The sequence below is a fragment of the Caulobacter sp. P1_D6 genome (assembly GCF_056406095.1).
The window spans coordinates 168,784-222,569 of sequence record NZ_JBFUAW010000011.1; the positions used below are offsets into that span (position 1 = coordinate 168,784).

Annotated in this window: 59 protein-coding genes, 1 tRNA gene and 1 pseudogene (2 of these 61 only partly in view); 22 read left to right on the forward strand and 39 right to left on the reverse strand. The window is 68.0% G+C overall.

Features of this window, described 5'->3' with window-relative positions; translation table 11 throughout:
* From nusB to glyA, 4 genes are all read right to left on the reverse strand, one after another.
* Positions 1 to 173, reverse strand: the 5' end (the start) of a protein-coding gene (gene nusB, locus AC1DYP_RS08370) for a transcription antitermination factor NusB (RefSeq protein WP_477035851.1). It extends 289 nt beyond the left edge of the window; 173 of the gene's 462 nt are visible here — the first part of the coding sequence; it begins with the start codon at positions 171 to 173; the stop codon falls past the left edge of the window.
* On the reverse strand, positions 170 to 634 hold the full coding sequence (locus AC1DYP_RS08375) for a 6,7-dimethyl-8-ribityllumazine synthase (RefSeq protein ID WP_477035852.1): 465 nt from the start codon (positions 632 to 634) through the stop codon (positions 170 to 172). The genes nusB and AC1DYP_RS08375 overlap by 4 nt, the downstream gene beginning before the upstream one ends.
* Positions 635 to 748: 114 nt before the next feature.
* Positions 749 to 1,222, reverse strand: coding sequence for a transcriptional regulator NrdR (gene nrdR / locus AC1DYP_RS08380; protein WP_056444757.1), 474 nt, complete (start codon positions 1,220 to 1,222; stop codon positions 749 to 751).
* Positions 1,223 to 1,253: 31 nt separating this feature from the next.
* The gene (gene glyA, locus AC1DYP_RS08385; protein ID WP_477035853.1) at positions 1,254 to 2,558 is read right to left on the reverse strand and encodes a serine hydroxymethyltransferase; all 1,305 of its coding nucleotides are present in this window, start codon (positions 2,556 to 2,558) and stop codon (positions 1,254 to 1,256) included.
* 212 nt (positions 2,559 to 2,770) lie between these two features.
* Here glyA and AC1DYP_RS08390 point away from each other — a divergent pair, with 212 nt between their 5' ends.
* On the forward strand, positions 2,771 to 3,208 hold the full coding sequence (locus AC1DYP_RS08390; protein ID WP_477045938.1) for a Ros/MucR family transcriptional regulator: 438 nt from the start codon (positions 2,771 to 2,773) through the stop codon (positions 3,206 to 3,208).
* A gap of 40 nt (positions 3,209 to 3,248) precedes the next feature.
* On the opposite strand, the gene hemA is transcribed toward AC1DYP_RS08390, so the two are convergent.
* The 7 genes and pseudogenes from hemA to AC1DYP_RS08425 form a co-directional block, all read right to left on the reverse strand.
* Positions 3,249 to 4,475: a 5-aminolevulinate synthase gene (hemA, locus tag AC1DYP_RS08395; protein ID WP_477045939.1), complete on the reverse strand. Its 1,227-nt coding sequence runs from the start codon at positions 4,473 to 4,475 to the stop codon at positions 3,249 to 3,251.
* Positions 4,476 to 4,653: 178 nt separating this feature from the next.
* Positions 4,654 to 5,550, reverse strand: a complete 897-nt coding sequence (mmsB, locus tag AC1DYP_RS08400) for a 3-hydroxyisobutyrate dehydrogenase (RefSeq protein WP_477045940.1) — start codon at positions 5,548 to 5,550, stop codon at positions 4,654 to 4,656.
* Between the two features lie 179 nt (positions 5,551 to 5,729).
* A complete protein-coding gene (locus AC1DYP_RS08405; RefSeq protein ID WP_477045941.1) occupies positions 5,730 to 6,464 on the reverse strand; it encodes a class I SAM-dependent methyltransferase in 735 nt (244 codons plus the stop codon).
* Positions 6,449 to 7,419: pseudogene (locus AC1DYP_RS08410) on the reverse strand (enoyl-CoA hydratase/isomerase family protein); the annotation flags it as partial. The gene AC1DYP_RS08405 and the pseudogene AC1DYP_RS08410, both read right to left, overlap by 16 nt.
* A complete protein-coding gene (locus AC1DYP_RS08415; protein WP_477045942.1) occupies positions 7,416 to 8,033 on the reverse strand; it encodes a histidine phosphatase family protein in 618 nt (205 codons plus the stop codon). The pseudogene AC1DYP_RS08410 and the gene AC1DYP_RS08415, both read right to left, overlap by 4 nt.
* The gene (locus tag AC1DYP_RS08420; protein WP_477045943.1) at positions 8,030 to 8,392 is read right to left on the reverse strand and encodes a DUF6968 family protein; all 363 of its coding nucleotides are present in this window, start codon (positions 8,390 to 8,392) and stop codon (positions 8,030 to 8,032) included. Before AC1DYP_RS08420 ends, AC1DYP_RS08415 begins: the two co-directional genes overlap by 4 nt.
* Entirely contained in the window at positions 8,389 to 9,528 is a 1,140-nt protein-coding gene (locus AC1DYP_RS08425; RefSeq protein WP_477045944.1) for an isobutyryl-CoA dehydrogenase, read from the reverse strand. The genes AC1DYP_RS08420 and AC1DYP_RS08425 overlap by 4 nt, the downstream gene beginning before the upstream one ends.
* Before the next feature lie 207 nt (positions 9,529 to 9,735).
* Here AC1DYP_RS08425 and AC1DYP_RS08430 point away from each other — a divergent pair, with 207 nt between their 5' ends.
* Positions 9,736 to 10,176, forward strand: a complete 441-nt coding sequence (locus AC1DYP_RS08430) for a DUF2147 domain-containing protein (protein ID WP_477035862.1) — start codon at positions 9,736 to 9,738, stop codon at positions 10,174 to 10,176.
* A 6-nt stretch (positions 10,177 to 10,182) separates the two neighbouring features.
* Here the strand turns inward: AC1DYP_RS08430 and AC1DYP_RS08435 are convergent, their stop codons facing one another.
* Entirely contained in the window at positions 10,183 to 11,175 is a 993-nt protein-coding gene (locus AC1DYP_RS08435; protein ID WP_477045945.1) for a proline iminopeptidase-family hydrolase, read from the reverse strand.
* Positions 11,176 to 11,324: 149 nt separating this feature from the next.
* On the opposite strand from AC1DYP_RS08435, the gene hemB reads away from it, so the two are divergent.
* Positions 11,325 to 12,329, forward strand: a complete 1,005-nt coding sequence (gene hemB, locus AC1DYP_RS08440) for a porphobilinogen synthase (protein WP_477045946.1) — start codon at positions 11,325 to 11,327, stop codon at positions 12,327 to 12,329.
* On the forward strand, positions 12,326 to 12,715 hold the full coding sequence (locus AC1DYP_RS08445; protein ID WP_477045947.1) for an NUDIX hydrolase: 390 nt from the start codon (positions 12,326 to 12,328) through the stop codon (positions 12,713 to 12,715). Before hemB ends, AC1DYP_RS08445 begins: the two co-directional genes overlap by 4 nt.
* Here AC1DYP_RS08445 and AC1DYP_RS08450 read toward each other — a convergent pair.
* A complete protein-coding gene (locus AC1DYP_RS08450; protein WP_477045948.1) occupies positions 12,712 to 13,110 on the reverse strand; it encodes a hypothetical protein in 399 nt (132 codons plus the stop codon). The two genes, AC1DYP_RS08445 and AC1DYP_RS08450, sit on opposite strands and share 4 nt — an antisense overlap.
* Positions 13,111 to 13,272: 162 nt before the next feature.
* Here AC1DYP_RS08450 and AC1DYP_RS08455 point away from each other — a divergent pair, with 162 nt between their 5' ends.
* Positions 13,273 to 13,545 (forward strand): hypothetical protein, encoded by a 273-nt coding sequence (locus AC1DYP_RS08455; RefSeq protein ID WP_477045949.1) that lies wholly within the window; start codon positions 13,273 to 13,275, stop codon positions 13,543 to 13,545.
* 14 nt (positions 13,546 to 13,559) lie between these two features.
* Here the strand turns inward: AC1DYP_RS08455 and AC1DYP_RS08460 are convergent, their stop codons facing one another.
* Positions 13,560 to 14,192, reverse strand: coding sequence for a TetR/AcrR family transcriptional regulator (locus AC1DYP_RS08460; RefSeq protein WP_477045950.1), 633 nt, complete (start codon positions 14,190 to 14,192; stop codon positions 13,560 to 13,562).
* A 119-nt stretch (positions 14,193 to 14,311) separates the two neighbouring features.
* Between AC1DYP_RS08460 and AC1DYP_RS08465 the strand changes: the two genes are divergently transcribed.
* Positions 14,312 to 14,965, forward strand: coding sequence for an SRPBCC family protein (locus tag AC1DYP_RS08465; RefSeq protein ID WP_477045951.1), 654 nt, complete (start codon positions 14,312 to 14,314; stop codon positions 14,963 to 14,965).
* Between the two features lie 635 nt (positions 14,966 to 15,600).
* On the opposite strand, the gene AC1DYP_RS08470 is transcribed toward AC1DYP_RS08465, so the two are convergent.
* Positions 15,601 to 16,455 carry an NAD(P)-dependent oxidoreductase gene (locus AC1DYP_RS08470; protein ID WP_477045952.1) on the reverse strand — a complete coding sequence of 285 codons (855 nt, stop codon included), beginning with the start codon at positions 16,453 to 16,455 and terminating at the stop codon, positions 15,601 to 15,603.
* A 116-nt stretch (positions 16,456 to 16,571) separates the two neighbouring features.
* On the opposite strand from AC1DYP_RS08470, the gene AC1DYP_RS08475 reads away from it, so the two are divergent.
* Together AC1DYP_RS08475 and AC1DYP_RS08480 are read left to right on the forward strand one after the other, a co-directional pair.
* Entirely contained in the window at positions 16,572 to 17,471 is a 900-nt protein-coding gene (locus AC1DYP_RS08475) for a flagellar motor protein MotB (protein ID WP_477033580.1), read from the forward strand.
* A 135-nt stretch (positions 17,472 to 17,606) separates the two neighbouring features.
* Entirely contained in the window at positions 17,607 to 18,458 is an 852-nt protein-coding gene (locus AC1DYP_RS08480) for an arginyltransferase (RefSeq protein ID WP_477045953.1), read from the forward strand.
* A gap of 44 nt (positions 18,459 to 18,502) precedes the next feature.
* Here the strand turns inward: AC1DYP_RS08480 and AC1DYP_RS08485 are convergent, their stop codons facing one another.
* The 4 genes from AC1DYP_RS08485 to AC1DYP_RS08500 are packed head-to-tail and all read right to left on the reverse strand — an operon-like array spanning position 18,503 to position 22,542.
* Positions 18,503 to 19,270: an SDR family oxidoreductase gene (locus AC1DYP_RS08485; protein WP_477033587.1), complete on the reverse strand. Its 768-nt coding sequence runs from the start codon at positions 19,268 to 19,270 to the stop codon at positions 18,503 to 18,505.
* Positions 19,271 to 19,285: 15 nt separating this feature from the next.
* Positions 19,286 to 20,221: an NAD(P)H-dependent flavin oxidoreductase gene (locus tag AC1DYP_RS08490; RefSeq protein ID WP_477045954.1), complete on the reverse strand. Its 936-nt coding sequence runs from the start codon at positions 20,219 to 20,221 to the stop codon at positions 19,286 to 19,288.
* Positions 20,218 to 21,180 carry a quinone oxidoreductase family protein gene (locus AC1DYP_RS08495; protein WP_477045955.1) on the reverse strand — a complete coding sequence of 321 codons (963 nt, stop codon included), beginning with the start codon at positions 21,178 to 21,180 and terminating at the stop codon, positions 20,218 to 20,220. The genes AC1DYP_RS08490 and AC1DYP_RS08495 overlap by 4 nt, the downstream gene beginning before the upstream one ends.
* A 45-nt stretch (positions 21,181 to 21,225) precedes the next feature.
* Positions 21,226 to 22,542, reverse strand: coding sequence for a serine hydrolase domain-containing protein (locus AC1DYP_RS08500; protein ID WP_477045956.1), 1,317 nt, complete (start codon positions 22,540 to 22,542; stop codon positions 21,226 to 21,228).
* Between the two features lie 138 nt (positions 22,543 to 22,680).
* Here AC1DYP_RS08500 and AC1DYP_RS08505 point away from each other — a divergent pair.
* Positions 22,681 to 22,756: transfer RNA gene (locus AC1DYP_RS08505), tRNA-Thr, on the forward strand.
* A gap of 31 nt (positions 22,757 to 22,787) precedes the next feature.
* Here the strand turns inward: AC1DYP_RS08505 and AC1DYP_RS08510 are convergent.
* From AC1DYP_RS08510 to AC1DYP_RS08520, 3 genes are all read right to left on the reverse strand, one after another.
* Positions 22,788 to 23,459 (reverse strand): sulfotransferase domain-containing protein, encoded by a 672-nt coding sequence (locus AC1DYP_RS08510; RefSeq protein WP_477045957.1) that lies wholly within the window; start codon positions 23,457 to 23,459, stop codon positions 22,788 to 22,790.
* A 157-nt stretch (positions 23,460 to 23,616) separates the two neighbouring features.
* On the reverse strand, positions 23,617 to 26,139 hold the full coding sequence (locus AC1DYP_RS08515) for a TonB-dependent receptor (protein ID WP_477045958.1): 2,523 nt from the start codon (positions 26,137 to 26,139) through the stop codon (positions 23,617 to 23,619).
* Between the two features lie 33 nt (positions 26,140 to 26,172).
* Positions 26,173 to 26,328 (reverse strand): hypothetical protein, encoded by a 156-nt coding sequence (locus AC1DYP_RS08520; protein WP_477045959.1) that lies wholly within the window; start codon positions 26,326 to 26,328, stop codon positions 26,173 to 26,175.
* Positions 26,329 to 26,530: 202 nt separating this feature from the next.
* Between AC1DYP_RS08520 and AC1DYP_RS08525 the strand changes: the two genes are divergently transcribed.
* Positions 26,531 to 27,175 carry a TetR/AcrR family transcriptional regulator gene (locus tag AC1DYP_RS08525; RefSeq protein ID WP_477045960.1) on the forward strand — a complete coding sequence of 215 codons (645 nt, stop codon included), beginning with the start codon at positions 26,531 to 26,533 and terminating at the stop codon, positions 27,173 to 27,175.
* A gap of 18 nt (positions 27,176 to 27,193) precedes the next feature.
* Here the strand turns inward: AC1DYP_RS08525 and AC1DYP_RS08530 are convergent, their stop codons facing one another.
* The gene (locus AC1DYP_RS08530; protein WP_477033571.1) at positions 27,194 to 27,418 is read right to left on the reverse strand and encodes a hypothetical protein; all 225 of its coding nucleotides are present in this window, start codon (positions 27,416 to 27,418) and stop codon (positions 27,194 to 27,196) included.
* Positions 27,419 to 27,902: 484 nt separating this feature from the next.
* On the opposite strand from AC1DYP_RS08530, the gene AC1DYP_RS08535 reads away from it, so the two are divergent.
* The 4 genes from AC1DYP_RS08535 to AC1DYP_RS08550 all read left to right on the forward strand — a co-directional run bounded on the left by AC1DYP_RS08535 (position 27,903) and on the right by AC1DYP_RS08550 (position 30,355).
* A complete protein-coding gene (locus AC1DYP_RS08535; RefSeq protein ID WP_477045961.1) occupies positions 27,903 to 28,811 on the forward strand; it encodes an alpha/beta hydrolase in 909 nt (302 codons plus the stop codon).
* Positions 28,808 to 29,281 (forward strand): YaiI/YqxD family protein, encoded by a 474-nt coding sequence (locus tag AC1DYP_RS08540; protein ID WP_477045962.1) that lies wholly within the window; start codon positions 28,808 to 28,810, stop codon positions 29,279 to 29,281. The genes AC1DYP_RS08535 and AC1DYP_RS08540 overlap by 4 nt, the downstream gene beginning before the upstream one ends.
* Positions 29,278 to 29,700, forward strand: coding sequence for an alternative ribosome rescue aminoacyl-tRNA hydrolase ArfB (gene arfB / locus AC1DYP_RS08545; RefSeq protein ID WP_477033568.1), 423 nt, complete (start codon positions 29,278 to 29,280; stop codon positions 29,698 to 29,700). The genes AC1DYP_RS08540 and arfB overlap by 4 nt, the downstream gene beginning before the upstream one ends.
* 124 nt (positions 29,701 to 29,824) lie before the next feature.
* The gene (locus AC1DYP_RS08550; RefSeq protein WP_477045963.1) at positions 29,825 to 30,355 is read left to right on the forward strand and encodes a GNAT family N-acetyltransferase; all 531 of its coding nucleotides are present in this window, start codon (positions 29,825 to 29,827) and stop codon (positions 30,353 to 30,355) included.
* On the opposite strand, the gene AC1DYP_RS08555 is transcribed toward AC1DYP_RS08550, so the two are convergent.
* The 3 genes from AC1DYP_RS08555 to AC1DYP_RS08565 all read right to left on the reverse strand — a co-directional run bounded on the left by AC1DYP_RS08555 (position 30,352) and on the right by AC1DYP_RS08565 (position 31,900).
* Positions 30,352 to 30,876: a MarR family winged helix-turn-helix transcriptional regulator gene (locus tag AC1DYP_RS08555; protein WP_477033566.1), complete on the reverse strand. Its 525-nt coding sequence runs from the start codon at positions 30,874 to 30,876 to the stop codon at positions 30,352 to 30,354. The two genes, AC1DYP_RS08550 and AC1DYP_RS08555, sit on opposite strands and share 4 nt — an antisense overlap.
* A gap of 258 nt (positions 30,877 to 31,134) precedes the next feature.
* Positions 31,135 to 31,368: a hypothetical protein gene (locus AC1DYP_RS08560; protein ID WP_477033565.1), complete on the reverse strand. Its 234-nt coding sequence runs from the start codon at positions 31,366 to 31,368 to the stop codon at positions 31,135 to 31,137.
* 40 nt (positions 31,369 to 31,408) lie between these two features.
* On the reverse strand, positions 31,409 to 31,900 hold the full coding sequence (locus AC1DYP_RS08565; protein WP_477045964.1) for a GcrA family cell cycle regulator: 492 nt from the start codon (positions 31,898 to 31,900) through the stop codon (positions 31,409 to 31,411).
* A gap of 292 nt (positions 31,901 to 32,192) precedes the next feature.
* Here AC1DYP_RS08565 and AC1DYP_RS08570 point away from each other — a divergent pair, with 292 nt between their 5' ends.
* The 3 genes from AC1DYP_RS08570 to AC1DYP_RS08580 are packed head-to-tail and all read left to right on the forward strand — an operon-like array spanning position 32,193 to position 33,423.
* On the forward strand, positions 32,193 to 32,690 hold the full coding sequence (locus tag AC1DYP_RS08570) for a c-type cytochrome (protein WP_477045965.1): 498 nt from the start codon (positions 32,193 to 32,195) through the stop codon (positions 32,688 to 32,690).
* Positions 32,691 to 32,704: 14 nt separating this feature from the next.
* Positions 32,705 to 33,073 (forward strand): nuclear transport factor 2 family protein, encoded by a 369-nt coding sequence (locus AC1DYP_RS08575; protein ID WP_477045966.1) that lies wholly within the window; start codon positions 32,705 to 32,707, stop codon positions 33,071 to 33,073.
* Complete coding sequence (locus AC1DYP_RS08580) at positions 33,070 to 33,423, forward strand: nuclear transport factor 2 family protein (protein ID WP_477045967.1); 354 nt, start codon at positions 33,070 to 33,072, stop codon at positions 33,421 to 33,423. Before AC1DYP_RS08575 ends, AC1DYP_RS08580 begins: the two co-directional genes overlap by 4 nt.
* A gap of 13 nt (positions 33,424 to 33,436) precedes the next feature.
* Here the strand turns inward: AC1DYP_RS08580 and AC1DYP_RS08585 are convergent, their stop codons facing one another.
* From AC1DYP_RS08585 to AC1DYP_RS08605, 5 genes are all read right to left on the reverse strand, one after another.
* Positions 33,437 to 35,791: a transketolase gene (locus AC1DYP_RS08585; RefSeq protein WP_477045968.1), complete on the reverse strand. Its 2,355-nt coding sequence runs from the start codon at positions 35,789 to 35,791 to the stop codon at positions 33,437 to 33,439.
* 15 nt (positions 35,792 to 35,806) lie between these two features.
* A complete protein-coding gene (locus AC1DYP_RS08590) occupies positions 35,807 to 38,944 on the reverse strand; it encodes an efflux RND transporter permease subunit (protein WP_477045969.1) in 3,138 nt (1,045 codons plus the stop codon).
* Entirely contained in the window at positions 38,944 to 40,065 is a 1,122-nt protein-coding gene (locus tag AC1DYP_RS08595) for an efflux RND transporter periplasmic adaptor subunit (RefSeq protein WP_477045970.1), read from the reverse strand. The genes AC1DYP_RS08590 and AC1DYP_RS08595 overlap by 1 nt, the downstream gene beginning before the upstream one ends.
* Before the next feature lie 117 nt (positions 40,066 to 40,182).
* Positions 40,183 to 40,977 carry a hypothetical protein gene (locus tag AC1DYP_RS08600; RefSeq protein WP_477045971.1) on the reverse strand — a complete coding sequence of 265 codons (795 nt, stop codon included), beginning with the start codon at positions 40,975 to 40,977 and terminating at the stop codon, positions 40,183 to 40,185.
* Complete coding sequence (locus AC1DYP_RS08605) at positions 40,974 to 41,750, reverse strand: class II aldolase/adducin family protein (RefSeq protein ID WP_477045972.1); 777 nt, start codon at positions 41,748 to 41,750, stop codon at positions 40,974 to 40,976. Before AC1DYP_RS08605 ends, AC1DYP_RS08600 begins: the two co-directional genes overlap by 4 nt.
* Before the next feature lie 129 nt (positions 41,751 to 41,879).
* On the opposite strand from AC1DYP_RS08605, the gene AC1DYP_RS08610 reads away from it, so the two are divergent.
* Positions 41,880 to 42,554 carry a spermidine synthase gene (locus AC1DYP_RS08610; protein ID WP_477045973.1) on the forward strand — a complete coding sequence of 225 codons (675 nt, stop codon included), beginning with the start codon at positions 41,880 to 41,882 and terminating at the stop codon, positions 42,552 to 42,554.
* 10 nt (positions 42,555 to 42,564) lie between these two features.
* Here AC1DYP_RS08610 and AC1DYP_RS08615 read toward each other — a convergent pair whose 3' ends face one another.
* From AC1DYP_RS08615 to dapA, 4 genes are all read right to left on the reverse strand, one after another.
* Positions 42,565 to 43,398, reverse strand: a complete 834-nt coding sequence (locus tag AC1DYP_RS08615) for a DUF2145 domain-containing protein (protein ID WP_477045974.1) — start codon at positions 43,396 to 43,398, stop codon at positions 42,565 to 42,567.
* Positions 43,399 to 43,403: 5 nt separating this feature from the next.
* Positions 43,404 to 43,766 carry a hypothetical protein gene (locus AC1DYP_RS08620; RefSeq protein WP_477045975.1) on the reverse strand — a complete coding sequence of 121 codons (363 nt, stop codon included), beginning with the start codon at positions 43,764 to 43,766 and terminating at the stop codon, positions 43,404 to 43,406.
* A 134-nt stretch (positions 43,767 to 43,900) separates the two neighbouring features.
* Entirely contained in the window at positions 43,901 to 44,359 is a 459-nt protein-coding gene (gene smpB, locus AC1DYP_RS08625) for an SsrA-binding protein SmpB (protein WP_477033552.1), read from the reverse strand.
* Positions 44,359 to 45,243 carry a 4-hydroxy-tetrahydrodipicolinate synthase gene (gene dapA / locus AC1DYP_RS08630; RefSeq protein ID WP_477045976.1) on the reverse strand — a complete coding sequence of 295 codons (885 nt, stop codon included), beginning with the start codon at positions 45,241 to 45,243 and terminating at the stop codon, positions 44,359 to 44,361. Before dapA ends, smpB begins: the two co-directional genes overlap by 1 nt.
* Before the next feature lie 270 nt (positions 45,244 to 45,513).
* Here dapA and AC1DYP_RS08635 point away from each other — a divergent pair, with 270 nt between their 5' ends.
* Positions 45,514 to 47,706: a transglycosylase SLT domain-containing protein gene (locus tag AC1DYP_RS08635; RefSeq protein ID WP_477045977.1), complete on the forward strand. Its 2,193-nt coding sequence runs from the start codon at positions 45,514 to 45,516 to the stop codon at positions 47,704 to 47,706.
* A 5-nt stretch (positions 47,707 to 47,711) separates the two neighbouring features.
* On the opposite strand, the gene AC1DYP_RS08640 is transcribed toward AC1DYP_RS08635, so the two are convergent.
* Genes AC1DYP_RS08640 through AC1DYP_RS08655 form a run of 4 tightly spaced genes read right to left on the reverse strand, consistent with a single transcriptional unit; the run spans position 47,712 to position 50,924 of the window.
* Positions 47,712 to 48,479 carry an ABC transporter ATP-binding protein gene (locus AC1DYP_RS08640; RefSeq protein ID WP_477045978.1) on the reverse strand — a complete coding sequence of 256 codons (768 nt, stop codon included), beginning with the start codon at positions 48,477 to 48,479 and terminating at the stop codon, positions 47,712 to 47,714.
* Positions 48,476 to 49,516 (reverse strand): FecCD family ABC transporter permease, encoded by a 1,041-nt coding sequence (locus AC1DYP_RS08645; protein ID WP_477045993.1) that lies wholly within the window; start codon positions 49,514 to 49,516, stop codon positions 48,476 to 48,478. The genes AC1DYP_RS08640 and AC1DYP_RS08645 overlap by 4 nt, the downstream gene beginning before the upstream one ends.
* The gene (locus AC1DYP_RS08650; RefSeq protein ID WP_477045979.1) at positions 49,459 to 50,283 is read right to left on the reverse strand and encodes an ABC transporter substrate-binding protein; all 825 of its coding nucleotides are present in this window, start codon (positions 50,281 to 50,283) and stop codon (positions 49,459 to 49,461) included. The genes AC1DYP_RS08645 and AC1DYP_RS08650 overlap by 58 nt, the downstream gene beginning before the upstream one ends.
* 5 nt (positions 50,284 to 50,288) lie before the next feature.
* On the reverse strand, positions 50,289 to 50,924 hold the full coding sequence (locus AC1DYP_RS08655) for a TetR/AcrR family transcriptional regulator (protein ID WP_477045980.1): 636 nt from the start codon (positions 50,922 to 50,924) through the stop codon (positions 50,289 to 50,291).
* A gap of 165 nt (positions 50,925 to 51,089) precedes the next feature.
* Between AC1DYP_RS08655 and AC1DYP_RS08660 the strand changes: the two genes are divergently transcribed.
* The 3 genes in view from AC1DYP_RS08660 to AC1DYP_RS08670 are tightly spaced (at most 18 nt apart) and all read left to right on the forward strand, a layout consistent with a single transcriptional unit that may run on beyond the window.
* Positions 51,090 to 52,553, forward strand: a complete 1,464-nt coding sequence (locus AC1DYP_RS08660; protein WP_477045981.1) for a glycosyltransferase — start codon at positions 51,090 to 51,092, stop codon at positions 52,551 to 52,553.
* 18 nt (positions 52,554 to 52,571) lie between these two features.
* Positions 52,572 to 53,474, forward strand: coding sequence for an RsmD family RNA methyltransferase (locus AC1DYP_RS08665; protein WP_477045982.1), 903 nt, complete (start codon positions 52,572 to 52,574; stop codon positions 53,472 to 53,474).
* 5 nt (positions 53,475 to 53,479) lie between these two features.
* Positions 53,480 to 53,786: the start of a TrmH family RNA methyltransferase gene (locus AC1DYP_RS08670; protein ID WP_477045983.1), read on the forward strand. It continues 485 nt past the right edge of the window; the window shows 307 of its 792 coding nt (coding positions 1–307); its start codon is at positions 53,480 to 53,482; its stop codon lies off the right edge, out of view.

Sequence of the window (53,786 nt, forward strand, 5' to 3'; positions counted from 1 at the left end):
GCCTGGGCCAGGCGGTCGGTGTCGGGCCCGTCGACGTCACGGTCGAAGCGATGCTCGGAGAATTCGCGGACCACCGCGTCGACGCCAACGCCGGACTGCTCCATCTGATACAGGGCCTGGACGACGGCCAGGCGGGCCACCGAGCGCGGCTGGATGCGATCGCCCCGGCTCATCGGGCTTGTCCCATCAGTTGACGCTTCAAACCCACGATCTCCAAACACTGCTGGGCGGCCTTGCCGCCGCGATCGCCTTCGGAAACGCGGGCCCGGCTCCAGGCCTGGTCCTCCTCGTCGACGTTGACGACGCCGTAGCCGATGGCCAGGCGCTTGCCGAACGACAGGTCGTTGAGCCCGCGCGCGGTTTCGTTGGCCATGACTTCGGAATGATAGGTCTCGCCCCGCATGATGACGCCCAGCGCCACGAACCCGTCATAGCGCACGCCGACGGGCCGGTGACCAGCCTCCTCGGCCAGGGCGATGGCGGTGGGGATCTGCATCGCCTCGGACACGGTGATCACGTCGTACTCGGCGCCCTGGGCGTCGATCGCCTGCGCCGCACCTTGCAGCAACGCGTCGGAAAGCCCCGAATAGCGCCGGGCCTCCACGATCAGCAGGCGAATCTTGTCTTCCACCATAGTCCTTAGAATTCTCCTCGACGGGACCGGTCACTTCGCACCAAACGGCGCCGTCGCCAAATCGAATCGTCGTCCCGGCGGCCTGCGCCGCCGAAACCGAATCATAGAATGCGCCTATAGCTCGTCTTCGGCGACGTCGCTCAGACCTTCCTGCCCAAGAAACTTTGCAAAATCGCTAGTTTCCCGGAAATCGCGATAGACCGAGGCGTAGCGGACATAGGCGACGTCATCGAGCGACTTCAGCGCCTTCATCACCATCTCGCCCACCGCCGAGGACGGCAGCTCGGTCTCGCCCTGGCTTTCCAGCTGGCGGACGATGCCGTTGACCATCCGCTCGACCCGCTCGGGATCGACCGGGCGCTTGCGCGTGGCGATCGAGATCGAGCGCACCAGCTTCTCGCGGTCGAACGGCGAGCGCCGCCCCGAACGCTTGAGGATCGTCAGTTCGCGCAGTTGCACCCGCTCGAAGGTGGTGAAGCGGCCGCCGCACTCCGGGCACAGCCGACGACGACGGATGGCCGCGCCGTCTTCCGACGGGCGGCTGTCCTTAACCTGGCTTTCCATGTGGCCGCAGAACGGGCAGCGCATGATCTAGGCCCTCCCGACCGCGATTGGCCTATTAGTTGTAGATCGGGAACCGGGCCGTCAAGGCCAGGACTTCCTCGCGCACCTTGGCCTCGACCTCGGCGTTGCCGTCGGGACCGTTGGTCGCGAGACCGTTGACGACCTCGCCGATCAGCTGGCCGACGCGGGTGAACTCGGCCGTGCCGAAGCCGCGGGTGGTGCCGGCCGGGGTGCCCAGGCGGATGCCCGAGGTCACGGTGAACGGCGCGGTGTCGAACGGCACGCCGTTCTTGTTGCAGGTCATGTGGGCGCGCTCGAGGCTGTGCTCGGCGTCGCGGCCGGTCACGCCCTTGGGCCGCAGGTCGACCAGCATCAGGTGGCTGTCGGTGCCGCCCGAGACGATGTTGACGCCCTGGGTCTGGAGGGCTTCCGACAGCGCGCGGGCGTTGTCGATCACCTGCTGGGCGTAGGCCTTGAAGGCCGGCTGCAATGCTTCTCCGAACGCCACGGCCTTGGCGGCGATCACGTGCTCCAGCGGGCCGCCCTGCAGGCCGGGGAACACCGCCGAATTGACCTTCTTGATGATCGCCTCGTCATTGGTCAGCACCATGCCGCCGCGCGGACCGCGCAGGGTCTTGTGGGTGGTGGTGGTGACCACGTGCGCGTGCGGGATCGGGCTGGGGAACACGCCGCCGGCCACCAGGCCCGCGAAGTGGGCCATGTCGACCATCAGATAGGCCCCGACCTCGTCGGCGATCTGGCGGAAGCGGGCGAAGTCGATCTGGCGGCTGTAGGCGCTGCCCCCGGCGATGATCAGCTTGGGCTTGTTGGCCTTGGCCACCTCTTCGACGGCGTCGTAGTCGATCAGTTGGTCCTGCTGGCGCACGGTGTAGGACACCGGCTTGAACCACTTGCCCGACTGGTTGGCCGGGCTGCCGTGGGTCAGGTGGCCGCCGGCGGCCAGGTCCATGCCCAGGAAGGTGTCGCCCGGCTGCAGCAGCGCCATGAACACCGACTGGTTGGCCTGCGAGCCCGAGTGCGGCTGGACGTTGGCGAAGCCGGCCCCGAACAGCGCCTTGGCGCGCTCGATGGCGATCGTCTCGATCTCGTCGACATATTCGCAACCGCCGTAGTAGCGCTTGCCCGGATAGCCCTCGGCGTACTTGTTGGTCAGGATCGAGCCCTGGGCCTCGAGCACGGCGCGCGAGACGATGTTCTCGGACGCGATCAGCTCGATCTGGTTCTGCTGGCGGTTCAGCTCCAGGCCGATGCGATCGAAGATGTCGCGGTCGGCCGCCGCCAGGTCGGCCCCGAAGAAAGCGCTCTGGTCGGCGGTGATGTTGTTGGCCGGTGCGGTCATGGACGCTCTCCTGGGGCTGGGAGACTGGAAGGATGTGGTCGGTTCGGACTCGGGCGGAGTTCGGTCGCGCTCTCTTTACCCCCCTTCGCGCCGCGATCAATCCGGGAACCTCGTCCCAAGCCGAAGCGTTGCGAAGGGACCCGCGCCAGTACAGCTGGCGCAGCGGGCGTTTTGACGATTCCGAGCAGATCGAAAGACAGGGCGGGACGAGTATGGCGACGGCGTACGGTGAGGCGGAAACCAACGACAACGACGTCGATATCCTGGGCCTCAGTGCTGGAATCGTCGCGGCCTACGTGGCCCAGAACACGGTGGCGCGCACGGCGATCCCCGAGCTCATCAAATCCGTCCACGGCGCGCTCTCGGCGCTGGGAACCACGCAGTCCGAACAGCCCGCCGAACGCGGCAAACCGGCGGTGCCGGTCTCGCGCTCGGTGCAGCGCGACTACATCGTCTGCCTGGAAGACGGCAAGAAGCTGAAGATGCTCAAGCGCTACCTGCGCACGCACTACGACATGAGCCCCGAGGAATACCGCCGCAAATGGTCGCTGCCCGGCGACTATCCGATGGTCGCCCCGGCCTATGCCGAGCGTCGTTCCGACTTCGCCAAGTCGATCGGCCTGGGCAAGGGCAAGATGCGGGGTCGGTAGGTCGATTTCGAAGAAGCGGGCGTCCTCTTAGGTTTAGGTCTTAGGCGGCGTGGCCGCCCATGCGGGCCACGTTGCAGTGGGCCCACAGCTTTTCCATCGCCCCGACCAGCTTGCGCATCATGTCGTCGGTGTGGAACGGCGTGGGCGTGAAGCGCAGGCGCTCGGTGCCGCGCGGCACGGTCGGATAGTTGATCGGCTGCACATAGACGCCGTGGTCGGCCAGCAGCATGTCGCTGATCAGCTTGGTGTGGACGGGGTCGCCGACCAGCACCGGCACGATGTGGCTGTCGTTCTCCATCACCGGCAGGCCGGCGGCCTTGAACATCGCCTTCAGCGTCTTGGCGCGCTCCTGGTGGGCCTCGCGGACCTCCGGGTGCTGCTTGAGATACTTCACGCTGGCCAGCGCCCCGGCGGTCAGGGCCGGCGGCAGCGAGGTGGTGAAGATGAAGCCCGAGGCGACCAGGCGGATGGCGTCGACCACCACGGCGTCGCCGGTGATGTAGCCGCCCATCACCCCGAACGCCTTGCCCAGGGTGCCTTCGATGATGTCGATCTGGTCCATCAGGCCGTCGCGCTCGGCGACGCCGCCGCCGCGCGGGCCGTACATGCCCACGGCATGGACCTCGTCCAGATAGGTCATGGCGCCGTACTTCTTGGCCAGGGCCACGGTGCCGGCCATGTCGGCGATGTCGCCGTCCATCGAATAGACGCTCTCGAAGGCGATCAGCTTGGGCGCGTGCGCCGGCGCGGCGATCAGCAGCTCTTCAAGGTGCGCCAGGTCGTTGTGGCGGAAGATGTGACGCTCGCAGCCGCCGTTGCGGATGCCGGCGATCATCGAGGCGTGGTTCTGGGCGTCCGAGAAGATGATCAGGCCCGGCAGGATCTTCTGCAGCGCCGACAGGCTGGCCTCGTTCGAAACGTAGCCCGAGGTGAACAGCAGGGCCGCTTCCTTGCCGTGCAGGTCGGCCAGCTCGGCCTCCAGCTCGACATGGTGATGATTGGTGCCCGAGATGTTGCGCGTGCCGCCCGAGCCCGAGCCGTGCTGGTCGATCGCCGCGTGCATGGCGTCCAGCACCACGGGATTCTGGCCTTGGCCGAGATAATCGTTCGAGCACCAGACCACGATGTCGCTCTCGCCGCCGTCCGGACGGGTCCAGGTGGCGCGCGGGAAGGCGCCGCGATGACGCTTCACGTCAGCGAACACCCGATAACGGCCTTCGTCGCGGATCTGGTCGACGACGCTGCTGAACGCGGCTTTGTAGTCCATGGTCACTTCACCCGACGGACTTTGACGAGTCCCATCGGTCCCTTCTCAAGGCTCGGCTTTTCGCACCAGCGACGCGCCCTGTCCACATAAGGGCGTATACCTAGCGATAGATATGACGCGAATGGACGCGCCGCCTTCGCGAATGAACAGCTAAAAGAGAACTCTCGCTCCGAGTGTGTCAATTAAGCTCGGCTATTTTTCCGCGAAGCATCTGCAGCACCGCCGAGAAGTCCTTGTCGCCGAATCCGTTGCCGTCGAACAGGGCGTAGAGGGCCTCGGCCTGGGCGCCCATCGGGGTGGAGGCGCCGGCCTTGGCGGCGGCCTCCTGGGCCAGCTTCAGGTCCTTGAGCATCATCGCCGTGGCGAAACCGCCCTCGTAGTGGCGGTCGGCGGGCGTGGCGGGGCCCACGCCGGGGACCGGACAGTAGGTCGAGACCGACCAGCACTGGCCGGACGACTTGCTGGCGATCTCGAAGAAACGATCAGCGGCCAGGCCCAGCTTCTCGGCCAGGGCGAAGGCCTCGCAGGTGCCCAGCATCGAGATGCCCAGCAGCATGTTGTTGCAGATCTTGGCCGCCTGCCCCGCTCCTTGGTCGCCCGCGTGGATGGTCGCGCGCGACATCGGGGCCAAGGCGGCCTCGACGGCCGCGAAGTCCGCGGCGTCGCAGCCGACCATGAAGGCCAGCGTACCAGCCTCGGCGGCCATGACGCCGCCGGAGACAGGCGCGTCGGCGAACCGGAAGCCCGCCGCCCTCGCCTGCCCGGCCACGGCCCGGGCGCTCTCGACGTCGATGGTCGAGCAGTCGATCAGCAGGGCCGACTTGGGCGCGCGGGCCAGCACCTGCTCGCCATAGACGCTGCGAACGTGAGGACCGGCCGGCAGCATGGTGATCACCACCTCGGCGTCCGCGACCGCCTCGGCCACCGAACCCGCCGCGTGGCAGCCGGCCGCCACGGCCTTCTCCAGCGCCGCCGCCGACAGGTCGAAGGCTCTCACGTGATGCTGGGCCTTGGCCTGGTTGGCGGCCATGCCGCCGCCCATGTTGCCCAGGCCGATGAAGGCGATGCGGGTCATGCTTGCTACTCCCTGCAAATGCGAACCGCGCCTCATGGGCGCGGCTCTTATCGTTGCGCTTAGTTCATTGCGTCCTTCGAGGCTTCGCTTCGCTGCGCACCTCAGGATGAGGAATTCAGCAACAGCCTACCTCTTCCTGAGGCGCCCGCGCAGCGGGCCTCGAAGGACGCAAAGCGCCTCTACCGCGCCCCGGCCGGCTTGCGGAACTTGTAGATGAACTGGTCGGTCTTGCCGCGGATCGACGGGTCGAAGACGCTGAGCTTGCGGGTGTCGGACGGGTCGCGCAGCACGCGGCTCTCGCCCTCGAAGATGAAGCCGGCGGCGGTCACTTCGCGCTTAACCGCCTCGGCGTCGATGCGGTGCAGGGTTTCGGTGTCGCGCAGGCCCGAGCCGGGCTCGGCCGAATGGTCGACGACCAGATAGACGCCGCCGGGCTTCAGGGCCTTGAACACCTGGCGGTTGACCACGGACAGGTCGGCCGGGCCCATGAACTTGTCGTGCATGTCGTGGTAGTTCTGGGCGGTGAACACCAAGTCCAGCTTCTCGGGCGCGTTGAAGCTGGGCAGCGTGTTGAGGATCACCGACACGTTCCTGTAGGCCGGATCGGCGGCGATGGCCTTCACGGCCGGCTCGCGCTTGGCCAGCTTGGTCAGCTCGTCGGGCACATAGGCGTAGACGTGGCCGCGCGGCCCGACGGCCTTGGACAGGATGCGGGTGAAATAGCCGCCGCCCGGGATCAGGTCGGCGACCTTGGCGCCCGGCTTGACGCCGGCGAACGACAGGGTCTGGCCCGGCAGGCGGTTCTCGTCGCGCACCATGTCGGCGGCGGGACGATTGGGATCGGACAAGGCCGCGGCGATGTTGGCCGGAACCGCGGCGGGCGCGTCGGCCGCCGGCGGCGGCGGGGGCTCCATCGGACCCATGGGAGTCGTCGATGATCACCGCGCGGACGCCTTCGATGAAGTCGTGCCTGCGAACGACGCGCGAGCCGATCCGGTATTCCATGGCCATGTTGTCGGCGAAATCGGTCATCGCTTCCCCCGCCTCAAGCTGCCGGAAGGCGACCTTCAGGGTCTGGGGCGACTTGGTTTTCATGGTGGCCAGCTGGGCCTTGCCCCAGTCGCTGCTGTCAGCTTCCAGGAATTCGAAGATCTGCTCGACGCTGTCGCCGACGAACAGGCGGTTGAGGTCCTGCTCGAAGCTGACCAGCGGCGCCTTGCCGGCGTCGGCGCGGTACTTCTTCAGCGTGTCCTCGATGCGGCGCGGGTCGGCGATGATCGCCTTCTTCAGGCCCTCGATGGCGCCGAACTCGACGAAGTGGGTGGCGATGCCCAGGCGCAGGCAGTCCGCGCCCTTGATCCGCGCCCCGGTCAGGGCCAGCCACAGCCCCGCCTTGCCCGGCAGGCGCGGCAGGTACCAGCCGCCGCCCACGTCGGGGAACAGGCCGATGCCGGTCTCGGGCATGGCGAAGGTCGTGCGCTCGGTGGCGATCCGGAAGTGGGCCGGCATCGAGATCCCGACGCCGCCGCCCATCACCACGCCGTCGAGGATGGCCACCACCGGCGTGTCGTAGGTGAACAGCAGGTGGTTCAGCTGGTACTCGGTGTGGAAGAAGGCCCGCGCCTCCTTGGCGTCGCCCGCCCCGCTGTGGGCCAGCATGCGGATGTCGCCGCCGGCGCAGAAGCCGCGCTCGCCCGCATGGTCGATGATGACCATGTAGATCTCGGGATCCTCCTGCCAGTCCAGCAGGGCGGCGATCATGATCTCGCACATGGTCTGGGTCAGGGCGTGCAGGGCCTGGGGCCGGTTCAGCGTCAGCCGGCCGACGTTTTTCTGAACGCGGACAAGGACTTCGGGTTGATCGGTCATACGGTGTCCTTGGCGAGTTCAGGGTCTTCGACCGGCTCGCAGTCAAAGCGATCCAACTGGCCGGCGTGCAGTCGGTAGAGGGCGTCCTGCGGCACGTCCAGCTCCAGAACCTCGGCGGGCGACAGGCCGGCATAGGCGCCGCGCAGCAGGCGGCCCGCGATGCCGTGGCTGACCACGATCAGCCGCCGCTCGGGCTCCGGAGCCTGCTCGGAGAGCCAGTCGGACACCCGCGCCATCACCTGGTCGTAGGTCTCGCCGCCCGGCGCCGCGAAGAACCAGGTGCGGTCGGCGAACAGTTCGGGACGCTCGCGCTCCAGGTCGGAGCGCAGCAGACCCTCCCACTCGCCGACGGTCAGCTCCATCAGCCGGTCGTCGAACTCGACCGGCAAGCCCAGCTTGGCGCCGATGATCCCAGCGGTGTCCCGCGCCCGCCGCAACGGGCTGGCGACGATCCGCCAGGGCCGGTCGGCGTCGCGCTGGACCAGGTCACGCAGCAGATCGCCCATTGCGCCCGCCTGGGCCCGCCCTAGCGGCGTCAGGTCGGACTCGCACTGACCCTGCAGACGATGCGCGCGGTTCCATTCGGTCTGGCCGTGGCGGCAGAGATAGATCACTTGGCTTTGAACCTGGCTTTTCGAGCCGCAACGTCTTCCGCGACCACGTCCATGTAGGGCAGACCGAGATCGTCGTCCTCGTCGAACCAGTAAGCGGGAATATCACCGACCAGAAGATCAGCGGCGACCCGTTGCATGGCCAGGACCAGCGCTTGCGCGGAGTCGACGCCACAGGCCCTAAAAGCCCTAACACCGCCGTCCGCCCTGGTGATCGTCCCGCGACACTCCCAATCGCCTTCCGGGTGCGGCTCGGGGATGAACCACCGGCAAAGCAACGGCTGGGCCGCGCCGTCGATAACGATCTGAAAGGTCCGCTCGCAGGCGACGCCTTCCGGTAACGGGGCCTCGACCTCCCTCACTGGCGGAACATCTCGCGCGCTATGATCACCCGCATGATCTCGTTGGTGCCTTCCAGGATCTGGTGCACCCGCAGGTCGCGGACGATGCGCTCCAGCGGATAGTCCTGCAGGTAGCCGTAGCCGCCGTGCAGCTGCAAGGCGTCGTTGGCCACCTGGAAGCCGGCGTCGGTGGCGAAGCGCTTGGCCATGGCGCACAGCTTGGTGGCCTGGGGATCCTTGTTGTCCAGGGCGTGGGCCGCGCGGCGAACCATCAGGCGGGCGGCCTCCAGCTCGGTGGCCATGTCGGCCAGCTTGAACTGCAGCGCCTGGAAGTCCTTCAGCGGCTTGCCGAACTGCTTGCGGGTCTCGAGATAGGCCTTGGCGGTGTCGAGGGCGAACTGGGCGCCGCCCAGCGAGCACGAGGCGATGTTCAGCCGCCCGCCGTCCAGCCCCATCATGGCGAACCGGAACCCCTCGCCCTCCCCGCCGATCCGGTTGGCGACCGGCACGCGGCAGTCGTCGAAGTTCACGGCCGCCGTCGGCTGCGAATTCCAGCCCATCTTGCGCTCGTTGGCGCCGAAGCTGAGGCCGGGCGTCCCCTTCTCGACCACGAAGGCCGAGACGCCCTTTGCGCCGTCGACGCCCGTGCGGGCCATGACCACATAGACGTCCGACACCCCGCCGCCCGAGATGAAGGCCTTGCCGCCGTTCAGCACGTAGTGGTCGCCGTCCAGCCGCGCGGTCGTGCGCATGCTTCCAGCATCAGACCCAGAGCCCGGCTCGGTCAGGCAGTAGCTGGCGATCAGCTCCATGGTCGTCAGGCGCGGCAGGTAGCGCTGGCGCAGCTCGTCCGAGCCGAACCGGTCGATCATCCACGACGCCATGTTGTGGATGGTCAGATAGGCCGCGGTCGGCACGTCGCCGTAGCTGAGGGCTTCGAAGATGATCGAGGCGTCCAGACGCGACAGGCCGCTGCCGCCGACGTCGTCCTGGACATAGATGCCCGCGAAACCCAGGGACGCAGCCTCGCGCAGCACATCAACCGGGAAGTGTTTCTTCTCGTCCCACTCGGCCGAATGCGGGGCAAGGCGTTCCGCCGCGAAGCCGGACGCCATGTCCTGGATAGCGCGTTGATCGTCGGTAAGCGCGAAATCCATGCGCGATATCCTCCCAAGCGGGGCAGAGTGAACCCCTCGCCTTCTTGGCCGCTGACGTGCCGCGCGCCGACGACTGTGTCAATCATATCCCACTCGGTGACTTTGAATGCTGCAACGCGCAAAAAGCGGGAACGAAATGTCGCACCGCCCTTGAACCACCGCGTCCTCGGTATAAATCGCGGTTATCGGAGGCGTCGTCTTTCTGTCATGCGTAAGTTCACTGCTGTTTTCGCCGCCCTCGCGGCGCTGTTCACCGTGACCTCGGTTCAAGCCGCCGATCTGGGTGTCTGGACCGGGCCCAAGGACAATGTCCGCGTCGCGATCCGCGACTGCGGCCACAGCACTTGCGGCACCGTGGTCTATGCCAGCCCCAAGGCCGAGGCCGACGCGCGCAAGAGCGGCCTGACCACCCTGGTCGGCCAGCAGTTGCTGCGCGACTTCGAGCCGACCAAGAACGGCGCCATGCGCGGCAAGGTCTTCGTGCCGACCCTGAAGGTCACCCTGGTGGGCACCGCCGAGTTCATCGACGCCCGCACCATGAAGGCCAAGGGCTGCGTCCTGGGCGGTCTGATCTGCAAGGCGCAGGTCTGGCGCCGGATCGACGCCGTCACCGCCAAGAACGACACTCAGGCCAGCTACGCGCCGTAGTCCCGGCTAGTTCAGCCCCTTCAGGAACGCGGTGAGGCCGGCGAAGTAGTTCGCCTGGTCGTCGTACATCGCCAGATGGCTGCCGTTGGCCAGGTAGAGATACCGCCCCTTGGGCAATTCCTTGGACATCTTCTCCATATAGGCCGGGTCCATCGTGTCGTATTTGGCGCCGATCACCAGGGTCGGCACGCCGATGCGCTTGAGGTCGGCGAAGCGGTCCCAGTTGAGCAACAACCCGCGGGCGCCCAGTTCGCTGGGTCCCTGGATCAGGGTGTAGAGCTCGGTGTTCAGCTGCCCGAACGCATAGGTCACGGGTTCGGGCCACTGGWCGGCGGGCCGGCGCAGGATGTGCTTTTCGTAGTGCATCGGGATCAGCGTGCCCATGTAGTCCGGGTCGGACGTCTTGCCCGCCGCCTCCAGCGCCTTGACCTTGGCCAGCTGCGCTTGATCCATTTCCGGCATCAACACGGTGTTGGCGTAGTCGTTGTAGGCCGGGATCGAGGCCATCATGTTCGAGATCACCACGCACTTCAGGTTGGCCTGGTGTTTCAGCGCGTACTCGATCGCCAGAACGCCGCCCCAGCTGTGGCCCAGCACGCAGAAGTTCTCGGGACCCAGGTCCAGCGCCTTGCGCACCTGCTCCACCTCGTCGACGAAGCGCTCGATGGTCCACAGCTTGGTGTCGGTCGGCTTGTCCGAGCGCCCCGAGCCCAGCTGGTCGTAGTAGATGTACTCGATGCCCTGGGCCGGGAAGTAGCTGTCGAAGGGCTCGAAATAGTCGTGGGTCGCGCCCGGGCCGCCGTGCAGCAGCAGCACCTTCAGCTTGGGATTGGAGCCGACCCGCTTGGTCCAGACCCGGAACTTGCCCGACGGCGTGTCGATGTCGACCATCCTGACCCCGCCCGACCAGGAGTCCGGCGCCTTGGTGTCGTAATAGCCGGCCGGCGGCGCCTGCCGCGCCTCGGCGCCGGTCGCGAACAGGGAGGTCAACAAAGCCACGATCGCCATCACAAGCCGTTTCATCGCATCGCCCCGCTCGAGTCCTGATCAGCCGAGGGCGAGCATTGGCCAGACCGGAGCGCCCGGCAAGCGCCCTTAAGCAACCAACCGCCTTGCCTCGCGCCGCCGCCCGCGCGAAACCGTGGGGCATGACCACGCCTCCGCTCGCCCCCTACCCCGCCACGCGCCTGCGCCGCCTGCGCCAGGCCGACTGGACCCGCCGCCTGGTTCGCGAGACCACGCTGGAGCCGTCCGACCTGATCTGGTCGATGGTGGTGCACGAGGGCGAAGGGACGATCCCGGTCGCCTCGATGCCGGGCGTCGAGCGCCTGTCGGTCAAGGAGGCCGCCAAGGCCGCCGTGCGGGCCCGCGATCTGGGCATTCCCGCCATCGCCATCTTCCCGCACATCGACGGGTCGCGGAAGGACGCCAGCGGCTCGATCGCCTCGGACCCCGACGGCGTGATCCCCCGCGCGGTCAAGGCCATGAAGGACGCCGCCCCCGAGGTCGGCATCATGTGCGACGTGGCGTTGGACCCCTTCACCGACCACGGCCACGATGGCGTGGTCGAGGGCGGCAGGATCCTGAATGACCCGACCATCGAGCGCCTGATCGAACAGGGGCTGATGCAAGCCGAGGCCGGCGCCGACATCCTGGCCCCGTCCGACATGATGGACGGCCGGATCGGCAAGCTGCGCGCGGCCCTGGAAGGCGCGAACTTCCAGGACACAATGATCATGTCCTACGCCGCCAAGTACGCCTCGGCCTTCTACGGCCCGTACCGCGACGCCATCGGCTCGGCCAAGCTCTCGGCCGGCCAGGGCGACAAGAAGACCTACCAGATGGACCCGGCCAACACCGAGGAGGCCATCCGCGAGGTCGCGCTCGACATCGCCGAGGGCGCCGACATGATCATGGTCAAGCCGGGCATGCCCTATCTCGACATCCTGCGCCGCCTGGTCGACGAGTTCCGCATGCCCACCTACGCCTTCCAGGTGTCGGGCGAGTACGCGATGATCATGGCCGCGGCCCAGAACGGCTGGATCGACAAGGACCGCGCCATCCTGGAAAGCCTGACCGCCTTCAAGCGGGCCGGCGCGGCCGGGATCATCAGCTACTTCGCGCCCTGGGCGGCGGAAAAGCTGGGGGCGTGAGCGCCGTCATCGACATCGTCACCGCCGTGATCCGCGACGAGGCCGGCCGCATGCTGGTGGTCCGCAAGCGCGGCACGGCGATCTTCATGAAGCCCGGCGGCAAGCGCGAGCCCGGCGAGGATGACATCACCGCCCTGGCCCGCGAGCTGGACGAGGAGATCGGCTGCCGGCTGACCGGCGCGACCCTGCTGGGCGCCTTCGAGGCTCCCGCCGCCAACGAACCCGGCTTCACCGTGCGCGCGGCAACCTATCTGGCCCAGGTCGAGGGCCAGATCGCCGCCCGCGCCGAGATCGAGGAACTGGCCTGGATCGACCCGGCCGCGCCGGGCGACATCGTGCTGGCCCCGCTGATGCGGGTGGTGCTGGCGGCGCTCCAGGCCGCCTAGATCCGCTCGAAGGCCTCGCGCAGGATCGTCGCCCGCCGACCTTCCGGCCGGATCATCAGGAACTTGCCCGACCAGACCCTGGGGATGGACCATTGGCCCGCGATCTCGGTGGCGTCGTCGCTCAGCACGCCTTCGTAGGCGACCGCGTGCGTCCAGCCGTTCGTGCCGTCGTAGGTCTTGGTGAAACTCACCGCCTGCCCGCCCCGCTTGCCGAGCAGGGTGGCGAAGACCTCGCGCCAATCGCCCCATTCGTCCTGGGCGGTCTCGTGGATCGAGCCGCTGAGCCAGGCTCCGCTCTCGATCAGGGTGGCGGTGAAGCTGACCGGCGCGTCCGCGCTCGGGTAGTGATAGAGCCCCTGCCAGATGCCGGTCAGGTTGTTCGTCGTCGTGGTCATGGCCGTCCCCGTCCTCGCGCCGACATAGGCCCGGGCCGCCCCCGACCGTCAAGGTAGAGGCTCTCGCGCGAAACCAGGAACAGGCTTAGGGTGTTCCTAGTGTTCGGCCCGAGGCCGCGTACAAACGGCCCAGCCCGACCTCAACGATAGCGGAGGTGACGCATGCCAGCCGATATTAGGGACGCCGATTTCAACGACACCGGTAAACCCGAACTGCTCGCCCACGAGCAGACCTATCACGGATTCAGCATCCTCCTGCGATGGTGCATGCTGGGCCTGGCCACCACCATCACGACCCTGACCCTGTGGTTCGCCAGCCCCGCCGGCTTCTGGGGCGGCCTGATCATCGGGATCGTGGTCTTCGCGATCGGCTACGCCATCCTGGTGCGCCACGAGGAAAAGCAGCCGCTGAACCTCTGGATCGAGGGCCGGTAGGCGAGCCCAACCGGCTACCCATCGATGGCAAACTCGGTTGTCATCCCGGACAAGCGCGCAGCGCGCCGATCCGGGACCGGCGGATGGTGGTCGATGCTGCGGTCGAAGAAGCCGATGTCGCGATGGGTGCGGGCCTGCATGACCGCGCCCTCCATCGTCGTCAGGATGAATTCCGAAAGGCCGCGCAGGTCCAGGCCGGGCGGCAGCCGCTGGCCCGCGTCCTTCAGGCAGCCCTCGATCGCGCCGGTCCACTTGCGGAAGTTGGCCGCCAGCAGCTCGCGCACCGGCGGATCGGGCTCGTGCAGCTCCAGGGCCAGCGAGCCGATCGGGCAGCCGTACAGGCAGTCGCTCTCCAGCAGCATGCCGCGATAGGCCGCCAGCAGGGCGAAGATGCGCTCGATCGGATCCTCGACGCCGCGCCAGGCCGGATCCAGCAGCATCTGCTCGATGCCGTCGCGGTACATCTCCAGCACCCCGATCAGCACGTCCTGCTTGCCGGGAAAGAAGTGATAGAGGCTGCCGCTGTTGGCCTGCGATCGCGAAAGGATGTCCGACACCGAGGTCGAGCCGTAGCCCTTGGCGGCGAACAGCTCCATCGCCGTCAGCAGGATGCGTCGCCGGGTGTCGAGGGGATGGGAAGGCGCCATGGCCTCTTGCGTACCCCGCGCTTGAACGATCGGTCAACTCAAGGCTTGAATGATCGATCAAGTCATGTCTAGCTTGAACGATCATTCAAGCCTTTGGGCAAGCCCTGGGAGGGAAGCGCATGTTGAAGTCGATGCTGATCGCGGCCGGCGCGCTGCTGGTCTTTGCGCAGGGCGCTCAAGCCCAACAGACGCCCCAGCAAACGCGCAGTTGGCGCGACTTCCCGGGCGTGAGCAACACCAGCTATGTCGACGCCGCCGGCCAGAAGGCCCTGCAGCTGTCCATGGACGTCCCCGCCCCGCCGCGCGCGGTGTTCGAGGCCTTCGCCACCTCGGAAGGCTTCAAGAGCTGGGCGGTCGCCGTGGCGCGGATCGACCTGCGCACCGGGGGCGAGATCGAGTCCAGCTACGATCCGAAGGCCGCGATCGGCGACCCGAACAACATCAAGAACCAGATCGTCACCTACATCCCCGACCACCTGCTGGTGATCCGCAACATCCAGGCCCCGAAGGGCTTCGCGGGCCAGGGCGAGTTCCAGAAGACGGTCACGGTGGTGGAGTTCGATCCGATCGTCGGCGGCACGCGCGTGCGGATCACCAACACCGGCTATGGCGCGAGCCCCGAGGCCCAGACGGTCTACGGCCACTTCGAATGGGGCAACGCCTATACGCTGGCCGAGCTGAAGAAGCGGTTCCAGAACGGCCCGATCGACCGGACCAAAGGCGACGGGGCCGAGCGGAACGCCGACGCGGACAAGGCCGTGACGGGGAAGTAGGCGCTCCATCCCCTCTCCAACTTCGATCAAGTCGCTGAAATCAAAGTTCTAAATCTTTAATCCCCTCACCCTTTCGCGGCGCCCGTATCCTTGACCCACCTCGCCGCATGGAAAGGGCGCATGGCCAGCGACCGATGCGGCGGCGGGGGGCGATCGAGCGGGACTGGGCTGGAGGGGGTTACTTCAGCGTGTCCGGGGAGCCTGGCGTTGCAGGCCCCGCCCGCCGTCGGCGTCGAACGGGGATAAAGCGCGTGTATTGCCCATTGGCCCGCGCCCCCGGCGGCTGGGACCGTCGGAAACGACAGGTCCCGGGTCCGGCTAAGCCTCAACAGGGCTGCCCACCGGATGCTGGCGGATAACGATGGCGCGGAGCGATCGGCTTCGTCGAAACGGTATTTATTCAAACAACTCCGGACGATGTCCGGCGCTCCGCGACCTTTCCATCAACTCAGCGGCTTCCGCGTGAGAGAGCGAAGCCGTGCCTCCAAGGCCCTCCCCCTGTGGGGGAGGTGTCGGCAAAGCCGACGGAGGGGGGAGTATTCGGCAGGTGACCCCAACCGGGATCGACGATCCGACAATTCCCCCCACCGATCGCTGCGCGATCGCCTCCCCCACAGGGGGAGGGCCCTGGAACCCTACTTCTCCAACCGCGCCACCAGACTGGACGTATCCCAACGATGCCCGCCCATGGCCTGCACCTCGCCGTAGAACCCGTCGACCATCGCCGTGCCCTCCAGCTTGGCGCCGTTGACCGCCGCTTCGGCCAGGGCGATGCCCAGGTCCTTGCGCATCCAGTCCACGGCGAAGCCGAAGTCGAACCTGCCCTCGGACATGGTCTTCCAGCGGTTCTCCATCTGCCAGGACTGGGCCGCGCCCTTGGAGATGGCGGCCAGCACGTCGTCGGTCGGCAGGCCGGCGCGCTTGGCGAAGTGCAGGGCCTCGGCCACGCCTTGGACGAGGCCGGCGATGGCGATCTGGTTGCACATCTTGGTCAGTTGGCCCGCACCCGACGGACCCATCAGGCGGATGGCCTTGGCGTAGCTGTCCAGCACCGGCTCGACCCGGGCGAAGGCGGCGGCGTCGCCGCCGGCCATGATCGTCAGCTGGCCGTTCTCGGCCCCCGCCTGGCCGCCCGACACCGGGGCGTCGACGAACCAGCGGCCGACGGCGCGCGCGGCGGCGTCCATCTCGCGGGCCACGGTGGCCGAGGTCGTCGTGTGGTCGACGATCACCCCGCCCTCGGCCATGGCCGGCAGCACCTGCGCCACGACGTCGCGCACGTCGTCGTCATTGCCGACGCACAGGCAGACCAGCTCGGCGCCCGCCACCGCCTCGGCGATGGTCGGCCGGGACGCGCCGCCGTGCTTCTCCGCCCAGCGCGCGGCCTTTTCCGGCGTGCGGTTGAAGACGGTGACCTCGTGGCCGGCGGCCTTCAGGTGGCCGGCCATCGGAAAGCCCATCACGCCCAGGCCGATAAACGCCGTCTTCATGCCGAAAGCTCCTTTTGGAAGAGGCCCGACATCGCCCGTCGCGACCCCGATCGCAACGCCATTTTAACGTCCAGCCGTCACGTTCGCTCGAACAGGGTTAAGCAGGCTTAAGCGCAATGGCCGTCAGCGGCGAACAGCCGATCGTCATCAAGAAGGTCAAGAAGGTCGTCGGCGGGGGTCACCACGGCGGCGCCTGGAAGGTCGCCTATGCCGACTTCGTGACCGCGATGATGGCCTTCTTCCTGCTGATGTGGCTGCTGAACACGACCAGCCCCGAGCAGAAGCAGGGCATCGCCGACTATTTCGCGCCGGCCTCGATCTCGTCCAGCACCAGCGGCTCGGGCGGCATCCTGGGCGGCACCTCGCTGGGCGACGACGGAGCCAAGGCCGACGGCAAGATGTCGGTCATCCAGCAGATGGCCCCCGAAGCCCCCACCGAAACCGACAAGGACGGCCAGAGCACCGCTTCGGCCAGCCTCGACTCGGCCAGCGAGCAGGCCCTGCGCGACGCCCTGGCCAAGAAGGAGCAGGACAGCTTCGCCTCGGCCGCCCAGTCGCTGCGCCAGTCGCTGCAGGACATGCCCGAGCTGGCCGAACTGTCCAAGCAGATCATGATCGACCAGACCCCCGAGGGCCTGCGCATCCAGCTGATCGACCAGGACGGCCGCTCGATGTTCAAGGAGAACTCGCGCGAACCGAACGACCGGGCCCGCATCCTGCTGCGCGCCGTGGCCAAGGTGATCAACCAGCTGCCCAACCGCATCACCATCTCGGGCCACACCAGCGCCAGTTCGGCCGGCAAGCGCGCCGACAGCGACTGGTCCCTGTCGGCCGAGCGCGCCGACGCCTCGCGCCAGGTGCTGCGCGGCGCCGGGGTCGACGAGGACCGCATCTACCAGGTCTCGGGCAAGGCCAATTCCGAGCCGCTGTACGCGGACGATCCCACCCTGCCCGGCAACCGCCGCATCTCGATCGTGCTCCTGCGCGAAAAGCCGGTGCTTCCCGATGGTCTCTGACGCGCGCCTTTGGGTCGTCCGCGACGACATGACGCTCAAGCGTGTGGCGCAGCTTGCGCAACCGTCGCGGATGCCGCCTAATCCCTTATCGGCCCGGTATCGCGGGCGAGGCTATTAGAGGATCGGGCGCCTTCCGTGACGCAGCATTTTCCGACGCGACAGCTGCGCTTCTTCCTCACGGCGCCCACGCCTTGCCCCTATCTGCCCGGACGCGAGGAGCGGAAAGTCTTCGCCCACCTGCCGCTGTCCGACGGGCCCACTGTCAATGACAGCCTGACCCAGGTCGGCTTCCGTCGCTCCCAGAACATCGCCTACCGGCCCGCCTGCGAGACCTGCCGCGCCTGCCAGTCGGCCCGCGCTCCGGCCGGCGACTACGTGTTCTCGCGCTCGGAACGCAAGGTCCTGACCCGCAACACCGACCTGGAACGCCACCTGGTCGAGGCCGAGGCCACGCTGGAGCAGTTCGAGCTGCTGCGCCGCTATCTGCTGACCCGCCACGCCGACGGCGGCATGGCCGAGATGACCTGGCCCGACTACGTGGCCATGGTCGAGGACACGGCGGTCCGCACCCATCTGATCGAATACCGCCTGCGGTCGCAGGACCGCGGCCCCGGCGACCTGATCGCCTGCGTGCTGGTCGACGTGCTCGCCGACGGCCTGTCGCTGGTCTACAGCTTCTACGACCCCAGCCTGACCAAGCGCAGCCTGGGCTCGTTCATCATCCTGGACCACATCCTCCAGGCCCAGATCAACAACCTGCCCTACGTCTATCTGGGCTACTGGGTGCCGGGCAGCGAGAAGATGGCCTACAAGGCCCGCTTCTCGCCGCTGGAGATCCTCAAGCCCGGCGGCTGGGCCCTGATGTCGGCCCGCGAACGCGGCGCCCGTCCGCCCAAGCCGGTCGGCTGCGGCTCCAACGCCGGCGTCGAGCTCAGCGACGCCGAGCCGGCCGAGCTGGGGGGCTTCCCGTCGCCGGGCAAGCCCTAGCTACGATTGGGGACAAGCGCATGCGCCTGTCCCCAGCCGAGCCCTCATCGCGCGAAACTGACCCCGCCGTCCACCGTGACGGCCGACCCCGTCACATAGTCCCCGGCCCGCGAGGCCAGGTAGATGGCCGCCCCCGCCATGTCCTCGGTCGTGCCGATCCGGCCTGCGGGAATGGCCTTCGAGACGGCGTCGGCGTGGTCACGAGCCACCTTGTTCATGTCCGAGGCGAACGCGCCCGGCGCGATGCAACTGACGGCGATGTTGTCCGGCGCCAGGCGCAAGGCCATCCGCTTGGTCATGTGCAGAAGGCCGGCCTTGGACGCGCCGTAGGGATAGGTCTCCTCCTTGGCCACCGACTGGCCGTCGATCGAGGCGATGTTGATCACCTTGGCCACGTGGTCCTTGCCGGCCGCCCGCAGGTGGCCGATCAGCGCCTGGGTCAGGAAGAACGGCGTCTTCATGTTCAGGTCCACGACCTTGTCCCAGCCGCTCTCGGGAAACTCGTCGAAGGCCGCGCCCCAGGCGGCGCCGGCGTTGTTGACCAGGATGTCCAGCTTGTCCTCGCGCTCGGCGATCCGCGCCACCAGGCCGTTGATGCCCTCCAGGGTCGAGACGTCGGCCGGCAGCGAGATGCATTCGCCGATCGCCGACAGCTCCTCGGCGGCCGCGTCACAGGCGGCGGCCTTGCGGGCCGAGACGTAGACCCGGCGCGCGCCGTAGGTCAGGAAGCCCTCGGCGATCATCTTGCCGATGCCGCGCGAGCCGCCGGTGACCAGGGCCACGCGGCCCTTCAGGGAAAACAGGTTCTGCATCATGGAGCTGGTCTTTCAGAAGTGGCGGCCGGCGCCGAGGGCGCCCAGCCGCTGGGTGATTTCGAAGAATTGCGCGACGGTCTCGTCGATGATCTGGGCGGCCGGCTTGACCTCGTCGATCAGGCCGACGGTCTGGCCCGCCAACGCCGGAGCCGCCTCCATGTCGCCGCCGAAATAGACGCCGAGGATGCCCTTCAGGGCGTCGGGCGGCATCAGGCCTGCTTCGTGGATTTCACGGGTTCGCTCGGACTTCAGGGCGCGGATGCAGGGGCTGGCCTTCTTGTTCAGCACCCAGGTGCCGGTCTCCTTGGAGCCGGTGATCGCGGCCTTGTAGTTGGCGTGCACCGGGCTTTCGGCGGCGCTGACGAAGCGGGTGCCCATCTGCACGGCCTCGGCCCCCAGGGCGAAGGCGGCGGCCATGCCGCGTCCGTCACAGATGCCGCCGGCGGCGATCAGCGGCACGTCGACCCGGGCGCGGATGGCCTGCAGCAGCACCAGGGTCGAGACCTCCTCGGGATTCTTGAAGCCCCCGCCCTCGGCGCCTTCGACCACCAGTCCGTCGACGCCGGCCTCGACGCATTTGACCGCCGCGTCGACGGTGGGCACGGCGTGATAGACCACGATCCCGGCGTCCTTCAGCGGCCCGACGAACTTGGCCGGACTGCCGGCCGAGGTGGTGACGAACTTCACGCCGCTCTCGCAGACGAAGCGCAGCATGGCGTCGTCCTTGAGGAACAGGATCGGCAGGTTCACCCCGAACGGCAGGCCGCTGTCGGCCATCTTGCGGATCTCGGCCTTGCAGTTCTCGGTCTCGCCGGACGAGGTCTCGATGATCCCCAGCCCGCCAGCCCGCGAAACGGCGCTGGCCAGCGGATAGCGGGCGATCCAGCCCATGGGGGCCTGGACGATCGGATACTTGGCGCCCGTGTGGGCAAGCACTCTGTTGGTCATGGGATCAACAGCACCCGGCCGACAGCCTGGCGGCTCTCGATATAGGCGTGGGCGGCGGCGGCTTCCGATAGCGGGAAGGCCTTATCGATCAGCACCTGCAGCTCGCCGCGCGCGGCCTCGTCGATCAAGGTCTGGATCATGTCGTGCACCCGATCGGTCATGATCTCGGCGCCCAGGAACACGCCGGTCAGGCTGCGATTGCCGCCCATCAGCGACGAGACGTCCACCTTGGTCGGCTCGCGTCCGGCCTGGCCGACCAGCGAGATGCGGCCGCGATAGCCCAAGGCCAGGATGCTGGTCTGCAAGGTCGGACCACCGACCGGGTCGACCACCAGGTCCACGCCCTTGCCGCCGGTCAGCTTCATCACCTGCTCGACCACGTCGTCGCGGCCGTAGTTGATGCCGTGGTCCAGGCCGAAGGGCTTTAGGCGTTCCAGCCGCTCGTCGCTGGAGGCCGTGGCCAGCACCGTCGCCCCGGCCCGCTTGGCCAGTTGGATCGCGGCGACGCCGACGGCCCCCGCCCCGGCCTGGACCAGCACCGTTTCGCCGGACTTCAGGTGACCGGCCCCGAACAGGCATTCGTGGGCCGTGCCGAACGGCACCGGGATCGCGGCGGCCTTGCGGACGTCGAAGCCCTCGGGGATAGGCCAGGCGTTGCGGGCCGGCACGCTGCGCAGCTCGGCGTGCGAGCCGAAGGCGTTCACGGTCACGACCTTCTGGCCGACCTTGAGATGCGTGACCTCGGCCCCGACCTCGATGATCTCGCCCGCCGCCTGATAGCCGACGATGTGCGGGCTGCCCGCCATCACGCCGCCGCCGCGGTTGAGGGTGTCTCCGCCCTCGATGCTGACCGCTTCGACACGGATCACCACGCCGCTGGGGTAACAAGGCGGATCGGCGACATCCTCGTACTTCAGCACGCCCGGAGAACCGGTTTCGTAATAGACGGCGGCCTTCATGACACGCTCCCTAAGCTTTGTTTTTATTGGCCCTTCGAGGGGCTGTTACTGCGCCGGATCGACCAGGGCCTGATAGACCAGGGTGGCGGCGTCATCGTTGATCTTGGCCAGGGCCGGATCGATCTCCTTGGCCAGGATGTGGATCATCCCCAGCATGAAGAGGTCGTTCTTGGGATCGATCCAGAACCAGGTCCCGGCCGCGCCGCCCCAGCTGTAGGTCCCCTCGCCCTGCAGCGTGCCGTCCCGGGCCGGGTCGGTGACCACCGCGAAGTCGAGGCCGAAGCCCACGCCCTTGGCCRGCGAGAACGACGCGTCGGGCGCGGCCATCACGATGTCGGACAGGTGGTTGCTGGCCATCAGCTTGATCGTGCCCGGCGCCAGGATGCGGGCCCCATCCAACTGGCCGTCGTTCAGCAGCATCTGGGCGAAGCGGGCGTAGTCGGCCGTGGTCGAGACCAGGCCGCCGCCGCCCGAGGCGATGGCCGGCGGCTTGGTGACGTCCAACACCATGAAGTTGTCTGCCGGCTTCAGGGCGCGGGTCTTGGGATCGGGAATATAGAGCGCGGCCAGGCGACCGCTCTTGGCCGGCGGGACCCAGAAGGCCGTGTCGGTCATCTTCAACGGATCGAAGATCCGGCTCTTCATGAAGTCAGCCAGGCTCATGCCCGACAACCGCTCGACGATCAGGCCCTGGATGTCGACCGAGACGCTGTAGCGCCATTCGGTCCCCGGCTGGCTGGCCAGGGGCAGTTTGGCCAGGGTGGTCAGGAACTCGGCCTGGGTCTTGGAGCCCAGCAGTCCGCTGTCGCGATAAGCCTTCTCGACCGGTTGATCCGTACGCAGACCGTAGGCGAAGCCGCCCGTGTGGCTCATGATCTCGCGCATGGTCGGCGCGCGCGTCGCCGGCTCGGTGATGAAGGTCCCGTCGGCGTTCTGGCCCTTGTAGACCTTGAGATTGGCCAGCTCGGGCAAGAACTTGGTGACCGGATCGTCGAGGCGCCACTTGCCCTCCTCGAACAGGATCATCATCGCCACGCCGGTTACCGGCTTGGTCTGGGAATAGATCCGGAAGAGCGTGTCCTTGGTCATCGGCGCGCCGCCGATGGCCTTCTTGCCGAAGGTCTCGTAGCTGACGATCTTGCCGTGGCGGGCGACCAACGTGATCGCGCCCGGCAGGTGGCCCTGGTCGACCAGACCCTGCATGTAGGCGTCCAGGCGCTTGAGGCGTTCGGGCGAGAAGCCCGCGGCGTCGGGCGCGGCGGCCGCGAGGGTCGGAGCCGCCGCCTTGGGCGCGCTCCAGGCCGAACCGGCCGCCAGCACCAGGACGGCCGTCGCCGCCGCCATCGTCCGCCAAATCCGCATGCGCCACCCTCACGAACAGTTGTTTGAGAGCACCTTAGCTTGCTTTGATGACACGGCAATGGATCAGGTTGGCCGCCGGCCTTGCCCGCCCCCCGTCGTTGCGGCTAAGGAGAACCCCCGCTCGCCGTAGCGGCGTCGGCCGGTTTAGCTCAGCTGGTAGAGCAGCGGTTTTGTAAACCGAAGGTCGCGGGTTCGAGTCCTGCAACCGGCACCACACTCTCCACGGCGGCCAACGCTCCACGCTTTCAGACGGCGTAGGCCAACCGCTCCATCCATTCGCCGTGAACGGCCATGAACACAGCTCGCTCTTCGGGTGTCACGGTGTCCGGTACGGTCGGCAATCCGCGCCGGAAGAAATTGGGTCCGATAGCGTGCGCCTCGCTCCAGGGATTTTCCCAGGCGTCGATCGGCTCGCGATCAAGGAAGGCCGCGAGCGCTTGGACCACGACCGAAGGATCGTCGATCACGTCTTCGTAGCGAACGACGAGCGTCCGGCCACGCGACAAAGGCGACCAAGCGTCCAGGTGGCGCGACCAGTTTCCGAACACGGTCGAATCCTCGATCACCTCTCGCCAGGACACGTCGCGCCCCTCAACGCGGCTTCGATAGTGTCGGTAGGAATCGGTGGCGACCAAACCATTGCGGACAACGTAAATCGCCGCGTCCTCGCCTTCGGGCTCATCGTGGGTCTTCAGGATTACGTCATCCGCAATCGACCTGGCGGTTTCGACGAAGACCGGCAGGTCCCCCTCGTATTTCGCCACCCCGATCATGTCGGTCAGCCGCTTGTCCATGCTCGGCGAACCCGCGGGCTCATACTTGGAATAACTCGCTAAGCCGAATGTCCTGCGCAGCAGGCTCCGCATCAACGTGTTGCCGGATCGTGGAAACGATGAAAGCCAGATAAGCAAGGTCACACCAAAAACATGAGAATAACTTATAAGTTGTTTTTGGTACAAACGACGTAAGATTGAATTGCAAGCCCATATTGCGTCGCGTCCCTACAACGCGCCAAAAAAAGAAAAAGCCGCCCGGCCTTTGCGGGCCGAGCGGCGGTTCAGACCTCGAAATTGATTAGAACGTCTTGCGCAACGTCACACCGTAGGTGCGCGGCGGGGTCGGATAGCCGCTGTAGCTGCCGTCCTGGGCGACGGTCGGGAACGTGGCGATCAGGCTTTCGTCGTTGGTCAGGTTACGCGCCCACAGCGTCAGCTCCAGCTGGTGCGCGTCGTCGGTGACGCCCAGGCTGGCGTTGACGATGTTCTGGCCCCAGGTCCCGATGTCCGGCGGGGTCGTCTCGCTGAGCTGCGCCTTGCTGGTGTAGTCGTACTCGACCCGCAGGTAGCCGGCGTACCCCTTGCCCAGGTCGTGCGAGATCGTGGCCGAGGTCGACAGGCTCCACTTGGGGATGCCGGCCGGCTTGTCGCCCGTCAGATCGCGGAAGTTGGGACGCAGGCCGGTGGAGATGTTCACCGGGCAGCGGACGGTGTCGTAGTTCACGCAGGCCGCGCCGGTGAACGAGTCGTAGGTCGGATCCAGATAGGTCGCCGACGCCGTCAGCGACAACCAGTCGATCGGCCGGTAGGCGCTGTCGACCTCGAAGCCCTTCACCGACTCCTCGCCGGCGTTGACCAGGCTGTAGCCGATGCCGGTATAGGCGTTGGACTGGAAGCCCTTGATCGACTGATCGAAGATCGCGAGGTTCAGATAGCCGCCCTGGAAGTTGGCCTTCAGGCCGGCTTCGTAGACGCTGACGTCCTCGGGTGCGGCGGTGCGGCCCACGCCGTTGGCGTTCGGCGGCCGGCTGTCGGACGACAGGTTGTAGGCCCCGGCCTTCCAGCCCGTAGAATAGCTGACATAGGCGTTCACCCAGCCGAAGTCGTAGGCGGCGCGAACGGCGTAGGTGACCTTGTCGCCCTTCAGTTCGCCGGACTCGCTGGCGTTCGGGAAGTTGACCGGGGCGTGGTTGCTGGTGTTGCCGTAGTAGAACTGCAGGCTGCCCAGCGCGCCGTACAGGTTGCCCGGCAGGCCCAGGGCGGTCAATTGCGGCACGTTCTGCAGGTTCAGGGCCGAGAACGGGTCGCGCAGGACCACGTCCGACGCCACACGCTTGCGATCGTTCAGATAGGACAGGCCGCCGGTGATCGTCAGCTGGTCGGTGACCTGGTAGTCGGCCTGGCCGAACAGCGAATAGGACCGCTGCTTCATCGAATAGTCGTCGTCGATGCCCTGGCCGGCCTGGAAGTAGGCCTTGCCTGGAACGATCGACGGGGTGACCAGGCTCTGGAGGAACTCCAGGGCATAGATGTTGGACTTGCCGGTCAGGGCCGGACGGATGGCCGCCGGCAAGGCGGCGAGCAAGGCGGCGGGGACCTGGCCGCTCAGGCCGTCGGTGTAGGCGCGGATGTCGGTCCCGTAGTTGATCGTCCGGCCGGTCTCGAGTTTTTCGTCCTGGTAGAAGCCGCCGATCAGCCAGTTGAACGGGCCTTCGTTGCTCGAGGCCAGGCGCAGTTCCTGGGTGAAGGTCTTGATGTCGTTGCCGTCGGCCTTGTTGGCCAGGTCCGCGCCGGTGAAGTCGACGTCCTGGAACGAGGCGGCGGTCTGCTCGCGATAGGCGGTGATGGCGGTCAGCTTGGCGAAGCTGAGGTCGTGGTCGATCTGGCCCGAGATCCCCTTGCCCGTCAGGCGGTTGCTGGGGTCGGTGTTGAAGACGACGTCGCGGTCGAAGATCTTCTTCGGATCGCTGATCGGCTTGCCCAGGCCGAACGGCGCGGGCGCGCCGATAAACTGGGTGGCCGGGCCGTTGTAGATCGAGTTCACCGCGCAGCAGACTTCGGTGATCTTGTTGTAGTCGGCGATGATCCGAACCGAGGTCTGGTCGGTCGGCACCCACAGCAGGTCGCCGCGGATCGACCAGCGGTCGCGGTCGTTGACGTCGTTGCCGGTGGTGACGTTGGTCGCGTAGCCGTCACGCTTGTTCAGGCTGCCCGACAGGCGCACGGCGACCGTGTCGCTCAGCGGGCCGGTGACGGTGCCCTTCAACTGGCGCGCGTCGTAGTTGCCGAGGGTGGCCTCGACCTTGCCGCCGAAGTCGAACTGCGGCTGCTTGGTCACGATGCTGATCGCGCCGGCCGACACGTTCTTGCCGAACAGGGTGGACTGCGGGCCGCGCAGCACTTCGATGCGCTCGACCTCGGGCAGGTCGTCCAGGGCCGCGGCGGAGCGCGAACGGTAGACGCCGTCGATGAACACGCCGACCGAGCTCTCGATGCCGTCGTTGCCGTTGCCGTTGCCGAAGCCCCGGATGATGAAGTTGGTCTGGCTGGCGGCGTTGAACTGCGACACCTTCAGCGACGGCACCACCGATTGCAGGTCGATCAGGTCGCGGATCTGGGCCCGTTCGATGGTCTTCTGGCTGGTGACGGCCACCGAGATCGGCACGTCCTGGAGGGTCTGCTCGCGCTTGGTCGCCGTGACGATGATCTCTTCGACGGTCGCGGCGGCGTTGGCGGACGGCGGCGTCTGGTCCTGCGCCAGGGCGGGACCCGCCACGGCCAGCGCCAGCAGCGACGCGCCGACGAAATGCACCTTCTTCACGTTATTCTCCCTGGAAACTGTTCTTGTTGGTTTTCAGCGCGAGACGAGCCGCAGCGCGCCGATCCGCTCCGTGCGGACACGAGCAACTCGGCGATCTGATGTTCGGTTGAGCGGTACGGCGGTGACGTCGCGCGGCGCATCGCCCTCGGTGAGGGCGCGGACACAGTCCTGCGCGGCGTTCGCGGCCATCTCGGTTTCCCCCTAGGACGCGATCGCCTGTTTCGGCGCTTCGTGTCCTGGGACCGATTCTAGTACACCCCAGATATTCTAGAGCAAGTTAGAAATTTTAGGACGAAATAGAACGTCGTTCTCAGGACGCTTGCCCAAGGCGGCGTCGGACCGCTACCACTGCGGAAGTTCCGTAAAGAGAACGCCAGGGGAGCGGGAAAACTTGACCGGCGAAGACGACATCGTCACGGCCGCGCCGGACGGTCACAAACCGCTGTCGCACAGCCCGAAGTCCGCCAAGAAGCGCGACTCCATCCTTCGGGCGGCCACCGAGATCATCAACGTCAAGGGCTACGCCCTGGCCACGATGACCGAGATCGCGGCCGCGCTCGATCTGCGCGACGCGGCGCTCTACTACTATTTTCCCAACAAGCAGGCCCTGGTCTTCGCCTGCCACCAGAGCTCGCTGGAGCGCTTCGATCGGGTCCTGAGCCAGACGAACGAGGATGGCGGCAGCGGTTTCGAACGACTCGAACGTTTTCTGAAGGCCCTGCTGGTGGAGTCCGCCCGCAACGGTCCCCTGCTCTATTTCGGCGACCGGTCCTATCTGGACGAAAACCAGCGCGACGCGATCGCCACGTGCAGCGAACACCTGACCCGACGGCTCGAGCGGATCATCCAGGACGGCATGGCCGACGGCTCGATCACCCCCTGCGAGTCGTCGCTGGTGGTCCAGCTGCTGCTGGGCATGTTGATCTGGCTGGCCCAATGGGTGCCCACCGTCGAGGGCGTGACGGTCGACCGGCTGATGGCCGCCATCGGCGTCGCCAGCCTGAACGGTCTGAAAAGCGACGCGCGGCCGGCCTAGCCGCGCGCGGCGTTTCCTCTAGGCGCCCAGCAGGGCCTCGTAGCGGGCGACGTTCTCGGCCAGCCACTGCTTGAGGCGTTCCAGCTCGCTGATGTGGACGTGGGTCTCGTCCGTCACGCCGCCGTCGTCGGTACGCGCCCCCACCTGCAGCTTGCCGCTGCGCAGGGCTTCCAGACGCTCCTCGAGGGCGTCCTGCTCGGCCTTGTGTCGCTCGACGACGCGATTGAGTTCGGCCTTGTCCATACTCGGTCTCCACTGCGGCCGCCGACGGGGTCGGAACGGCTTCACGCTCAAGGATCGAGTTTACGGCCACGCCCGGCGCGCGTCGATCAAAGGCCTTGGGACCGGCAAAAAAAATGCCCGGCACGAAGGCCGGGCAGTCATTAGGGAGGAAACGCCCAGGAAGGGCAGGAGCGCCAAGGGCGGCTCCACGGGTTGATAACTAGTGCGCTGGGACGGCCAATCAAGGGCGAGACCGCTGCGTTGTACGGTGAAGCTGTGAAGAACGTCCGTTTGTACGCAAAGCGGGCAAGCAAGCGGGCCCTGCCCAAACCCTGGGCGCGGCCTGTTCGCGCGACGGGCGAAAAAGCCGCATCTAGGGCGTTTCAGGCCAATGCGATTCGGATGTGCGGAGCTTGCCGCCCGCGCACGCATGGGGCGGCGCCATGGACAGCCGAACCCCGGGCGGCTAAGCCTGCCAGCGCTCAACGGCCAAGGCGGAAGACCGATGAACGCGCCCCTGACCAGCGTCTTCGCCGAACGGGTGGCCGGCGCTCATCGCTTCGGGCTGGAACGCGTCCGCCGCGCCGTGCGCTTCGCCATCGCCCACCGCGACCGCAAGCTTCCGCGCCTGGCTCAGATCCGTAATCTCGACTATCCGGCCGCCAGCGGAAAGCGCGCCGCCCGACTCTATGTGCCGATGCACGCCGCCGCCGTCGGCCCCGCCATCCTGTTCTTCCATGGCGGCGGGTTCGTGATCTCCGACATCGAGACCCATGACGCCCTGTGCCAGCGCCTGGCCGACGCGGCCGGCGTCCGCGTCGTGTCCGCCGCCTACGGTCTCGCGCCCGAACACCCCTTCCCGTCGCAGATCGACGACGCCCGGGCGGCGTTCGCCTGGCTGCTGGACCAGGCCGCCGAGCTCGGCGTCGATCCCGATCGCCTGGCCGTGGCCGGCGACAGCGCCGGCGCCTATCTGGCCGCCACCGTGGCCAGCGAAGCCAACGCCCGGCGGGCCGGCGCGGTGAAGGCCCAGGGCTTCTTCTCTCCGTTGATCCATCTGGACGACAAGGTCTGGGCCCAGACCCTGCTGCGCGACGCTCGGTTGATCGGCCGCCTGGCCGTGGCCTACATCAACGCCCAACTGGCTAACGCCCACGCCCCGTCCCTGCTGGACGCGGCCGGCCCGGCCACGCCGCCGACCTTCCTGGTCACCGGCACGCTGCTGGACCCCGTTCATCCCGACGCCGTGCGCTACGCCGCGGCCCTGACAGCGGCGGGCGTGACTGTCGAGCTGCAGGAATATCCGGGCCAGGCCCATGGCTTCGTCAACTTCACCCATGTCCTGCCCGTGGCGGTCGAGGCCGTCGCGACGCTTGGCGCCCGGCTGGGGAAGGCGCTACGAGACGGCGCATGACCCCCGTCGCTCACAAAACGACTCTCTACATCGACGCCGACGCCTGCCCCGTGAAGGACGAGGTCTACAAGGTCGCCGCCCGCTACGGCCTGAAGACCTTCGTGGTCTCCAACAGCTGGATCCGCGTGCCCCCGACCCCGGCGATCGAGCAGATCGTGGTCGACGCAGGTCCGGACATCGCCGACGACTGGATCGCCGAGCGGGCCGGCCCCGGCGACGTGGTGATCACCAACGACATCCCGCTGGCCGACCGTGTGCTGAAAGCCGGCGGCCAAGCGTTGGGCACGACCGGGCGGTTATTCACCGTCGACACCATCGGCTCGGCCCTGGCGTCGCGGATGATCGGCGAGCACCTGCGCTCGATGGGCGAGGTCACCAGCGGCCCCAAGGCCTTCGGCCCCGCCGACCGCTCCAAGTTCCTGCAGGCGCTGGACACCGTCGTGGTCAAGGCCCGGCGCGTGGTCCGATGATCGAGATCACCTCCTGGCTGCGGATCGAGGACGACGAGATCGTCGAGAAGGCCACCCGCGCCTCGGGCCCCGGCGGTCAACACGTCAACAAGACCTCGACGGCGATCGAACTGCGCTTCGACGTGCGCAACTCCCCCACCCTGCCCGAGGATGTGAAGACGCGACTGGAAGCCCTGGCCGGCAGCCGTCTGACCCAGGACGGCGTGATCGTCCTGTTCGCCCAGGGCAGCCGGTCCCAGGAGATGAACCGCCAGGAAGCCCGCGATCGGCTGGTCGAGCTGATCCGCCGCGCGACCGAAAAACCGAAGCCCCGGCGGCCGACCAAGCCCACCTATTCCAGCAAGCTCAAGCGGCTGGAGACCAAGGGCAAGCGGGCGGGCGTCAAGGCGCTTCGCGGCCGTCCGAAGGGCGACGACTGAGGCCCGACCTTCACGGCGCGTTGAGTCCGCGCGCGACAGCGCAACCAAAGCGTAAGTATATAGAACTGGACAATTTTTACGGATGTTGGCCACATTCCGCCAAGCGCTAGCGGCGGGGCGGCCCATGAGCCTGGTGGTTCGAGAAATGGCGGAATCCGAGGTCGATCTGGTCATCGACTATTTCCACGCATCGACTCCGGAGCATCTGGAAATGATCGGCGTGGACCCGGAGCGTCTGCCCAGGCGCGAGGACTGGCGCGCCTATTACGAGGCCGTCTTCCAACAGCCGCTGGAAAATCGGGAAACCCTGCTTCTGACCTGGCTGAATGACGAGCGGCCCGTCGGCTTCTCCAGCGCCGACAAGATCGCGTTCGGCCAACAGGCGCACATGCACCTGCACGTCACCACCCCCCAAGACCGCCGACGCGGCCTGGGTGTCGAGGCGGTGCGCCGCAGCGTGGAACTCTATTTCGAACAGCTTCGGTTGAAGCGATTGTTCTGCGAGCCCCACGCCTTCAACGCCGCGCCCAACCGTGCGCTGAGATCGGCCGGGTTCAGATACCTGAAGACCCACATCACCGTGCCCGGGCCGCTGAACTTCCGCCAGCCCGTCACCCGATGGGTGATCACCCGGCCCGCGAAGCTGGACTCCTAGACGCGCTTCCAGGCCGGCTCGACTGGCCCCGGTCCATAGGACAGGACCTCGTGCTTCCACTCCGGCTCGGTGATCAGACCGCCGAGGATCTTCTGGAGATAGGTCGCCAGGTTGGTCTGCTCCTCCACGGTGAGCTCGGCGCAGACTTCCTGGTTGATGGGATGGATGTCCTCACGGATCCGCCCCAGGATCTCCTGACCTTCCGGGGTCAGACGAACCACCACCTTGCGGCGGTCCGAAGCCTGGGTCCCGCGTTCGACGAGGCCGTCGCGGATCAGGCCGTCGATCGACCGGGTCAGGGTCGTACGGTCGGCGGCCGACAGGCGCGCCAGGCGCGTCATCGAGCATTCGCCGAACCGCGCCAGGGAGGCCAGCGCCACCCATTTGGCGAAGCTCAATCCGTGTTGCGCGATGCAGTCGGCCGCCAAAGCGCGCCGATGCTGCTCGGTCTGGTACATCAGGTAGCTGACATAGGTCGGCAACGGCAAACCGCGGCCCTCCCCTTGCTTCTGCTCTGACATGGTTCCCCCCACGCCAAATGGCGCGTCTTCATCTCACACGCGGAAGCCACACACAATCACGGCCCCGCTTGCAGCGCGCGAATGCGCGCGGTTGCATGCATTTGGAACGCAACGCCGTTCCCCCTGGCGTGAACGACAGCGAACGCCGTTCGATCGTGGCTAACGTCACGCTAACCATACGGTTCCAGACGAAACGGCCCCCGCGAACAAGTTCGCGGGGGCCGTGTATTTCTCGCCCGTCGAGGGGGCGAAAGGCGATCAGGCGGCGCGGTTGGCGATCGCGTCCGGGGTCGCGGCGTTGCGCGCGCGGGCCCGGGCCAACCAGTCGTCGGGATAGGTCTCGCGCACCACGATCGACTTGAACTGGCCGACGGGGATGCGGGTGTTCTCGCCGGGATTGAGATCGCGCGACACCGAGTGGCCGGCGAACTCCTCGATGATGGTGATCACCTGGCTGCTGCCCGCGGTGTTTTCGATCAAGACCATGTTCATTGGGGTCGTCCTGGAGCTTGGGTTCAGGCGATGAGGGCGATCAGGCGGTGTAGCGTTCGATCTGGGCCGGTTGGCGCACCCAGGCCTTGAGCTCGGACGGCGAGCTCAGCTTGCGGAAGGCGCCGCGGGCGTGCTCGTCGCAGTAGGAGCCGCGGGCGGTCTTTTCGCGGCCGCAGAAGCCGAAGTCGTGGGAGTCGGGATTGCCGATCGGCCAGCGGCAGGAATGGGTCTCCAGGCCAAGGATGTTCGCGGTCGGCGCCATCTCGGCGATCTCGATCAGGCGAATGGCGGGGCGGACCGGAGCGGCGGAGGCGTCGCGAACGACGCGGGCGCGGGGTTGGGCTCGGACGGCGGTGCGCACCGTGGTGCGCTGACGGGTGGGAATGTCTCGAACGGTGATGCCCAGACGGTGCACCTTGCCGATCACCGCGCTGCGGCTGACGCCGCCCAATTGGCGCGCCACCTGACTGGCGCTCATCCCCTCAAGCCACAGCTTGCGAAGCGTGGCGGTCCGCTCTTCGTTCCAGTCCATGATCTTGTTTTCCTACCCGTCGCCGGAGCAGCCCCTCCGACGGCTTTCTGGGTACGTTTATGGTTAATTCTGGTCAATTTTTTATGTGCATACCCACGGTTTGTAATCGGGCATTTTGCTTTTACATTCTGTGGGATAACGCGCGTTGTCGCAGGGCGCTCACCGAAAGGTGGCAAGACCTTGACCGCATAACGGCGTTATATATTGGATGCACGACCCATAGTTGGGCCAGAAAATGAATGCGGCGCCGCGCCGCACAGCTTGCGGCATAATGTCAGTCGGGGACTAGTAAATGCGTCAGTTTCACCTCGCCGCGGCGGCGATCGTCTGCGTCCTTTTGGCGGGCTGCTCCAAGTCGCCGGGAAGCTCCGACGGCGGATCGGCGAGTTCGCCCGCCGCAGCGCCGCCGACCGACGTCGAAAAGCAGGCCCTGCTGGCCGCCCTCCCCGCTCCGTACAACACTGGCGACCTGATGAACGGCCAGAGCAAGTTCGCCCTCTGCCGGTCCTGCCACACCATCGCCGAGGGCGGCCCCAACATGACCGGCCCCAACCTCTATGGCGTCTTCGGGCGCAAGGCGGGAAGCAAGCCCGACTACAAGTACTCCCCCGCCGTCGCCGCGGCCGGCTTCGATTGGGACGCCGAGCACCTGGACAAGTGGCTGGACAATCCGCGCGGCTTCATGCCGGGCACCAAGATGACCTTCGCGGGTCTGCACGACCCCAAGGACCGCATCGATCTGATCGCCTATCTGAAGGTCGAGACCGGCTACAAGCCTCCCAAAGGCTGATGAGGGCTCAAGCCATGGAAGACGCGCACGCGCTGCTGACCAGGGTCTACGAAGCCTATAACCGCAGGGACTTCGCCGCCTTTTCGGCGCTGCTGGCGCTCGACGTCGACTGGCCCAACCAGATCGAGGGCGGGCGGCTGGTCGGCCATGACGCCTTGGCCGCATACTGGGCCGCGAACGACAAGGTGATCAAGGTCGACAGCGCGCCGGTCTCGTTCACGACCCTGCCGGACGGCCGGATCGCCGTCGACGTCAACCAGATCGTCCGCAACCTGGCCGGTCAGATCTGGTCCGACAGCTGCGTGCGGCACATCTTCACCCTGCGCGACGGCAAGATCTCGCGAATGGACATCGAGTTTCGCGACAAGGGGCGGTCGGAATGAGCGCGGCGACCGACCTGATCGTCCGCTATTACGACGCGATCGAACGCCGCGATCTCGAGGCGGTTCTGGCCGTGACCCACGCGCAGGTGCGTTTCCACGATTTCCTCGACAGCGGCGAGGTCGAGGGCCTGGCCGCCGCCCGCGACTTCTATCGACGGATGTTCGAACTCGCGCCGGACCTGGACCTGATCACGACCGAGACCCTGCCGGACGGAAGGGTGCGCGCCGAGTTCCAGTCCTCGGTCCACTCGTCCTCGGGACACCTGTGGTCCGACACCCGACAGGCGGCGATCTACACGCTGGTCGACGGGCTGATCCAGGGCGTCGAACTGCTCGGCCCGACGTCCTAGATCTTCGCCTTCGTCAGATCAGCAGGTCGGCGCAGGCGTCCAGGATGGCGTCGGCGTCGAGACGGTACTTGGCGTAGAGGTCCGGCAGGTCGCCCGACTGGCCGAAGGTCTCCAACCCCAGGGCCCGCAGCCGCATGCCGCGCACCGAGCCCAGCCACGACAGGGTCGACGGCGCGCCGTCGATCACGGTGACCAATCCGGCGTCCCGCGCCAGCGGGGCCAGGAGCGTCTCGATGGTCGAGGCGCGCGGCCCGCCGTTGGTCCAGCGCGAACGCCCCGCGGCGGTCCAGTCCCGGTGCAGGACGTCGGCCGAGGTCACCGCCAGCAGGCCCGCGCCCGGTTCGTCCTCCAGCACTGCCTCGAAGGCGGCCAGGGCCTCGGGAGCTAGGGCTCCGGCATAGACGATGGCCAGGCGCGCTCCAGGGGCCGGCGGCCGCAGCCAGTAGGCGCCGTTGACCACGCCCTGGCGCCAGGCGTCGTCGACGCGTTCGGGCTGGGCGATCACCCGGGTCGACAGTCGCAGATAGGTCGAAGCCCCATGCTCGGCCTGGATCTGGCCGAAGGCGTGGGCCATCAGCACCGCGGTCTCGTCGGCGAAAGCCGGTTCGTAGCTGTCCAGACCCGGCTGGCTCATGCCGATCAGCGGCGAGCCGATCGACTGGTGCGCGCCGCCTTCGGGCGCCAGCGTCAGCCCCGAAGGCGTGGCGACCAGCAGGAAGCGGGCGTCCTGGTAGCAGGCGTAGTTCAGCGCATCGAGCCCACGGGCGATGAAGGGGTCATACAGCGTGCCGACCGGGAACAGCCGTTCGCCGAACAGCGGCGCGGTCAGGCCCAGGGCCGCCAGGGCGATGAACAGGTTGTTCTCGGCGATGCCCAACTCGACGTGCTGCCCGGTCTCGGCCTTGGACCAGACCTGGGCCGAAGGGATGCGCCGGCGCTTGAAGACGTCCTCGTGCGCGCGCCGCTGGAAGACGCCCCGACGGTTCACGAAGCCGCCGAGATTGGTCGAGACCGTGACGTCCGGCGAGGTGGTCACCACCCGGCCGGCGAATTCGTCGTCGCGGCGGGCGATCTCGAACATCACCTTGCCGAAGGCGGCCTGGGTCGACTGCTCGCCGCCGCCCGCGACAGGCGCCAGCAACTCGTCGGCCGTCGGAAGGACAATCGCCGGCGCGACGTGCTCGCGCTCCACTTGGGCGGCGAACGGCGCGCGGGCGACCAGGCCCTTCAACGCCGTGTGCTCGGCGGCCGACAGGCCCGACAGGGCGTCCCATTCCTCGCCCTCGACCACGCCCAGCCGGGCGCGGAGCTCGGCGATCTGGGTCTCGGTCATCAGGCCGGCGTGGTTGTCCTTGTGGCCCTGGAACGGCAGGCGCAGGCCCTTGACGGTGTAGGCGATGAAGAACCGCGGAGCGTCGTCCTGGCTGGCCCGTTCGAAGGCCTCCAGGATGGTCTCCATGCAGTGGCCGCCTAGCTCGGTCATCAGCTCGCCGAGGTCGACGTCCTTGTAGGTCGCGATCAGCTTCAGGGCGTCGGCGTCGGCGGCCAGGTCCGTCGACAGCCGTTCGCGCCACGCCGCGCCGCCCTGGTAGCTGAGGGCCGCGTAGAGGTCGTTGGGCGCCGTCTCGATCCATTGCTGAAGCGCCGCGCCGCCGGGCTTGGCGAAGGCCTCGCGCTGGCGCTTGGACCATTTCAGCGTCTCGACCGTCCAGCCGGCGGCCTCGAAGATCTCGCCGTAGCGGGTGAACATCCGGTCCTGGGTGGTCGCGTCCAGGCTTTGGCGGTTGTAGTCGACGATCCACCAGGTGTTGCGGATGTCGTGCTTGCAGGCCTCGATCAGGGCTTCGTAGATGTTGCCCTCGTCCAGCTCGGCGTCGCCCAGCAGCGAGATCATCCGTCCCATCCGCTCGGGCTTCACCGCCCCGCGCGCCGCCAGATAGTCCTGGGTCAGCGAGGCGAAGGCGGTCATGGCCACGCCCAGGCCGACCGAACCGGTCGAGAAGTCGACGTCGTCGGTGTCCTTGGTCCGTGAGGGATAGGACTGCGCGCCACCCAGGGCGCGGAAGGCCTTGAGCTTCTCCAGGCTCTGGCGGCCGAACAGGTGCTGGATGGCGTGGAACACCGGGCTGGCGTGCGGCTTGACCGCCACGCGATCCTGCGGTCGCAGCGCCTTCATGTAGAGCGCGGTCATCAGGGTGGTCATCGAGGCGCAGGACGCCTGGTGACCGCCGACCTTCAGCCCGTCGCGGCTTTCACGCAGATGGTTGGCGTTGTGGATCGTCCACGACGCCAACCAGAGAATGCGTTCCTCGATGCGTCGCAGGAGCGCAAGCTCCTGCCGCTTCGCCGCCAATACGGCTTCAGCCATGCTTCCTCACCCGGGTCAGACGGGTGAGGCTTGCCCCTCACCACTCTTCTCGCGGGCTTCATACTCTTCGATCTGCCGCGCCGTCCACTCCGGTGACTTCGTGAAGCGGGCCAGCAGGTTGTAGAACACCGGCACGATGAACAGCGTCAGCAGGGTCGAGAAGATCGCGCCGGTGAAGATCACCGCCCCGATCGTCTTGCGGCTGCCCGCCCCCGCCCCGGTCCACAGCATCAGCGGCAAGGCGCCCATGGCGGTGGCGATCGAGGTCATGATGATCGGCCGCAGGCGCAGGGCGGCGGCTTCGATCACCGCCTCCTTCACCTTCAGGCCTTCGTCGCGCAGCTGGTTGGCGAACTCGACGATCAGGATCCCGTTCTTGGCGGCGATGCCGACCAGGATGATCAGGCCGATCTGGCTGTAGGTGTTGATGGTCGAGCCGGTCATCAGCAGACCAAACAGGCCCCCCAGCACCGCCAGGGGCACGGTCAGCATGATCACGGCCGGGTGGATCCAGCTTTCGAACTGGGCGGCCAGCACCAGGAAGACCAGCAGCAGGGCCAGGCCGAAGGCGATGCCGACGGCGCCCGAAGCTTCCAGGAAGTCCTTGGCCTGTCCGCCCCACTTGACGCTGACGCCGGGGCTCGGACGGGCCGCGGCCTCGTCCTGGAAGAACTTCACCGCGTCGCCGACCGTATAGCCCGGCGACAGCTGGGCGGTCAGGGTCACCGAGCGCAGGCGGTCGACGCGCGGGCGATCAGGCGCGTCGCCCCGCAGTTCGGTGGTCACCACCGTCGACAACGGCACCAGGGTCCCCGACTGGGTGCGCACCTGCAGCTGGTCCAGGTCGGCCAGGCTGCGGCGCTGTTCGAGCGTGGACTGCAGGATGACGTCGTATTCCTGGCCGTTCTTGATGTAGGTCGTCGCCCGGCGCGAGCCGAACATGGTCTCCAGGGCCCGACCGATCGACTGGGCCGAGATGCCCAGGCTGGCGGCCTTGTCGCGGTCGATCTGCACCGACAGGCGCGGCGAGGTCGGCTCGTAGTCGATGCGCGGACGCGACAGGCCCGGATTGTCCTGGGCGTCGGCCAGGATGGGCTTCAGCCAATTGGCAAGCTCGACATAGTCGTTGCCGGTGGCGATCAGGTCGACGTTCGTCCCGCCGCCACCGCCGCCGCCGCGCTGGAAGGCGCCGCGCACGCTGGCCACGGCCCGCACGCCGGTGATCTTGCTGAGCGTCTTGTTCAGTTCGGCGGCCACTTCATCGGCGGTCTTGTCGCGCTCGCCCCAGTCCTTGAGCACCAGCACGCCGTTGCCGGTGTTGAACTGGCTCTGGCCGAAGCGCGGCACCGAGATGATGGTCCGGGCGGCGACGCCGTCGGCCCGATACTTCTCCAACTGCTTCTCGACGGCGCCGGCCGCCTTGACGGTGTAGTCGAAGCCCGCGCCCTCGGGGCCGTTGATGGCGATGTCGACGCGGCCGCGATCCTCGGCCGGAACCAATTCCTGCGGCAGGACGACGAACAGCCCGCCCGCCACCGTGGCCAGGACCAGCACGACCAGGCCGGTGCCGATGGAGGCCGAGCGCGCGGCCAGCAGGCGTTCCAGCGAATGGCGATAGCTGTCCTTCAGCCGGTCCATCGCGTGGTCGACCTTGCGGTTGAACCAGCTGCCGCCGCTGGCCGGCTTCAGCAGCTTGGAGGCCAGCATAGGCGACAGGCTCAGCGCCAGCAGGGCCGAGAAGCCCACGGCCGCCGCGATGGCCACGGCCAGCTCGACGAACAGGCGGCCGATATAGCCGGGAAGGAACATCAGCGGCGCGAACACCGAAATCAGCACGATGGTGGTGGCGACGACGGCGAAAAACACCTGCCGGGTGCCGCGCAGGGCGGCGACATTGGCCGGCTCGCCTTCGTCGACCCGACGCTGGATGTTCTCGACCACGACGATGGCGTCGTCGACCACCAGGCCGACGGCCAGCACCAGGGCCAGCAGGGTCAGCAGGTTCAGCGAGAAGCCTAGCGGCGCCAGCACGATGAACGTCGACAGGATGCAGATCGGCGCGATGATCGAGGGGATCAGGGCCGAACGCCAGCTGCCCAGGAACACCAGGTTCACCAGGGCCACCAGGGCGATCGAGATGCCCATGGTGACCCACACCTCGTGGATCGCCTCGGCGGTGAAGATCGAGTTGTCGACGGCCTTGATCAGGTGGGTGCCGGGCGGCAGCGTCTTGTTGATTTCCACCAGTTCGCTGTCGACCACCTTGGAGATGGCGACGTCGTTGGCCTGCGACTGGCGGGTCAGGAAGATGCCGACCTGATTGACGCCATTGCCGCGGAAGATCTTGCGGCGTTCGTTGGAGCCCTCCTCCACCCGCGCCACGTCGCCCAGGCGAACGACGAAACCGTTGGCGTCGGCGGGGCGCAGCGGCAGCTTCACGAAGTCCTCTGGCCGCGAATAGCTGCGGGCCACGCGGATGGTGAAATCCTTGGCGTCGCTTTCCAGGGCCCCGGCCGGCAGCTCGACGTTCTGGTTGTTGAGCGCGTTCTCGACGTCGTCGACGGTGATGTTGCGCGCGGCCATGGCGTCGGGGTTCAGCCAGATGCGCATGGCGTAGAGCTGGCCGTTGAGGCCGGCCTGGGCCACGCCCGGCACGGTCGACAGGCGCTCGACCAGATAGCGGTCGGCGTAGTCGGCCAGCTCAAGCGGCGACAGGCTGGTCGAGGTCAGGTTGAGGATGACAATCGGCGAGCTGTCGGCCTGGGCCTTGGCGATCTGCGGCGGGTCGGCCTGGTCGGGCAGGTTCGAGGTCACCCGGCTGACGGCGTCGCGCACGTCGTTGGCCGCCGCGTCCAGGTCGCGATCCAGGGTGAAGGTGATCGTGATCTGCGAGCGGCCGTCGCGCGAGGAGCTGTTGACCCGGTCGATGCCCTGGATGCCGGCCACCTGGCGCTCGATCACCTGGGTGATGCGCTCCTCGATGACCTCGGCCGAGGCCCCGGTATAGGTGGTCGAGATCGACACCACCGGCGGATCGACATTGGGCAGCTCACGGATCGGCAGGCTGCTGAAGGCGGCCAGACCGATGACGCAGAGGATGATCGCGACGACGGCCGCGAAGACCGGACGGCGGACGGAAAGGTCGGAAAGCATCAGCCGGCCTTCTTCTGGGCGCCGTCTTTCTGACCGGCGCCGCCCTTGCCGCCACCGCCGCCGACGGACGCGCCGTCCTGGACGCGGTTGAGGCCGTCGGCGACGATCTTGTCACCGGGCTTCAGGCCCGAAACGATCTCGACATAGCCGCCCGACGACAGGCCGGTCTGCACCGTGGTGCGACGCGCGATCTGCCCTTTGGGCTCCTGGGCGATCAGGAAGACCGAGGCTTGCGTGCCCTCGAATTGGATGGCGGCTTCGGGCACGGCCACGGCCTGGCGTTGGCCCTGGTCGATGCCGACCTTGATCAGCATGCCGGGCTTGAGGCGACCGTCGGCGTTCGGAAACTCGGCCCTGGCCTTGAGCGCGCGGGTGGCTGGATCGATGCGGGTGTCGATCTGGGCGATGCGACCGGTGAACACCTCGCCCGGCAGGGCGTCTGGCTGGGCGGTGATGGTCAGGCCTTCGCGCAGGATCGGCAGATAGCGGTCAGGCACCGAGAAATCGACACGGATCAGGGAGACGTCGTCCAAGCTGACGATCGGGGTTCCGGGGCTGATCAGGGCGCCCGGCGCGATGTCGGAAATGCCGACCCGGCCCGAGAACGGGGCGCGGATCACCTTGTCCAGCTTCTGGGCGCTGGCCGAGGCCAGGACCGCCTTGGCGGTGTCGCGCGCGGCCATGTACTGCTCGACCGTGGCGCGGGGGGCGATGCCCTTTTCCGCCAGGGTCTTCCAACGCTGGTACTCGCGTTCGGCCTGGGCCAGCTGCGCCTGCTGCTGGGCGATTCCGGCGTTCTCCTGGTCGGCCTTCAACTCGACCAGGACCTGCCCCTTCGACACATACTGGCCGTCGGTGAAATGCACCGCGGTGATCAGCTCGGCCGTGTTCGAGGTGATGGTCACCGACTGGCGGCCCTTGGCCACGCCCAGCACCTCGACGCGATCGGTGAAGGTGCGTTGCTGGACCACGATCTGCGACACCGCAGTGGCGCGTCCGCCGGCGCCCGGACCGCCCGGTCCCTGCGTCTTGCCGCCGAAGGCCAGTTTCAGCCCGCCGACCAACAGCATCAGCAGCACGGCGACAATCGCCGCGACGAGGAAGAAGTGTCTGCGGATCACGAAAAGCTCCGGGCGCCGAGCAGAGTCGGCTTAGCTAGCAGTAGGCGGCTCATTAGCCGTCAGCCCTAGCCTGCGTCCAGTGACACACGGATGACCAAATATTACAGCTCTGAAATATCAGAAACGCCGCCAGACCGCCAGGACGGGACCTTGATCGACGGGGGTCTCCCGACCCGACACCGTTCGCCGCCATCCGGCCTGCAAACTCCACGCGCCCAGGTCGTGGGTGACCGAGACCTCGCGCTTGCGCCAGCGTGACTGAACCGGCTCGGATTCGGCCTGGCCGGTGTAGGCCTGGACCATCAGGAGCCAACGGGGCGTAGGCCTCACGCCCGCCGTGATGTCGACCCGGATCTCGTCAGCCAGGCCGCTACGCTTGAGCCGCGCGACCTGCACCTCGGCGAAGCCCTGAGCCCTGCGCCACTGCCGCGACGTGCCCGCCAGAAGGCGCGCTTCCAGGTCGGTGTCCCCCTGGCCGGGCGCCGCGTAGCCCGCATTGCGCCCCACTCCATCCTTGGTGGCGCCCAGATAAAGGCTGACCGCTGATCGATCCGTATGCAGCAGGGCATAGCGCAGACCCAGCTCGATCGGACCACGCCCCTCGTAGTCGACGAAGTTGTCGTGCCCCCGGGTCAGCGCGACCTTGGTCTGCAAGGTCAAGCGGTCGGTCAGCCCATATTCGCTGTAGAGCGACAGGGTCTGGTCGCGGCGCGGATCGATCGCGACCTCCACGCCGTCGGGATCAAGCCCTGTGTCGGCCTTCTGCCCCTCGTACTTCAGGATGGCCAAGCCCTCGCCGTCCTTCATCGGCCAGGCGCCGGCCCAGGCGGGCGGCGCCAGCAGCGCGCAAAAGAAAGCCGCCGCGACCCCGAGGATCGCGGCGGCGTTTCGTTTTCGCGGTTTGGGCGTCAATCAGCGTAACCGGGGGATTCCCGGTCGAGTTTGCGCAGGCAGCCGGGCCAGGCCAAGCCCGCGATCATGCCCATGCCCATGCCGATCTGGCTGCGGACCTCGGCCTGGGCGTTTTCCGGCGCTTCCAGCACGTTGCCGCGACCGGCGCTGAGCGCCATCACCTGCTGGGCGCAGGCGCGTTCGAGGAAGAACATGCCCAGCCAGCACTCGGCCGCCGTCATCCCCACCGACAGGGTGCCGTGGTTGCGCAGCATCATCAGCTTCTTCTCGCCGAGGTCGGCCACCAAACGTTCCCGTTCGTCAAGGTTGAGCGCAATACCTTCATAGTCGTGATAGGCGAGCTGAGGCAAGACAATTAGCGACTGCTGCGACAGCGGCAGCAGGCCTTCCTTGTTGGCCGACACCCCCACGCCCTGATCGGTGTGCAGGTGCATGACGAAATGAGCGTCCTCGCGAGCCGCATGGATCGCCGAGTGGATCGTGAAGCCCGCTGGATTGATGAAGTACGGCGTCTTATCGATCACGTTGCCGTCCAGATCGACCTTGACCAGCATGGAGGCGGTCATCTCGCCGAAGAACATGCCGTAGGGATTGATCAGGAAATGATGCTCGGGCCCCGGGATACGGGCCGAGATGTGGGTGAAGATCATGTCGTCCCAACCGTGGACAGCGACCAGGCGATAGAGCGCGGCCAGGTCGACCCGGGCCTTCCATTCGGCCTCGCTGACCTGGTCCTTGAGCGACGTCGTGATCTGCGTAGCACCGTCGGCCATGAGCGGATCCTCCATAGGTTATCATTGTTAGCTTGAGGGTCGCGCCGCTGGAACGCGGCGTCAAGCGGCGATGGCCCCGCCGTCGGCCCTGTGTTAGCCCGTGCGCCCCACTCCGGCTCGAGACTTCCCATGATCCCCTGGCAGCACCTGGACACCGCCAAGGTCCCCGGCGACGGCACGGAGCTGAAGCTGATGCGGCGCGGGACCGAGTATTCGATCATGGCCGGTCCGATCGAGCTGATGAACAGCCGGCTCAGCGGGTCGGAAGAGGCCATGGCCACCCTGGCCTTCGAGCGCATCGGCCAACGTCCCAAGGCGCGAGTGCTGATCGGCGGGCTGGGCATGGGCTTCACCCTGCGCGCCGCGCTCGCCGCCTTCGGTCCCGACGCTCGGATCGTGGTCGCCGAACTGGTTCCGGCCGTCATCGCCTGGGCGCGGGGCCCCCTGAGCGAACTGCACGGCGCCAGCCTCGACGACCCGCGCGTGACGCTGCACCAGGGCGACGTCGGCGAAGCGATCCGGGCCGAGGCGGCCGGCTATGACGCCATCCTGCTGGACGTCGACAACGGCCCCGGCGGTCTTTCCCGCAAGGAGAACGACGGCCTCTACAGCCGAAGCGGCCTGGCCGAGGCGCGCCAGGCGCTGCGCCCCGGCGGCGTGCTGGAGGTCTGGTCCTCGACCCGTGACAGCGACTTCACGCGCCGCCTGAAGCAGGCCGGCTACGCGGTCGAGGAGATCGGCGTGCGAGCCCACAAGGGCCGTGGCGCGCGGCATGTGATCTGGATGGCGACGAAGGCCGGCTAGTCTCCTTGGCTCACCGCGCGAAGGTCACGCTGTAGGTGGCCTGCAGCAGCCCGTTGTCGCGCATGAAGGCCGCCATGCTCTCGTAGGTCGCGGTGCGCAGCGGGCCCGACTGATCGTCCGTCTTCAGCCGCGGGTCGGCCAGCGGCGCGAACAGCCGCATGACCGCGCCCGCCTGCACCGTCGTCGGCGTGTAGTGCGCCTTCAGATTGGCGCGGATCTGCTCTCTGTCAGGGGTCTGCCAGACGGCGGAGGCGATCACGTCCAGCATGAAGCCGTTGCAGTTCTGGTGCTTGGACGACAGGGGGTTGGCGATCAGGGTGTAGGACGGGTTGTGCAGGGCCGCGTAGGTGGGGGAATCGATGACGCCCAGGATGCGGCGCTGCATCTCCGGCGAGGGAATGATGACCGCGACGTCGTCCACGGACGAACCGTTGGTGAAGTTGAAGGGAAAGTCCTGCACCAGGCGCGACGTGGTCGTCGGCCAGGCCTTCCCATCGCCGGCATAGAGATTGTAGACGGCGTAGCCTGGCTCGACCGCCCCTTCGGCGGTCCGCACGTCGCGATAGACCCAGAAGGCGCCGTGCGTATAGGCGATGCCCTTGGGCAAGGTCTCCCGCGCCCTCCCCGCCCGGAACACGATCGCCACCCGCGCGCCCCGTCCGGCCAGGTCGTTCTCGATCTGCTTGGAGAACCGGGCGACCTCTTCGGGTGTGAAATGGCGCGACTTCGCGGAGGTGGAGACGCTGTCCTGGGCCCGCGCCGGCGTGACCAGGACAGGCCCTGCCAGCGTCGCGGCGATCAGGGCGACGGCGAGAGAACCCGCCTTAAGTCGACGGGCGCTCATGGCGGTCAGGGCTTCTTCGCTGGCTGTGCATCGTAGGGCGCCGTGGGCGCTGGCTGGGCCACGATCACCTTCCTGGTCACGGGCAGGGGCGTTGAGGCGAAGGCGGCGGAGTCTCGGGCGGCCACGCTGGAGTCGCCGCCCGCTTCGGTCAGGCCGGCTCCGACGACCACCGATCCCGCGGCGGCGACCGACACGGGAACCACGCTCACGGCCGAGGCCGTCTGCACGCCGGAAAGCCCGAGATCACCTATCGCCTCGGCCGAGGCCCCGACGGCGTTCGAGCCGTTCTGGAGACTGTCCTGGGCAAGGGCCGCGGCTGGAACCGCGATGACGGCGAACACCAAGGCAGCGGCAAGACGAGAACGCATGGGAACCTCCGTCGCACGGCCCATCTGGCCCTTGAACGTGACTGTGCCACGCGCGACGGGGTCATCAAGAAAAAAGTGAGTGATCACTCATGCGAAGACGTCACAAGGCCGTGATGGCTCGGCTGCAAAAAAGATCAGTCCCCTCGGTCGCCCTTCATCAGCCGCGCCTTGTCGCGCTGCCAGTCGCGGGCGGCCTCGGTCTCGCGCTTGTCGTGGTTCTTCTTGCCCTTGGCCAAACCGATCTCCAGCTTGGCCAGGCCCTTCTCGTTCCAATAGAGCTTGAGCGGGATCAGGGTGCGGCCGTCGCGCTGGACCGCGCCGATCAGCTTGTCGATCTGCTTGCGGTGCAGCAGCAGCGTGCGGTGGCGGCGCGGCTCGTGGTTGAAGCGGTTGGCATGGCCGTAGGGCGGGATGTCGGCGTTGATCAGCTTGATCTGGCGGCCTTCCACCGAGGCGTAGGACTCGGCGATGTTCGCCCGCCCCACGCGCAACGACTTCACCTCGGTGCCGGTCAGCATCAGCCCGGCCTCCATGGTCTCCTCGATGAAGTAATCGTACCGCGCGCGGCGGTTCTCGGCGATCGGCTTGGTCATCAGACCAGACCCGCCTCATGCATGGCCTCGAGGATCACCGGCTTCACCGCGTCGTTGCACGGCGCGATCGGCAGGCGCACCTCGGCCTCGCAAAGACCCAAGTGGGCCATGGCGAACTTGGTCGGCGACGGCGACGCGTCGAGGAACAGCGCCTTGTGCAGCCGCACCAGGCGATCCTGCCAGTAGCGCGCGGTTTCCCACTCGCCGCCCAGGCAGGCGTTGATGAAGGTGGCGCAGGCGTCGGGCGCGACGTTCGAGGTCACCGAGATCACGCCGTGGCCGCCATGGGCCATGTAGCCGAGCGCGGTCGGATCGTCGCCCGACAGCATCACCCAGTCCGGCCCGCACATGATCCGCTGCATGCTGGCGCGCACCAGGTCGCCGGTGGCGTCCTTGACGCCGACGATGTTGGGCAGCTTGGACAGTCGCTCCAGCGTCTCGTTGGTGACGTCCGAACCCGTGCGGCCTGGCACGTTGTAGACCAGCACCGGCAACTGCACCGCGTCGTTGATCGCCTTGTAGTGCTGGTAGACGCCTTCCTGGCTGGGCCGCACGTAGTAGGGCGACACGACGAGGGCGGCGTCGGCGCCGACGGCCTTGGCGTGGGCGACCAGTTCGATCGCCTCGGCGGTCGAGTTGGATCCGGCCCCGGCGATCACCGGCACGCGGCCTCGCGCGGTCTGCACGCACAGCTCCACGACGCGCTTGTGCTCCTCATGGCTGAGCGTGGCGGTCTCGCCGGTGGTGCCGACCGGCACCAGCCCGTGCACGCCGCCGGCGAGCTGGCGCTCGACCAGGGCAACGAACGCTTTCTCGTCCACGGCGCCGTCGCGGAATGGCGTGACCAGCGCCGGAAGGACGCCCTTGAACGGAGAATGAGCCATGACTTGCAATTTGCCGTGAGAAACGCGCCGCGACGGTTGCGGCCTGAGGATGGGGGCGGACAATATGTCCCTCCCCCCATGTCCCGCAACCGCCCGTAACGCTTTGCGATGATTTGGGGGTTTGAGTGGAGGTCAATTCGCCGCGAAGCGGTCTATACCGGCCAAACAGGGCCGTGATCGAGGTCCCATCGCCGCAAATCGGCCCCTCGGGAGTCCGAAAACGGCAAGGCTACCGCCCGTCAGGGCCAGAGAATCGAAGGAGACGGCGTTTTGGCCTCAGGGTTGGGTAAGGTCTTGCTGGGCGGAGCCGCCCCCCTTGTGCTGTGCGGCGTCGCGCTCTTCGGCGTGGCGCTTGCCCAGGACGACGTCGACCTGCCCCGCGCGCCCCAGCCCTATACAGGCAGCGCCACCCCGCAGGGCCTGATCACCACGCCCCAGACCGCGACCTACGCCACGCCCGCCGAGGCCGACGCCGCCAACCTGCGCATGGCGGTCACCAGCCGCGACCCGTCGACCATCCGCATGGCGATGTCGAGCATCCAAGATCCGCTGTCGCGCAAGATCGCCCTGTGGGCCCTGGTCGACGCCGGGGCCGAGAGCATGAGCTTCTTCGAGCTGGACCAGGCGCGCCGCGACCTGGCCGGCTGGCCGCGCGCCCAACGCCGCGAGAACGCCGCCGAAAAGGCCCTGGTCGTCTCGGGCCTCGACGCCCAGCGGATGATCGCCTGGTTCGGCGGTCGCGATCCGCAGACCGCCGAGGGCGCGATGTCTCTGGCCGCCGCCTACCAGGCCGCCGGCCGCACCGCCGACGCCAGCAACCTGATTCGCCGCTGGTGGCGCGACCAGGTGTTCGAGCTGGACGCCCAGCGCGGCATCCTGGCCCGCTACGGCACGCTGCTGACGCCCGACGACCACGTCCGCCGCGCCGACATCCTGCTGTACGGCCCGCAAGGCCCCGCCGCCCGCGACATGGTCACGCTGCTGCCCTACGACCAGCAGGCGGCGGCCCAGGCGCGCATCGCCTTCCGCTCGAACGCCAGCAACGCCAACGACCTCTACGCCGCGCTGTCTCCGGCCCAGCAGGCCCAGCCGGGCGTGGTCTTCGAGCGCGCGTCCTATCTGCGCCGCAAGGGGCTGGACACCCTGGCCCTGCCGTTGGTCAGCCAGTTCCCCGCCCCGCCCCCGACCGAAGACGCGGCGGCCGCCATCTGGCGCGAGCGCAAGCAACTGGTGGTGTCGGCTCTCAGGGCCGGCGACAGCGCCGGCGCCTATGCGGCCGCCAACGCCCATCTGAAGGCCGGTTCCGACGCGGCCGAGAGCGAGTTCTACGCCGGCTGGATCGCCCTGAGCCGGCTGAAGAACCCCGACGCCGCCGCCAATCACTTCGCCCGCATCGCCGAGATCGGCGCCTCGCCGATCACCCGCGGCCGCGCCCTCTACTGGCAGGGCCGGGCCGCCGAGGCCCAGGGCGACCGCATCGCCGCCCAGGCCTTCTACGCCGAGGGCGCGCGCTACATCACCACCTTCTACGGCCAGCTGGCCGCCGAGAAGGCCGGAATCAAGGAGATCCGCCTCGAGAAGGATCCGACGATCACCCAGGCCGACCGCGCCCGCTTCGAGGGCCGCGAGCTGGTCCGCGCGGTGCGCACCCTGATGGCGGCCGGCGCCCGCGACCAGGTGCGGGTCTTCGTGCTCTACATCGACGACCAGCTGCCGACCGCCGAGGAAGAGGCCCTGCTGGTCGACCTGGCCAGAAGCTACGGCGATCAGGACCTGGCCATGCGCGCGGTCCGCACCGCCGCCCAGCGCGGCTTCACCCTGCCCGAGCGCGGCTATCCGCTGCTGGACCATCTGTTCACCCCGGGACCGGGCGCGGCCGAGACGGCGTTCGTCTATTCGATCTCGCGCCAGGAAAGCAATTTCGACCCCAACGCCCGTTCAGGGGTCGGGGCGCGCGGCATGATGCAGCTGATGCCGGCCACCGCCGCCATCGTCGCGCGGCAACTGGGCGAGAACCACAGCGTCGATCGCCTGTCGGACCCGTTCTACAACATGCGCCTGGGCTCGACCTATCTGGGCAGCATGGTCAGCAACTTCAGCGGCTCGTACGTCATGGCCTCGGCCGCCTACAACGCCGGTCCCGGCCGTCCAGCCCAGTGGGTCACCCTGTGCGGCGACCCGCGCGGCGCGACCACCGATCCGCTCGACTTCATCGAGTGCATCCCGTTCTCCGAGACCCGCAACTACGTGATGCGGACCATCGAGACGACCATGGTCTACCGCGCCCGCCTGAACGGCGGCGTGGCTCCGCTGACCCTGTCCAGCGACCTGAAGCGCGGCGGCTACAGCTATGCGGGACCGGCCAGCGCGCCCATTGGCGGCCTGCCGCCGATCGGCGGGACCACCGCTTCGAGCGCGCCGACCGCCATTCCGCAGGGCGGTTACGTGCCGGGCACGCGCTAGGAGGTCTAGCGCGGGCCTGCCGAACGCCGGGCCGCCACGACCAGTCCGGCCGACGTCTCGATCAGCGCGCCGTCCAGCCGGAACACGGACGCCAGAACCGCGGGCGACAGCGCCTCGATCGGCGCGCCCTCCGCCGCCACGCGGCCATGGTCCAGCACCAGGACCCGGTCGCAAGATCGCGCCGCCAGGCCCAAGTCGTGCAGGGTGACGACCACCGCCGCCCCGGCCGCCGCTTCGGCGCGCAGCAGGTCCAGGGTCAATAGCTGGGCGTCGGGGTCCAGGCCCGCCACCGGTTCGTCGGCGACCAGCAGCGGAGCGCGTGTCGCCAGCAGCCTGGCCAGCAACACCCGGGCCCGCTCGCCGCCCGACATGTCGAGCACGCCGCGATCGGCCAGATCGGCGACGCCGACGCGCTCCAGCCGCTCGCGGGCCACGGCGACCGCCTGGGCGGGCGGCAGATCCGGCGCGCCGAGAGCGGCGACATCCAAAGCCGGCAGGTTCCAGGCCAGGCGGCGCTCCTGCGGCAGGTAGCCGACCAGCCGGGCCCGCTCGACGGGATTCAGGTCTCCGACCGGGCGGCCGCCGAGCCGCGCCCTGCCGGCCTCGACCGGCATCAGGCCCAAGCCCGCCCGCAGCAGGCTGGTCTTGCCCGCGCCGTTGGGGCCGACCACGCCCAGCACCTCGCCAGGAGCGACGCTCAGGGACGCGCCGTCCAGCACCAAGGCCTTGCCGCGCCTAGCCTTGAGGCCGGTGAGGGTCCAGGCCGCCGTCACGACCGCCAGCTCCGCGCCGCGCGCCAGGCCAACAGGGCGAAGACCGGCGCGCCGAACAGGGCGGTGACCACGCCCAGCTTCAGTTCCTGCTCGGTCGGGATCAGTCGGGCGGCCAGGTCGGCGGCGACCAGCAGCAGTGCTCCGGCCAAGGCCGATGGGCGCAGAAGCCTGGCCGGATCGTCGCGCACGGCGGCCCGCACCAGGTGCGGCGCGGCCAGGCCGACGAAGCCGATCACCCCCGCCGCCGCGACCGAAGCTCCGGCCAGCAGGGCCGAGCCCGCCACCGCCGCCACCCGCAAACGCGCCATCGGCAGGCCCGACATCTGGGCGGCCTCCTCGCCCAGGGTCAGCATCCGCAGGCCCCGGGCCGCGCAGAGACACAGTCCGCCCCCGACGATCATCGGCGCCATGGCGCGCAGGATGTCGGTGAAGTCGCGGTTCTCGACCGAGCCCATCAGCCAGGCCAGCACCTCGGCCGTGGCCACCGGCGAGGGCGACAGGTTGAACACCAGAGCGGTCAGGGCCCCGGCGAAGGCCGACAGGGCCACGCCGAACAGGATCAGCACCTCTGGCTCGCGGAACCGCGCCGCCAGGCCGACGACCACCGCTCCGGCCAACAGAGCGCCGGCCAGAGCGGCCAGCTCGATCGCACCGGGCAAGGCCGCCAGTCCGCCGGCGATGGCCAGGGACGCGCCCAGGCCGGCCGTGGCCGAGACGCCCAGCACGCCGGGCTCGGCCAGGGGATTGCGCAGCAGCCCCTGCATCGTCGCTCCGGCCAGGCCCAGACCCGCGCCGACGAGGGCGGCCATCAGCACGCGCGGCAGGCGGATGGTCCACAGCACCTCGCCCGGCGGCGAGCCCGGATCGATCAGGGCCTGGTGATATTGCGCCAGGCTCAGCGCGCTCTCGCCCAGGGTGACGGCGACGACAGCGGCCGCGATCAGGGCCAGCAACAGCAGGGGCTCCAGGCGACGCGGGCTCATCGCGCCGCCTCCGCGAGGACCCGTGCGCCGTCGGCGGCGAACCAGGCCGAGCAGCCCAGCATGCCGCCGGGCAGCGAGGCGATCACCCGCCCTCGCGTGGCCTTGCGTAGCGCGGCGTGGCGTCCGGGTCCCCAGCGATCGGCGCCGGCCCGGGTCAGGTCGAAGAAGCCCAGCACCACCGCCTTGGGCGGATCGAGCACCAGTCGCTCCAGCGGCGCGGGCGAAAAGTAGGGCTGGGTCGAGGCGTTGGCGAAGCCCGCGGCCCGCAGCATGGCGTCGATCATCGTGTTGGGGCCGGCCGTATAGCCGCCGGGCGTCAGGTAGAAGGCGCTCCGCCCCCTGCCCGCCCCGGCCGCCCGCGCCAGGTCGGCGTCCATGCGCGCCAGCAGCGTCTCGCCCGCGGCCTGACGGTTCAAGGCCTGGGCGACCTGGCGGACATTGGCCCGCACGCCGTCGAAATCGGTGGCGTCGCCGAGACTGACCGTGTGAACGCCGCGCCGGGCGATGGCGGCCGTCAGCCGGGCGTCGCCGCCCCACTGGCGCACGACGACATCGGGACGCGCGCCCAGCACCGCCTCGATCGTGGTCCGCCGTTGCGGCAAGCCGGCCGCCTTGGCGCGAAGAAAGGAATCCGGCGCGTCGGCGCGGGGCGAGACGCCGACCACTGTCTCACGCGCGGCCAGGGCCAGGACGTACTGGTCGGCGCAGGAGTCCAGGGACATCACGCGCTTGGGGGCGGTCTGGACCGCGCCTTGAGCGGCGGCGGATCCCGCGACGGCCGCCAGGCCGGCGACGAGGCCGGCGAGCAAGGCGGCGCGCATGGACGTCAGTCCGTGACCAGGCCGTGCAGCAGCCCTTCGAGGGTGACCTTCATCAGTTCCTCGCGCGGCGCCCAGTTGCGGTCCGGCATGGTGATCAGCAGCGCCACCAGCCCGTGGCAGGCGGCCCACAGCACCTGGGCCGCGCTCTCGCCCGATCCGGTGCGCAGACGGCCGGCTGCGGCGATCTCGTGGATCGGCCCGCTGAACTCGGCGAAGCAGCGGTCGCCCAGTTCGGCGGTGGCGGCCTGCTTCTCCTTGGAGATCACGTCGCGCGAACCGCAGAACACCAGTTGATAGGTGTTGGGATTGTCGAGGGCGAACTTCATGTAGGCCTCGAGCATCAGCTTGACCCGCGCCACCGCGTCGATCGGCCGATGGGCGATGTCGACATTGACCGCCAGCAGCTGGCCGATCGCGTCGTCGCTGATCTCCAGCAGGATCTGGTCCTTGTCGCGGAAGTGCATGTAGAGCGCGGTCGACGACACACCCACGGCGTCGGCGATCTTGCGGATCGTCGCCCCGGCGTAGCCCTCGGCGATGAAGATCCTCTCGGCCGCGGCCAGGATTTCTCCGCGGCGCAAATGGCCGTCGCCCTTGGGCTTGCGGGCCGACTTGTGCGGCTTCTTCAACGCGACCGTCACGATATGGCGTTCCCCTACCTAGTCCCCAAATCCGACACTAAACGGGAATCACCCAAACGTCGCAACTCTCAAGGATTTACGTGAAACGCGTGTTTTTTCGTTTGACGCGCTATAGTTGAGGATTCGTTATCTACTCGCTGGATCCGATTGGGCGCGGCGGGGGCGATGGCGCGAGAGGAAAGAGACCAGCAACGGCGCGCGTTCGGGACCGAAGCGGCCGACGGAAGCTGGGTCGAGGCCCTGCCCGACGGTCCGGCTTCGACGGCCGAGCCGCTTGAGGATGGAGCCCATCGGCGACTGTCGCAAGGCCAGGTCGTCGGACTGGCGCTCTCGATCCTGATGATGGCGTTGCTCACCGCCTTGTGGCCCCAGCCGATGCTGGAGGGGCTCCATCTGCTGTTCTTCGCCGGCTTCCTCGGCCACTCGGGGATCAAGCTGGTCGCCGCCTTCATGCCTCGCGCCACGACGACGGCGCCGCCCCTCCCAGACGAGGCCCTGCCCGCCTACACGATCATCGCGCCCCTCTATCGCGAAGCCGCGGTGGCGGCGGAGCTGGTCGCCAACCTGGCCCAGCTGGACTATCCGCGCGATCGCCTCCAGGTGCTGATCGTCCTGGAAGCCAAGGACCACGAGACCCAGGCCGCGTTCGGGGCCCTGGACCTGCCGGCCGGGTTCCAGGTCCTGATCGCTCCGCCCGGATCGCCCCAGACCAAGCCCCGCGCCTGCAACGTCGCCCTGAAGCGGGCGCATGGCGAGCTGGTGGTGATCTATGACGCCGAGGACGCGCCGCATCCCGGCCAACTGCGCGAAGCCGCCGCGCGCTTCGCCCAGGCCGACGAGAGCCTGGCCTGCCTGCAGGCCCCGCTGCGGATCGAGCCCGATCCGCGCTTCCTGCCCGACCAGTTCGCGCTGGAATACGCCGTGTTGTTCGAGGTCTTCCTGCCGGCCCTGGCCCGCTGGGGTCTGGCCTTCCCGCTGGGCGGCACAAGCAATCACTTCCGGGCCGGCGCCCTGAGGGCCGCCGGCGGTTGGGATCCCTACAACGTCACCGAAGACGCCGACATCGGCTTTCGCTTGGCGGCGCGGGGCAACAAGCTCGACGTGCTGAGCAGCCCGACCTTCGAGACCTCGCCCGCCACGCTGAAGGTCTGGACGCCGCAGCGGGCGCGCTGGATCAAGGGCCACCTCCAGACCCTGGCCGTCCATGCCCGGGGTCCCGCCGTGCACACCCCGCGCGGTCTCGCCGCGCTGGTCCTCACCCTGGCCCTGCCGGTGATGTCGTCCCATCTCCACGGCCCGTTGTTCGCCTGGCTGATGGTGCAGGGCGTGGGCGCCATGCTCGATCTCTGCCCGGCGGTCCCGGCCATGGACTGGATGCTGATGTTCTTCGGCTGGACCTGCATCGCGATCGCCGGAACCCAGGCCCAGCGGCGGGCCGGACATCGCCAAAGGATCCTGCCGCTGCTGGGCGCGATCTTCTATTGGCCGCTCCAGAGCCTGGCCGCCGCCGAGGCCCTTCGCCAGTTCGTCGTCGCGCCGTTTCGCTGGGACAAGACCCCGCATACGCCCCGCGCCGCGAACCCTTTGCTGCCTCGCCTGTTGGCCCGGACTGGACGGGCCTTGCCCTGAGCGCGTATTGGCGGGGGCATGAATCCGACCATCGCCGCCGCCCCGCTCGTCATGCGCACCACCGGCTGGGCCGACTACGCCCTGCTGGACAGCGGCCATGGCAAGAAGCTGGAGCGCTACGGCCGCTACACCGTCGTGCGTCCCGAGCCGCAGTGCTTCTGGGCGCCGCGCCTGGACCAGAAGGTCTGGGACAACGCCGACGCCGTCTTCGATCCCTCCGACGAGGACGAGGCCGGCCGCTGGCGCTTCAAGGGCAAGCCCCTGGAGAAGTTCGACCTGGCCTGGGGCGAGGCGAAGTTCCACGGCCAGTTCACGCCGTTCCGCCACCTGGCCTTCTTCCCCGAGCAGGCCGCCAACTGGGCCTGGCAGGACGCTCGCGTCCGGTCGATCAAGGGCAGGCAGCCCAAGGTGCTGAACCTGTTCGGCTACACCGGCGTCGCCAGCCTGGTCTGCGCCGCCGCCGGCGCGGCCGTCACCCATGTGGACGCCTCCAAGAAGTCGGTCGGTTTCGCCCGCGAGAACGCCGCCTTCGCCGGCCTGGCCGACAAGCCGATCCGCTGGATCGTCGAGGACGCCCGCCGCTTCGTGGCCCGCGAGGTGCGGCGCGGTTCGCAGTATGACGGCATCATCCTGGACCCGCCGAAGTTCGGCCGCGGGGCCGACGGCGAGGTCTGGCGCCTGTTCGAGAACCTGGCCGAGCTGACCACGAACTGCGCCCAGATTCTGGCCCCCGACGCCTCGTTCCTGCTGATGAACGCCTATGCCGCCCGGGTCTCGGGCGCGGCGATGTCGGGCCTGCTGGCCCAGGAGCTTCAAGGTCGCGGCGGGGTCATCGACTGGGGCGAGCTGTCGCTGGTCGAGGAAAAGGGCGACCGCCAGATCGGCCTGTCGTTCTTCGCCCGCTGGGCCTCGGAGGGGTGAGCGACATGAACGCCAAGACCGTCACCTCCCTGTCGAACAGCACCGTCAAGGCCGTCCGCGCCCTACATATGCGCAAGGAACGCGAGGAGAGCGGCCTGTTCCTGGCCGAGGGCCTGAAGATCGTCATCGAGGCGATCGACTGCGGCCACGCGCCCAAGATCCTGATGTACGGCCGCGACGCCGCCGACCATCCGATGCTGCAGAAGGCCAGCCAGGCCTGCCTGAAGGCCGGCGGCGAGGTCATCGAGGTCAATCGGGAAATCCTCGAAAAGGTCTCGCGCCGCGACAATCCGCAGGCGGTCGTCGGGGTGT

Coding starts and splice junctions, on each gene's coding strand:
- AC1DYP_RS08375 (WP_477035852.1), bottom strand. CDS start 634: ATGGTGGAAGACAAGATTCGCCTGCTGATCGTGGAGGCCCGGCGCTAT.
- nrdR (WP_056444757.1), bottom strand. CDS start 1,222: ATGCGCTGCCCGTTCTGCGGCCACATGGAAAGCCAGGTTAAGGACAGC.
- glyA (WP_477035853.1), bottom strand. CDS start 2,558: ATGACCGCACCGGCCAACAACATCACCGCCGACCAGAGCGCTTTCTTC.
- AC1DYP_RS08390 (WP_477045938.1), top strand. CDS start 2,771: ATGGCGACGGCGTACGGTGAGGCGGAAACCAACGACAACGACGTCGAT.
- hemA (WP_477045939.1), bottom strand. CDS start 4,475: ATGGACTACAAAGCCGCGTTCAGCAGCGTCGTCGACCAGATCCGCGAC.
- mmsB (WP_477045940.1), bottom strand. CDS start 5,550: ATGACCCGCATCGCCTTCATCGGCCTGGGCAACATGGGCGGCGGCATG.
- AC1DYP_RS08405 (WP_477045941.1), bottom strand. CDS start 6,464: ATGGAGCCCCCGCCGCCGCCGGCGGCCGACGCGCCCGCCGCGGTTCCG.
- AC1DYP_RS08425 (WP_477045944.1), bottom strand. CDS start 9,528: ATGGATTTCGCGCTTACCGACGATCAACGCGCTATCCAGGACATGGCG.
- AC1DYP_RS08430 (WP_477035862.1), top strand. CDS start 9,736: ATGCGTAAGTTCACTGCTGTTTTCGCCGCCCTCGCGGCGCTGTTCACC.
- hemB (WP_477045946.1), top strand. CDS start 11,325: ATGACCACGCCTCCGCTCGCCCCCTACCCCGCCACGCGCCTGCGCCGC.
- AC1DYP_RS08450 (WP_477045948.1), bottom strand. CDS start 13,110: ATGACCACGACGACGAACAACCTGACCGGCATCTGGCAGGGGCTCTAT.
- AC1DYP_RS08455 (WP_477045949.1), top strand. CDS start 13,273: ATGCCAGCCGATATTAGGGACGCCGATTTCAACGACACCGGTAAACCC.
- AC1DYP_RS08460 (WP_477045950.1), bottom strand. CDS start 14,192: ATGGCGCCTTCCCATCCCCTCGACACCCGGCGACGCATCCTGCTGACG.
- AC1DYP_RS08465 (WP_477045951.1), top strand. CDS start 14,312: ATGTTGAAGTCGATGCTGATCGCGGCCGGCGCGCTGCTGGTCTTTGCG.
- AC1DYP_RS08470 (WP_477045952.1), bottom strand. CDS start 16,455: ATGAAGACGGCGTTTATCGGCCTGGGCGTGATGGGCTTTCCGATGGCC.
- AC1DYP_RS08475 (WP_477033580.1), top strand. CDS start 16,572: ATGGCCGTCAGCGGCGAACAGCCGATCGTCATCAAGAAGGTCAAGAAG.
- AC1DYP_RS08485 (WP_477033587.1), bottom strand. CDS start 19,270: ATGCAGAACCTGTTTTCCCTGAAGGGCCGCGTGGCCCTGGTCACCGGC.
- AC1DYP_RS08490 (WP_477045954.1), bottom strand. CDS start 20,221: ATGACCAACAGAGTGCTTGCCCACACGGGCGCCAAGTATCCGATCGTC.
- AC1DYP_RS08495 (WP_477045955.1), bottom strand. CDS start 21,180: ATGAAGGCCGCCGTCTATTACGAAACCGGTTCTCCGGGCGTGCTGAAG.
- AC1DYP_RS08520 (WP_477045959.1), bottom strand. CDS start 26,328: ATGGCCGCGAACGCCGCGCAGGACTGTGTCCGCGCCCTCACCGAGGGC.
- AC1DYP_RS08530 (WP_477033571.1), bottom strand. CDS start 27,418: ATGGACAAGGCCGAACTCAATCGCGTCGTCGAGCGACACAAGGCCGAG.
- AC1DYP_RS08535 (WP_477045961.1), top strand. CDS start 27,903: ATGAACGCGCCCCTGACCAGCGTCTTCGCCGAACGGGTGGCCGGCGCT.
- AC1DYP_RS08540 (WP_477045962.1), top strand. CDS start 28,808: ATGACCCCCGTCGCTCACAAAACGACTCTCTACATCGACGCCGACGCC.
- arfB (WP_477033568.1), top strand. CDS start 29,278: ATGATCGAGATCACCTCCTGGCTGCGGATCGAGGACGACGAGATCGTC.
- AC1DYP_RS08550 (WP_477045963.1), top strand. CDS start 29,825: ATGAGCCTGGTGGTTCGAGAAATGGCGGAATCCGAGGTCGATCTGGTC.
- AC1DYP_RS08555 (WP_477033566.1), bottom strand. CDS start 30,876: ATGTCAGAGCAGAAGCAAGGGGAGGGCCGCGGTTTGCCGTTGCCGACC.
- AC1DYP_RS08560 (WP_477033565.1), bottom strand. CDS start 31,368: ATGAACATGGTCTTGATCGAAAACACCGCGGGCAGCAGCCAGGTGATC.
- AC1DYP_RS08565 (WP_477045964.1), bottom strand. CDS start 31,900: ATGGACTGGAACGAAGAGCGGACCGCCACGCTTCGCAAGCTGTGGCTT.
- AC1DYP_RS08570 (WP_477045965.1), top strand. CDS start 32,193: ATGCGTCAGTTTCACCTCGCCGCGGCGGCGATCGTCTGCGTCCTTTTG.
- AC1DYP_RS08575 (WP_477045966.1), top strand. CDS start 32,705: ATGGAAGACGCGCACGCGCTGCTGACCAGGGTCTACGAAGCCTATAAC.
- AC1DYP_RS08580 (WP_477045967.1), top strand. CDS start 33,070: ATGAGCGCGGCGACCGACCTGATCGTCCGCTATTACGACGCGATCGAA.
- AC1DYP_RS08585 (WP_477045968.1), bottom strand. CDS start 35,791: ATGGCTGAAGCCGTATTGGCGGCGAAGCGGCAGGAGCTTGCGCTCCTG.
- AC1DYP_RS08590 (WP_477045969.1), bottom strand. CDS start 38,944: ATGCTTTCCGACCTTTCCGTCCGCCGTCCGGTCTTCGCGGCCGTCGTC.
- AC1DYP_RS08605 (WP_477045972.1), bottom strand. CDS start 41,750: ATGGCCGACGGTGCTACGCAGATCACGACGTCGCTCAAGGACCAGGTC.
- AC1DYP_RS08610 (WP_477045973.1), top strand. CDS start 41,880: ATGATCCCCTGGCAGCACCTGGACACCGCCAAGGTCCCCGGCGACGGC.
- AC1DYP_RS08615 (WP_477045974.1), bottom strand. CDS start 43,398: ATGAGCGCCCGTCGACTTAAGGCGGGTTCTCTCGCCGTCGCCCTGATC.
- AC1DYP_RS08620 (WP_477045975.1), bottom strand. CDS start 43,766: ATGCGTTCTCGTCTTGCCGCTGCCTTGGTGTTCGCCGTCATCGCGGTT.
- smpB (WP_477033552.1), bottom strand. CDS start 44,359: ATGACCAAGCCGATCGCCGAGAACCGCCGCGCGCGGTACGATTACTTC.
- dapA (WP_477045976.1), bottom strand. CDS start 45,243: ATGGCTCATTCTCCGTTCAAGGGCGTCCTTCCGGCGCTGGTCACGCCA.
- AC1DYP_RS08650 (WP_477045979.1), bottom strand. CDS start 50,283: ATGCGCGCCGCCTTGCTCGCCGGCCTCGTCGCCGGCCTGGCGGCCGTC.
- AC1DYP_RS08660 (WP_477045981.1), top strand. CDS start 51,090: ATGGCGCGAGAGGAAAGAGACCAGCAACGGCGCGCGTTCGGGACCGAA.
- AC1DYP_RS08665 (WP_477045982.1), top strand. CDS start 52,572: ATGAATCCGACCATCGCCGCCGCCCCGCTCGTCATGCGCACCACCGGC.